Source organism: Nonomuraea sp. NPDC050540, assembly GCF_044457485.1.
Taxonomy (GTDB): Bacteria; Actinomycetota; Actinomycetes; order Streptosporangiales; family Streptosporangiaceae; genus Nonomuraea.
The window spans coordinates 168,233-222,758 of sequence record NZ_JBITHA010000012.1 but is presented as its reverse complement, the minus strand read 5'-3'; the positions used below and the strand labels follow the sequence as shown (position 1 = coordinate 222,758).

The following is a 54,526-nucleotide window of genomic DNA, read 5'->3' as shown; positions in this document are numbered from 1 at the left end:
ACCGGCCGGCCGCGCGCGTGATCGCCTGGCAGCTCGGGGCGGTGCACGCGCTGGTCTACACCGAGATCGGCGCCCGCGTGGCCGCCGGCCAGCCGCCCGGCCAGATCGCCGACGCCGTGCTCGGCCTCCTGGACGCGGCCGAGTCCGCGCTCGGGCGGCCGCTGCTCGGCTACGCCGTACGAAAGGACGAACCCCCATGTTCCGTGTGACCGTGCGAGGCAGCTTCGGCCCCCTCGACGAGCAGGCCCGAGCGGCGATCGAGGCCGCGGCAGGACCCGCCTACACCCCCGCGGGGACCTTCACCCACGACGCCACCATGGCCGCCTTCACCTTCCGCTGCCAGGTGGCCGCCGGACCCGCCGACGGCGAGGCCGAAGCCGGGCAGGCGGCCCTGGCGGCGCTGGCCGCGCACGGACTGCCGCACCGGGTGCTGAACCTCGCCGTGACCGACCTGCGCCAGGTCAAGATCCGCCGCCGGTGAGCGGGCGGGCCCGGCGCAGCCCCGCGTACTCCAGCACCGCGTAAACCGCCACCACGACCGCGCCCACCAGCACGAACGCCACCCCCAGCGCGGTCAGCTCCAGCAGCGGCGAGGAGCCCTCAGAGCGGCGGCTTGGGGGAGCGCAGCAGCGGATGGGCCCGCATGGCCACCTCCAGCTCACCCGGCAGCTCATCGCGGTAACGGCCCAGCGTCGACAGGTCACTGTGACCCAGCACCCGCCGCACCGCGTCCATGTCGACCGCGTCAGCCAGCAGATGCGTCGCCGTCGTATGCCGCAGCCCGTGCGGCGTCACCGACCGGCGCCGCTCCGGATCCACCCGGGCCTGCACCCGGTCGATCACCGCCTGCACGTCACCGCGCGCCAGCCGCCGCCCCCGCCACGACAACAGCAACGCCTTCTCCTGCGGCGGCCCCGCCCCCCGCTCACCCAGCAGGTACGCCTCCAGCGCCCCCGCCACGCCCTCCGGCAACGGCACATCCCGCGTACGCCCGCCCTTGCCGAAGATCCGCCAGTAGCGCACCCCGTCGTTGGTGTAGAAGTCCTCCACATTGGCCCGCACCAGCTCCGACACCCGCGGCCCCACCGCCGCCAGCAGCAACACGATCAGCCCGTCGCGCAGCGGCATCCGCTGATCGCGGCGCCCCTCACCCTCCTGCCCGCCCAGCTCCCGCGCCGCCCCGATCAGCCCCTGCGCCTGCTCACGCGTCAGCGCCCGCCGCTCGGCCCGCAGCCCGCCCCGCTCGCGCGCGCTGACCGTCACCGCCGCCATCGGATTGATCTGCACCCACCCGGCCAGCGTCGCGTGCTTGAACAACGCCGAGATCGACCGGCGAAAACGCGCCTGCGACGAGGCGCTCTGCAACGACGTGCCCGGCGCCGCCCGCACCGCCTGCCCGTCCTGCGGTGAGCGCCGCCCGTCCGGCTTGCGCGCGAACGCCAGCAGCACCGCGTCGACGTCCTCGCCGCTCAGGTCGTCGAGCACCGCACCGTCCCCCGCCAGCGCCACCAGCGTCGCCACGTCGCGCGCGTAGACCTCCGCCGTGGCCGGCGACAGCGCCCCCGTCACCGTCTTGGCCCGCACCAGCTCCACATAGCGCGCCACCGCCTCCGCCACCGTCAACCGGTTGAGCTCCGCCGGCCGCACCCGCCCACCTCCACCTCTGGACCACGCCACCATGGAAAGATCCACAGCCGACGGTAGCGACCGGCACCGACAAAATCGATCGGCTCTCACCCACGGGGGAACACCACCTTGCCGCACATCGCCATGGTCAGCATCCCGGCACCCGGCCACGTCAACCCGAGCCTGGAGGTCATCCGCGAACTCGCCGCCCGCGGCCACCACGTCACCTACGCCAACGCCCCCTCCTACCGCGACATCGTCCAGGCCGCCGGCGCCACCCACCTCCCCTACACCTCGCTGCTGCCCCAGGGCGCCGCCTGGCCCGAGGACACCATCGCCCAGCTCGACCTGTTCCTGCGCGACAACGTCTCCATGACCCCGCAACTGCGCGCCGCCTACACCGGCCGGCGCCCCGACCTGTTCCTCTACGACATCGGCGCCGCCCCCGCCCGTGTCCTGGCCGAACAGTGGAACATCCCCGCCATCCAGCTCTCACCCACCTACGTCGCCTGGGACGGCTACGAAACCGACATGGCCCCCGTGATCGAACAGCTGTACGCCACCCCCGAAGGCGCCGACTACCACCGCCGCGCCGGGCAATGGCTGCGCGAGGAGGGCATCGCCACCCCGCACGCCGACTTCGTCGGCCGCCCGCCCCGCTGCCTCGTCCTCATCCCGCGCGCCCTGCAACCCCACGCCGAACGCGTCGACCCCGCCGTCTACACCTTCATCGGCCCCTGCCTGGGCGAGCGCGGCACCTGGAGCCCGCCCGCCGGCGTCGGCAAGATCCTGCTCATCTCCCTCGGCTCCGCCTTCACCGACCAGCCCGCCTTCTACCGCACCTGCCTGCGCGCCTTCGGCGGCCTGCCCGGCTGGCACGTCATCATGCAGATCGGCCGCCGCCTGAGCGCCGCCGACCTCGGCCCCATCCCCGCCAACGTCGAGATCCACCCCTGGGTCGAACAGCTGGCCATCTTGCGCCGGGCCGACGCCTTCCTCACCCACGCCGGCATGGGCGGCGCCGGCGAGGGCCTGGCCTGCGGCGTCCCCATGATCGCCGTCCCGCAGGGCGTCGACCAGTTCGCCAACGCCGACCACCTCGTCGCGCTCGGCGTGGCCCGCCGCATCGACACCGGCGACGCCACCCCCGGACTCCTGCGCGGCGCGCTGCACGAGCTCACCACCGACCCGCAGGTCGCCGCCCGGCTGGCCGCCGTCCGCCACGAACTCACCGTCGAGGGCGGCGCCCGGCACGCCGCCGACCTCATCGAAGCCGCCCTCTGAGGCCGCGGGGCCGTACCCTCACCCCGGGGGTACGGCCCCGCCCAGGGCGAACACGCCCGGCCCGCGCACCGAGGCCAGGCCTACTCCAGGACCACCTTCTGGTAGACCTCCAGCTCCCGCACCTCCACCGTCAGCTGCACCCGCACCCCCGTCACCGGCCGCACCCACCGCGCCAGCAGCTCCACCGCCACCTGACCCAGCCGCCGCCGCACCTCCTCCGCGCGCCCCGGCAAGATCGCCACCTGCGCGTGCACGATCGCCTCCCGCGCGTCCCCATCGGCGATGACCGCGTCGTCGATCCGGTAGAAGCGCGACTTGAACGCCTCCACCCGCCCCCCGACGACCGCCGCGCCCTGCTCATGCAACGCCAGCGCGAAGGCCCGCCGATCGAACGCCTCCCGCAACACGGCCGAATACTCCACGGTGACCTGCGGCATCCCGCTCACTCCCTTTCGCCCGGATACGCCCGCACGACGCTCACCCCTGCCGGAGACGCACGCCAGGTCACCGGCGGGGGAGTGCGGCGGCGGCGCTCTCCAGGTCGTCGACGCCGCCGGACATGACCGTGCCCCCCGGCAAACGGACGACCACCCCAGCAGGAATGGTGACATGTAACAGAAACCCGTGCTAGCTTCCCCGTTACATGTAACGAAAGCTGTGAGGGAACCACCATGTTCGCCATCGTGCTCGCCCTGGGTGCCAGCCTCGGCTGGGGAGTCTCCGACTTCCTCGGCGGCCTCAAAAGCCGCACCCTGCCCGTCCTGACCGTGCTCCTGATCTCCCAGAGCACCGCACTCGTCCTGCTCACCCTCATCGCCGCCACCCGCGCGGCCGCCCCACCCGACGCCGCCACCCTCGGCCACGCCGCCATCGCCGGACTCGGCGAACTCGCCGGCATCGCCGCCCTCTACCGCGGACTGGCAGTCGGCACCATGTCCATCGTCGCCCCCGTCGCCGCCACCGCGCCCGCCGTCCCCCTGCTCATCGGACTGGCCACCGGCCAGATCCCCGGCCCCCTCCAGCTCACCGGCCTGGCCCTGGCCATGCTCGGACTGGCCGCCACCTCCTACCGGCCCGGCACGAGCACCGGCCCCACCGCCTCCACCCTGCCGAGCATCCTGTACGGCCTGCTCGCCGCCGCCGGCTTCGGAACCTTCTTCCACACCATGCACCACGCCGGCCAGGGCGACGTCGGCTGGGCCCTGCTGACCGCCCGCCTCACCTCGGTCCTCGCCCTGGCCGCCGTCATCATCGTCACCCGCCACCGCGTCCGCGTCCGCGCCACCGACCTGCCCCACCTGGCCGCGATCGGCGCCCTCGTCATCGTCGCCGACTTCCTCTACACCACCGCCTCAACCCTCGGCCCGGCCGGCGTCGCGGCCGTCCTGGCCTCCCTGCACACCATCGTCACCATCGCCCTGGCCCGCATCATGCTCAAAGAACGACTCCGGCGCGCCCAGCAGATCGGCATCGCCATCTCCCTCATCGGCGTCCTGGCCATCTCCGCCGGCTGACAGCACGCGCCGCCGTACCGCTCAGATGTCGCGGAACGTCTCGATCTGCGCGCCCACCGCGTTCAGCCGCTCCGCCAGCTCCTCATACCCCCGGTTGATCACATACACGTTCCGCAGCACCGACGTGCCCTCGGCCGCCAGCATCGCCAGCAGCACCACCACAGCCGGACGCAACGCCGGCGGGCACATCATCTCCGAACCCCGCCACCGCGTCGGCCCCTCCACCAGCACCCGATGCGGATCCAGCAGCTTCACCGACGCCCCCAGCCGCGTCAGCTCCGTCAGATAGATCGCCCGGTTGTCATACACCCAGTCATGAATGAGCGTCGACCCCTGCGCCACCGCCGCAATAGCCGCAAAAAACGGCACATTGTCGATGTTCAGCCCCGGAAACGGCATCGGATGAATCTTGTCGATGGGGGAGACCAGCTTCGACGGCCGCACCGTCAAATCCACCAGCCGCGTACGCCCGTTCGCCGCCGCATACTCCCCGCCCCGATCATGATCGAGGCCCATCTCCTCCAGCACCGCCAGCTCGATCTCCAAAAACTCCACCGGAACCCGCCGAATCGTCAGCTCCGACGACGTCACCACCGCCGCCGCCAGCAAACTCATCGCCTCCACCGGATCCTCACTGGGGGAGTAGTCCACATCCCGATCGATGACCGGCACCCCATGCACCGTCAACGTCGTCGTCCCCACACCCTCGACCTTCACCCCCAGCTCCTCCAAGAAGAAGCACAGGTCCTGCACCATGTAATTCGACGACGCATTACGGATCACCGTCACCCCGTCATGCCGCGCCGCCGCCATCAGCGCGTTCTCCGTCACCGTGTCCCCACGCTCGGTCAGCACGATCGCCCGCTTCGGCGACACCCCGCCATCCACCTGCGCGTGATAGAACCCGCCCGTCGCCGTGATATCCAACCCGAAATGCCGCAACGCCGACATGTGCGGCTGCACCGTCCGCGTCCCCAGATCACACCCACCCGCATACGGAATCCGGAACCGCCCCGTCCGATGCATCAACGGCCCCAAAAACATGATCACACTCCGGGTACGGCGCGCCGCCTCCGTATCCATCGCCTCCAGCTCCAACCGGCCAGGCGGCACGATCTCCAGATCACTACCCTCATTGATCCACCGCGCCCGCACCCCGATCGACGCCAGCACCTCCAAAATCCGGTAGACCTCCTCGATCCGCGCCACCTTCCGCAAAGTCGTCCGCCCCGCGTTCAGCAACGACGCGCACAACAACGCCACACACGCGTTCTTCGACGTCTTCACATCGATGCCGCCCGACAACCGCCGCCCACCGACCACCCGCAAATGCATCGGCCCCGCATACCCCAGCGACACGATCTCACTGTCCAGCGCCTCACCAATCCGAGCGATCATCTCAAGACTGATGTTCTGATTACCCCGCTCAATCCGGTTCACCGCACTCTGACTCGTCGCCAACGCCTCCGCCAACTGCAGCTGCGTCCAACCACGATGCTGACGCGCATCCCGAATCAGCCGCCCGATCCGCGCAAGATAGTCATCCGCCATAGCGCGACAACCTATCTCACATATGAGATGCCGCCGCCCCCCACCCCTCCCGATGCACCGCCAAATACCCCGGCGTCACCTCCGCCCGCACCTTCCGCACAAAAGCCGACCGCGCCGCCCGAAAACCCCGCCGGTCATCGAACATGTCCCGGCTCATCTCCGCCAGCTCCTCCACCCGATACGCATCCAACGGCTTACGCCGCTCATCATCGGCACGCGCCGCCCCCTTCGCCGCCACCAGCGCCTCCCACTCCGCCCCCGACGCCAGCCGCTCCGCGAACTCCAGCACCGACCGCTCGAACTCCAACCGGCCCCCACCCAGCACATGATCAGCCAGCCCCAGCTCCACCGCCTCAGCCGCCCCCACCGGCAACGCCCCCTCCGTCAACCGCTCCGCCGCGGCCACCCCCACCCGCCGCGCCAGCACATACGTCCAGAACTCACTCCCGTACAACCCCATCGTCCGATAATGCGGATTCAGCACCACCCCCTCCCGCACCAGCACCCGATCCGCACCCAGCGCCATCATCACCCCGCCCGCGCCCGCACTACCCCCCACCGACGCCACCACCACCTGCCCCGAACACTCGATGATCTCCCGGCACACCGCGTTGATCGCATTGATGTTCATCCACGCCTCCAGCTCCGGATGCGCCGCCGCCTCGATCACATTCAAATGAATGCCATTCGAAAACGTCTCCCCACCCCGCACCACCAGCACCCGCGTGTCCTGCTCACCCGCATACCGCAACGCCGCCGCCAACCTCCGGCACTGATCCGTCGACATCGCCCCGTTGTAGAAGTCGAAACTCACCACCCCCACACCCGCACTGCGCTCATACGTGATCTCCGTATAACCCGCACGCTCCTCCAGATGACCCACCCGATCACCCAGCACCATCACCGCCGGCAACTTCACCCCATCCGCACGATCCAGCCGCAGATGACCCACCCACACCGTCCCATCACCGGTATGCACCAGCACCGCCCCCTCACGCCGCGCCGCCACCGCACCCGGCCGCCCCACCAGCGCCGGACCCCGATACACGTCGAACACCCGCACCGCCAGCCCGCACAACTCCGCCCGGCCACCCGGCGCCCCATCGGCCGCCCGCACCCGCCGCACGATCACCTCCGTCGGCTCCGACCACGACACCACCCGATCCGCATGCCGCATCGCCGGACGCAACCGCCCCACCACCTCAGGCCGCCCATAATCCAGCGGCACCGGCACGAACCCCGCCTCACCCGCCTTCTGCGCCACCTCCAGCACCAGCTCCACCGCCGCGTCCGCCACCGGCCCGTTGTACAAAGCCGACTTACGCGGCGCCTCCACCGGCAGCGGGAACATCCGATACCCCCAGATCGGCCCCGCGTCCATCTCCGCCACCGCCTGCAACGCCGTCACCCCCCACTCCGGCTCCGCATCCGCGATCGCCCAGTCCAGCGACGACGGCCCCCGGTCCCCGGGCGGACCCGGATGAATGATCACCACCCGGTGCCGCTGCCACAACAACCCCGGCACCTTCTCCTTCAAAAACGGACAAATAACCAAATCCGGCTTCGCCAGCTCCGCCGCCTCGAGCATCACCCGCTCCGACAGCGCCAACTCCACGCTCACCTCATGACCGGCACGCCGCAACTCCAGCCACGCACGCTGGGTCAGGCCATTGAAAGACGAGCAAAGCAACAGGATGCGCAACGGAAACAGCCTCCGGACGATCGCGATGAAGGACGACACCCCGCCGACAACGGGGGAGAGGGCGGGCGGGGGACACCCCTCAGATGGCCGCACCCGGGCGGCGGACCTCAAGGGTTTCGGCAGCCCCAAATGACCCGTACATGCCACAAGATGTTGACACGAACCGGCACTCCCCGCTGACAATTCACGCAAAATCACCAACTATCTGGTACGGCGAAGCCAGGGGAGTGGCCCCACCCTGCGGAAAAGCCCATCAAAAGCCCCCTCCGACACGATGGACCCCTGATCTGACCCCCACACGGAAGGTCGATGTCATGCGTCTACGCGTCCCGCTCCTGCTCGCCGCCGTCGCCGCCACGGGCCTGCTCACCGCCACACCGGCCACCGCGGCACCGGCGGCGACGGTGCCCTACGCGGCCGACTCCGGCGACTCGTGCAAGCGCGGTTCCACCGAGGGGACCCTGGAATGGGTCACCGGGCCCGTCATCAGGCCCACGGTCAAGGTGGCGGGAACCCTGTCCGACGAGCGCGCGTTCTCCACCTGCGCGCCCGACGACATGTACAGCCGGGCCAGTTTCAGCGCCTACCACGGGGCGGACAAGGTGGCCGGCGGGCAGGTCAAGGCCGACGACGCCACCGTCCCGGTCGCGCTGACGCTGGCCGACGCCTCGGGCGTGCGGCCGATCGACCGGGTCGTGGTGCAGGTGTGCCGCTACAGCAACAGCCCCGTCGGCATCGGCTATTGCGGTCCCGCGCAGGAGTACAAGGCCCCGTGACGGCCCCTTTCCGCGCGCATTAGCTATACCGGACAGAATTCACCTTCTGTCCGGTATAGCCTATTTTGGGGTTATTTAGCGGCGGGTGGTTCAGAGGCGGCGGACGAAGCGTGCGGCGGCGCGATGACTCATGCCGGTCTCGCCGCGAACCAGGAAGACCGCCTCCTGCACCTGTCCGAGCGCCTTCATCTCCAGCGCCTGGCCGACCAGGTCGGCGCTGGGGGCGGGGCGGTTGCGGGGGCGGCGGGTGAGCCGGGCGGCCAGCACGATGAGCCAGATGGCACCGGCCGCCACGACGCCGGTGAGCGCGACGAGGGCCGTAGTCGACATGGCCTGCGTGCTGCCCGCGCCGGACGAGATCATGCACGCGCGCCCGCCGGACTTGCCAGGGACGCCTGCGGCGGGGCGTCGCCGTGCCCGCGTCCGTCGTGCCGTGCCCGCCGTGCTGTGCGACGGGGTTCTGCGGGCGGGCCCTGGACGCGGCGCGCGCTCGCGGCGTGGGTGAGGCGTTGCGGCAGGATGGCTTGTGTGGGGTTTTCCCGGGTCGGGCCGATCGTCCGCGTTTGCTCGATAATGTACATTATGTCAAGTTAACGTGATCTTGACCCTCGTCTCGGCGCGCCCCCTTGTCTGGGGCCACTTGTGCCGGTGCGTCCCGCCGCTCCCGTCGCCGAGCGCCTGTGACGGGGAAGAGTGCCCGCCCCGGGGACGGTTGATCCGGCTGACGGCCCCAGGCTCCCTCGGCTCGTTGACGCACTCGTCCGCCGCGACTGTGTGACCCCCGGACGGCCTGGGTCGTGTGGGCGGCGAAGGCGTGTGGGTGGTCGTGACTCATGGTGGCGGTCCCCCGGCGCGCGCCGGCGGCCGGGCGTGAACGCCGGGGTAATGCGGTGTGGCGGGAGAGTTGGGCTCCGCTCCCCCGCGGGTGGCCGGCAGCGGTCGGTTGTCATCTCATTTCTTTGCGTGCCTGCCATATTCCTGTGTGAATTTCCGGAAAGTGATTGCCCGTGAAGCGTTAAAGCGGTTGACCGCAATCCGGATAATCGCGCGATGGCCTGGGTGGCCTGGGGATTCATGCGTTCAACTGTCGAAATTTGCACCATCTCACGTGTTGGTCGGGAATTGACAGGTGCGGGCTTCTGGCGTGATGATCCATCGGTGGGCGAGGCCGTAAAAGATGGCCTTGTTCGGACATTCACTGAAATGTCCTTTGTGTGCTCCGGGCCCGGTGGGGGCGCTGGGGGGTGGTCCCCCGGACTCGGCTGCCGCATGCCCGCGCCGCTCCGGTGCGCGGGCATGCGGCCTTACTCCCTGTGCCCGGTGGGTGGCTTCTCCCCCACACCGGTGGGCATGGTGGACACGTCTGTGCGTTGGTGGCGGGCGCGCAGCCGCTGTGGTCGGGGGCGGAGCCGGCCGGGGACGCCATGGCGTGGAGCGGCTGCCGACCCTGGGGTATGAGGTGCGGGCGGCGGGTAGCGGTGGGGTGCGGGTGCGGCCGGCGGCGTTGCGGGGTCGGTGGTGGGGCGCGGGTCGCCGGCGGCGGGGGTTGACGAGGAATCTTGACGAGTCGTTGAAATGCCGCCTTGGATGGTTTTGGTGCGCTTACTCTGGATATCTGGTACGCGTCCGGAAGGGGACCCGCATGGGGAACGAAGTGTTGTGCCAGGTGTGTCAGGGGGTGCTGCCGGCGACGGGTCGTGAGTCGTATACGGCGGCGCGTGGGCGGTTGATCGTGTCGAACGGGTATTGCCAGGGTGGGTGCGCGGAGCGTGCCGAGCCGGCGGTGCGGGCGGTTCGGGTGGGTGCGGCGCCGGGTGCGCCGGCTCCTGCGGCTCCTGCTCCGGCTCCGGTGGGCGCTCCCCCGGTGGCGCGGGTGCGGGGTTAGCTCTCGTGCCAGTAGTCCCTGGTTTGTAGGGCGCGGCCGTCGCTGTCGAAGGTGATGAAGACGCAGCCGGCCAGGGTGTGGTCGCCGTCGGTGACGCGGTATTCGATGGCGGCGTGGTTGCCGTCCACCATGGGTGGGTCGAAGTGTGCGCGGGGTGCGTGTTCTTCGGCGAAGGATCGGTGGATGTAGGCGGCGATCTCTGCTTTTCCGCGGTGGGGTGGGCGGAAGGGCATGGAGGTGTGGACGGCGTCGTCGGCGTAGAGGGTGAGGATGGCGTCGGCGTCGTGGTGGGTCCAGCCGTGTTGCCAGGTGTCGGCGAAGTGCCGGGCGTGGGCGCGGGTGTCGGGCATGGGGTGATCGTAGGGGCGCCGTGGGGGTGCCAGGGGGCCGGGGCGCGTACGGCGGGCGGGGTGTGCCGTTGGAGCGGGCGCACGCGCACTGACGGGGGTCAGGGGCGGCGGGTGGCGATGGCGTCGAGTTCGAGGGTCACGTGGGGGCTGATCATGAGGGTGGTGGCGGCGTTCCAGTTGACGTGCCAGTCGTGGCGGTTGACGGTGAGGGCGGCTTTGAGGCGGGGGCCGTCGTCGGTGGCGCGGTAGTGCAGGTCCAGGGTGATGGGCCGGGTGGTGCCGCGGATGGTGAGGTCCGCGGTGAGGGCGAAGCTGGTGGGGGTGCGCCGGCGCACGTCGGTCGAGGTGAGGGTGATGGTGGGGTGGTCGGCCAGGCGCAGGAAGTGGGTGAGCAGGTGCTGGTCGCGCTGGGGGTTGCGGGTGTGGAGGCTGTGGGTGTGGATGGTGAGGTCGATGGTGGAGTTGGCGGGGGTTTCGGCGTCGAGGTAGGCGTGGGCGTCGTATGAGGTGAAGTGTCCGTGGACGCGGCTGGCCATGGCGTGGCGGGCGGTGAAGCCGATGCGGGTGCGGGCGGGGTCGAGGGTGTAGGCGCCGGTGAGCGCGCTGAGCTTGGTCATGGTCGTTCGACGAGGTGGGCGGGCGGAATGTGAGGTGCCGGTGTGACCTCACATTTGGTGGTGGTGTTTCGTCGTAGGGGTGACGGCACAGCCACCTGAGGAGGTCGGGGACCTGATGAGCAGCCCTGTGGATCCGAGCCTGAGCGCGGTCATGAGTGAGCGGCGGCAGTTGATCAGTCTGGCGTATCGGCTGCTGGGGTCGCTGGCTGATGCCGAGGATGTGGTGCAGGAGACGTATGTGCGCTGGTATGCGATGTCGCGGGAGCGGCAGGAGGCGATCGAGTCTCCGGGGGCGTGGCTGACGAAGGTGGCCAGCCGGATCTGCCTGGATGTGCTGGGTTCTGCGCGGGCGCGGCGGGAGTCGTATGTGGGTGAGTGGCTTCCGGAGCCGTTGCCGGATCGTACGGATTGGGCGGCGGGGCGGCTGGGTGGAGCGGTGGTCGATCCGGCGGATCGGGTGACGCTGGATGAGTCGTTGAACATGGCGTTTCTCGTGGTGCTGGAGTCGATGACGCCGGCGGAGCGGGTGGCGTTCATCTTGCATGATGTGTTCCGGTATTCCTTCGCCGAGGTGGGCGAGATCGTGGGGCGTAGTGCGGGGGCGTGCCGTCAGCTGGCTTCTTCGGCGCGGCGGCGGGTGCGGGAGGCGCAGGTGCCGCGTACCGCGGTGGCGCGGCAGGCGGGTGTGGTGCGGGAGTTCAAGCGGGCGTGGGAGTCCCAGGACATCGAGGCGCTTTTGGGGTTGCTGGCTCCGGATGCGACGGCGGTGGGTGACGGCGGCGGTGTGGTGAGTGCGGCGTTGCGTCCGGTGGAGGGTGCGCGGGCGATCGCGGGTTACATCGTGGAGATCGCACGGCTGGTTCCGGGGCTGTCGGTGGTGGAGCGCACGGTCAATGGCCGGCCTGGTCTGGTGGCCGTGCAGGAGGGGGTCACGGTGGTGGTGATGGCGTTCGAGGTCGCCGGTGATCGGATTCAGCGCATCTGGGGTGTGCGTAATCCGCACAAGCTGCGTTCGTGGAGCATGGACTGAGCTGTCGCCTCGGGGGTTCGGCGGGAAAGGGTTCTGATCGTGATTCTGGTGACGGGTGCCAGTGGCAATGTGGGCGCTTGTGTGGTGCGTGAGCTGCTGGAGGCGGGTGAGAAGGTACGGGTGCTGACGCGTGATCCGGCGGCGCACGTCTTCCCCGAGGGGGTCGAGGTCGTGGCGGGTGATCTGCGGCGGCCGGAGTCGTTGCCGGTGGCGCTTTCGGGGGTGGAGCGGGTGTTCCTGTTCCCGGTGTTCGATGCGGCCGGTGCTTTCTGCGTGGCGGCGCGGCAGGCGGGTGTGGGGCAGGTGGTGGTGCTGTCGTCGTCGGCGGTGACGTTCGCGCGTCCGGGGTGGGTGGGTGAGCAGCATCTGCGGGTGGAGGAGGCGGTGCGGGCGTCGGGGCTGGCGTGGACGTTCGTGCGGCCGGACGCGTTCATGACCAATGATCTGGCGTGGGCGCCGCAGATCGCCGCGGGCGGGGTGGTGCGGGGGGTGTACGGCGGGGCGGCGCTGGCGCCGGTGGATCCGCGTGACGTCGCGGCGGTGGCGGTGCGGGCGTTGGTGGATCGGCTGGTGGGTGAGGCGTTCGTGCTGACGGGGCCGCAGTCGCTGACGCAGGTGGAGCGGGTGCGGATCATCGGTGAGACGGTGGGGCGGCCGTTGCGGTTTGAGGAGGTGGCGCGGGAGGTGTTCGTGGAGCGGGCGGTGGGGCATGGGATGCCGGCGCCGGTGGCGGCCGAGCTGGTGGAGGGGCTGGCGGCGCGGGTGGGCGTGGTGGCGGAGGTGTCGCCGGTGGTGGAGCGGGTGACGGGGCGGGCGGCGTTGACGTATGCGCGGTGGGTGGCGTATCGGGCGGCGGCTTTCGGGGGCTGATCGGGAGGGTCGGGGAGCATCGAGGTCCTCCGAACGGCGGGGCGGGCCGGGGTCAGGTGGTCCCGGGCGCGAGCCGGGTCGGGCTGGGTGCCGGTGTGCCGTCGTGGGCGGGGGCGGGTGTGGGGAGTGTGCGGGCGAGTTCGGCGCCGGTGGTGGTGAGGCGGTACAGGTGGCGGGCGGGGCGTCCGCGGGGCGGGTCGCTTTCCCAGGAGGTTTCGACGAGGTCGCGTTCGGCGAGGCGGATGAGGATGGGGTAGACGGTGCCGGCTTTCAGGTCGAGGGTGCGGCACAGGTCGTAGCCGTGGCTCCGGTCCGTGCCTTTGCGGGCGAGGGCGGTGAGGATGGCCGCGGTCTGTCGTGAGGGGCGTCGTGCGGGAGGATGGTCGCATGGTGGTGAAGGACGGCGGGCGGTGGAATCACAACATCCATTTCCATCCCCGCATCCTGAGCGCACTCCCCCACGATGCCCGGCGCGCCCTCGACGTCGGCTGTGGTGAGGGCATGCTCGCCCGCGAGCTGCGGCGCCGCGTGCCGCGGGTGACCGGCATCGACCTCGACGCGCCCAGCGTCGAGCTGGCCCGTGAGCAGCCCGGCGAGATCGACTACATCGTCGGCGACTTTCTCACCCATCCGTTCGAGCCCGCTTCCTTCGACGTGATCGCCTCGGTCGCCACCCTGCACCACATGGACGCCGCGGCCGGGCTGGCGCGGATGCGGGAGCTGCTGCGACCCGGCGGCGTCGTGGCCGTCGTCGGCCTGGCCCGCAGCACGATGCCCGGGGACCTGCCGCGTGACCTCGCCGGTATGGCTGTGGGCATGGTGCACCGTGCGGTGAAGGGTCACTGGGTGCATCCCTCGCCCATGGTGTGGCCGCCGCCGGTGACCTACCCGCGGATGCGGGAGCTGGCTGCGGAGATTCTGCCGGGCTCGCGTTTTCGCCGTCATCTCCTGCTGCGCTACACCATCGTCTGGCGCAAGCCCTAGCTGCGGTTCGCCCCCGGGACGAAGGGGTGGGTGGCGGTGACGCTGGCGGCGGGCAGGGGGCCGTACAGGTGGGGGAAGCCGCCTTCTTCGCGGACGTCCAGGCCGGTGGGGTCGATGTGCAGGACGAGCAGGGGTTCGGTGACGCCGGTGTAGAAGGTGGCGGCGACCTGGTCGAGCTGGGTGTGGTTGTGGCTGCAGTGGATGAAGCCGACCTCTTGCAGGGTTTTGCCGAGGGTGGAGACCTGGTAGCCGGCGGGTCCGGTGGCGTGCCAGTCGGCGGCCAGGGCCAGGTGCAGGATCATGACAGGGCCTCCAGGGCGCGTTCGGCGTCGGCGAGGGTGTTGTAGGCGTGGAAGGACAGGCGGGCGCGGCCGGCGCGGGTGGCGGCGGTGATGCCGGCGGCGGCCAGGCGGGCGGGGTCGGCTTCCAGGGACAGGATGGGGCTGTCGCCCGGGGGCAGGCCGAGTCCGGCGCGGACGTGGTCGGCCAGGGCGAGGTTGTGCGCGCCGACGGCCCGCACGCCGAGGGTGGTGAGCAGTTCGAGGGCGGGGGCGGCGCCGACGTAGCAGAACCAGGCCGGTGACAGGTCGAAGGCGCGGGCGTCGTCGGCCACGCGCAGGGGCATGCCGTAGAAGGCGGTGTCGGGGTCGGGGGCGCTGTACCAGTTGGCGGCCAGGGGGCGCATGCGCTCGCGCAGGCGGGGCGAGAGGTAGCCGAAGGCGGCGCCGCGGGGGGCCATGAGCCATTTGTAGGCGGCGCAGACCAGGGCGTCGATGCCGTCGGGGGTGATGGGCAGCCATCCGCAGGCCTGGCTGGCGTCGGCGATGACGAGGGTGTCGTGCTGGCGGGCGGCGTCGATGATGTCGGCCAGGGGGGCGCGTTCGCCGGTGGCCGACTGGATGAGGCTGAAGGCGACGGCGGTGGTGGCGGGGGTGATGTGCTCGGCCAGGCGGGCCAGCGGGGCGGTTTCCACCTCGGCGGCGACCGCCCAGGGGAAGACGTTGCTGGTGAACTCGATGTCGGGGACCAGGACGCGGGCGCGTTCTGGCAGGGCGGTGGCGATGGTGGAGTTGATCTGGGAGGCGGTGGAGCTGATGGTGATGTCGGCGGGGGGCGCGCCGATGAGGTGGGCGAAGGCGGTGCGGGCGCGGCCGACGCTGTGGTCCCAGGGCTTCCAGTCGCTGCTGCCGTGGCGCCACTGGTCCAGGACGCTCTGCAGTTCGGTGTGGGCCTGGCGGGGCGGCAGGCCGTAGCTGGCGGTGTTGAGCCAGCCGGGGCGGGCGTCCCACAGGGTGTGCCAGGTGGTCATGGGTTCTGCCATTCGCGGGCGAGGATGGCGTAGACGGCTTCGGTGGCCCATTGTCCCTTGACGTACTCGTTGTCGATGAGGTGGGCCTCGTGGCGCATGCCGAGTTTTTCCAGGACGCGGGCGGAGGCGTGGTTGCGGGCGTCGAGGCGGCCGACGATGCGGTGCAGGCCGAGGTCGTCGAAGCCGAGGCCGAGCAGGGGGCGGGTGGCTTCGGCTGCGTAGCCGCGGCCGTGGAAGCGGGGGTGCAGCACGTAGCCGATCTCGCCCTGGCGGTGCTGTTTGCTGGTCCAGATCAGGACGCAGTTGCCGACGAGTTCGCCGGTTTCGGTGAGGGTGATGGCCACGTCGATCGCTTCGCCTTCGTCGAGCAGGGCGGTGCGGGCGATCTTTTTGTCCAGGAAGGCGCGGGTGGTGTCGAGGTCGCGTGGTTCCCAGTAGAGGTAGCGGGCGACTTCCGGCAGGGATTCGTAGGCGTGCAGGTCGTGGAGGTCTTCGGGGGTGAAGGGGCGCAGGGTGAGGCGTTCGGTGGTGATCGGGTAGGTGGGTTTGAGCACGGACGAAGTGTAGGCATCGGTCATTCGGGGCGCGAGGCGTTTTCCAGTGCGAGCGCCAGCAGGGTGCGCAGGTCGTCGAGGGGGCGTTGTTCGACGACGTGTTCCAGCCACAGCGCGCAGACAGTGGCGTACAGCAGGCGGGAGCGGGGGTGGGCGGGGGGCAGGCCGAGGTGGTCGGCGGTGACGGCGAGGCAGCCGTCGCTCCAGCGGCGGGCGATCGTTTGCAGGGCGGGGTCGCGGCCGGCGTGCACGTACAGCTCCCACAGGCCGAGCTGGTGCGGGCGGTCGGCGTCGGCCAGGTCGTCGGCCAGGCCGGTGAGGCCGTGTTCGCGCAGGTGGCCGAGTTCGCGTTCGACCAGGTGGGTGAAGGCTTCGGCGAGCAGGTCGTCGCGGGAGGCGAAGTAGTAGGTGGTGGCCGCCAGGGGCAGGGCGGCGCGCTGGGCGACGGCGCGGTGGGTCAGGGCGGCGAAGCCGTTCTCGGTGAGCAGGCCGACGGCGGCGTTGAGCAGGGCGGTGCGGCGCTGGGTGGCGCGGGCCTGGGGTTTTTTGGTCAATGCGTTCCCGCGAGGTTGAGGACGACGACGCCGGCGATGATGAGCACGATACCGCCGATCTTGAGCGGGGACAGGCTCTCGCCCATGAACGCGAAGCCGATGAGGGCGATGGCCGCGGTGCCGGCGCCGGACCAGATGGCGTAGGCGGTGCCCATCTCCAGCTGGAGTTGCAGGGCCTTGCCGAGCAGGGCGAAGGAGGTGGCGTATCCGGCGATGACGCCGATGCTCCAGCCGAGGTGGGTGAAGCCGTTGGCAAGTTTGAGCGCGGAGGTGGCGGCGATCTCGCTGGCGATGGCGAGGGCGAGCAGGATCCAGGCCATGGGGGTGGAGCCCTTCCCAGAAAGTGGTACGTTCGTGCCAGTTTAGATGCGGCGGATCCGCTTGCCAACACAGTCGAATACGTGTTCCACTTGGGCTCGTGGAGTGGGACGCGCTTTCGCTACTCGAGGCCGGCGAGCACAAGCCGCTGATCGAACGGCGTGCGGTGCTGCGCGGCGGCTTCTACGAGACCCAGGCCCGCACCATGATCGAGCGGGTGCCGCCGGCCGCGGGCATCGCCCAGCAGTGGGGCGTCTCCCCCTATCGCGGCTGCGCCCATGCCTGCCGCGGCTGCGGCGCCCGCGCCGGGCATCGCAAGCTCGGGCTGGACGCCGGGCGCGACTTCGACACCCGGATCGTGGTCAAGGCCAACGCCGTGGCGCGGTTGCGGGCGGAGCTGGAGCGTTTCGACGGCGCGCCGGTCGCGGTGGGGCTGAGCGGCGACTGCTACCAGGAGGCCGAGCGCACCTACCGGCTGATGCCGGGCGTGGTGGCGGCGCTGCGTGATGCGGGCGTGCCGTTCACCGTCTACACCAAGAGCTCGCTGGTGCTGCGTGACGCGGAGGTGCTGGCGGCGGCCGGCGCGCGGGTGGCGGTCTCGATCGCGTTCGTCGACGAGCGCATCCGGCGGGCCGTCGAGCCGGGCGCGCCCGGGGCGCAGGCCCGCCTGGAGCTGGTGGCGGCGCTGGTGGAGGCCGGGGTGGCGTGCCGGGTGCTGATGGCGCCGGTGCTGCCGCTGCTGAGCGATGCCGCCGACCAGCTGGGCGCGACCGTGCGGCGGATCGCGGCCAGCGGCGCGGGCGGGGTGGAGGCGATCGTGCTGCGCCTGCCGCCGGCCACCCGCGCCTGGTACATGACGTGGCTGGGGCGGGCCCATCCCGCCCTGGCCGAGCGCTACGAGGAGCTCTACGATCCGGCCGGGTTGCCGGCGCCGGGCTACGAGCAGCGCATCCTCGGCCAGATCGAGCAGCTGTGCCGCGGCTACCACCTCGACTTCGGCGCCCCCGCTCCCCCGCCCCCGCTCGTGCCGAAGGCGGCGCAGCTGGCCCTGGTGTAGCCGGGTCAGGGGCCGTGCAGGTGCATGCCGGGCCCGAACATCGGGGCCGGGGTGTCGAACAGGTCGGCCTCCTGGCCCTCGTGCACGCGTTCGCCGGAGCCGAGCAGCGCCCGGGTCAGCGTCTGGCGCTCATCCAGCATCTCCTCCAGCGCCCGGCCCAGGTGCTCGCCGGTGAGCGTGGTGAGGCTCTCGGCCCGCCGCAGCGCGATCAGGACCGCCCGGCGCAGCAGTTCCTTGAAGAACGAGGCGGTCGCGCCGTCGGTGCGCTCCACGATCGGCTCCAGGTCGGCCTCCAGCCGCATGTCGCGCGCGTACAGGCGCAGCAGTTCCCGGCGGCCGGCCGCGTCCGGCTTGGGGATGCGCACCGCCAGGTCCACGCGGCCGGGGCGGTCGGCCAGCGCGCGCTCCAGCACGTCGGCGCGGTTGGTGGTGAGCACGAAGGTGACGTCGGCGTCGGCGCCCACGCCGTCCATCGCATCCAGCAGCGCGAACAGCAGCGGGTTGCCGTCCTCGGTGTAGGAGCGGTCGCGGGCGACCAGGTCGACGTCCTCCAGGATGACGATCGCCGGCTGCAGGCGCCTGGCCAGGCCGGCCGCCTGGGTGACGAACCTGATCGCCGAGCCGGTCATCACGATGACGGTGCACTGGCGCATGCGGCCCATCAGGTAGCGGGCGGTGTGGGTCTTGCCGGTGCCGGGCGGGCCGTGCAGCAGCAGGCCGCGTTTGAGGTGCTGGCCGTGCTCGCGCAGCCGTACGGCGTGCTCGCCGATGCCGATGATGTGGCGCTCGATGCCGTCCAGCACGCCCTCGGGCAGGATGACCTGCTCGGCGCTCACCTGGGGGCGGGGCAGGAAGGTGACCAGGTCGTTGCCGCGGTGCTCGCTCCATTCGAACGACAGGATCTGGCCGCGGTAGATGTCGTGGGCGCGCATGTGCCCTTCGATCGCCTCCCGGGTCCGGGTGGCGATGGCGCGGTCGGTGGCCAGCACGACGACGTTGCTCTTGGGCGGGCCGTGCTGCTGCGGGCCGCGCAGCCCGATGACGACGGGCTCGCCGTCGGGTGAGCGGGCCAGGATCAGGCCGAGCGCGATGACTTCGGCGCTCTCGTCGGGGCCGATGGGCGCGGTGGTGTAGTCGACGGCGCCGGGCTCGAAGCGTTCGTAGCCGCGGGCGGCGCTGGCGAGCATGTTGACGAAGTCCTCGTGCTCGCGGCCCTGGCCGGCGACGCCGAACCACTGGGCGTGCGGGGCGTGTTCGGCCAGGTAGGCGTCGATGCCGCGCTGGAGGTTGACGTGCTCCCAGGCGGGGAAGGTGGCGATCACGTTGGCGATGTGCTGCAGCGGGCTGCCCAGGTGGCCGGTGACGCGGGCGACCAGCTCGGGGGTGGGCTTGGACTGGTTGATCTCGTGGTGGGCGTCCCGGAGAAGCTCTTCGAGGGCTCGGGCCAGCTTCGTGGCGTCGCTGAGATCCATGGGCTCAACAGTGGCAGGTCAGCTGGAGAGATTCAGCCGGATTTCGGTGACCTGGTAGCCGGCCCGCCGGAAGGCGGCGGCCATGGGGGCGTTGGCGAGGTCGGTGGTGGCGGTGATGCGCGCCGCGCCGTTGCCGGCGTGCAGCCGGGTGATCTCGCCGAGGATCTCATCGACGTAGCCGCGCCCGCGGTAGTGCGGCACCACGCCGAGATAGCCCACGTTGACGTGGTACGGCGTGGCCGACGGGATCGCCATGCCCGCCACCTGCCCGTCGGGGGTGTGGGCCAGACGCCACCAGTGCCGCTCCCCCGGCGCGTTGAGGTAGAAGTCCATCTCCTCGCGGGCGCTGGCGCGCGCGCCCTTGGCCGCGACGCTCGCGCGGGTCTGCGCGTCCAGGCTGCCTTCGGCGATGCGCTCGAACACGTCCAGGAACTCCTCGTCGCCGGCCTGGGCGAAGCGCAGCGCGCCGGTGGCGGCGGGCACGCCGGCCTCGGGGGTCCAGGCGAACTGCAGCCGTTCCACCTCGCGCGTGAGCCCGGCGGCGTGCGCGGCCGCGCGCCGCCAGCCCACGGCGGCCGCGGTGGCGGGCTGCTCGCGCCAGCCGCCGGCGGCCTTGACGGCGTATTTCACCGGGCCCGGGATGGACGCGAGCGCGGCGCCGATCAGCCGGGCGGCGATCGCCGTGCGCCCGGGTGCCGCCGGGTCGACGTCCAGGCAGTCCAGCGCGACCGGGTGCGGGGCGGTGGCCGGTCCCCACCACAGCGCCCGGCCCACCATGCGGCCTTCGGCGTCCTCGGCGATCCAGGTCCATTCCGGGCGGTACATGCCCGCGGCCAGGTCGTGGAGGTAGCGCTCGGCGTCGATCCAGCCGACGGGCTCGCGCACGGTCCAGGCGGTGACGCGCTCGAGGTCAGCCGGGCTTGTGGAGCTTGTGGAGCTTATGGGGCGGAAAGCAATCACGTGGGCAGGTTAGCCCCTTCTGTCCTGATGCCATTCTGGCTTGCGCTGGCGCCGAATTGGCGCCATAGTGGCGTCATGGATCTCACGTCGTACGCCGAGCGGCTCCGCCGGGAGCTGGCCGTCGCCGCGCAGGGCGGCGGCGAGGAGGCGGTCGCGCTGGCCGGGCGGCTCGCCGCGCCCCTGGAGTCCTCCGTGCGGCTCATCTTGCTGGAGGCGCTGTCGGAGGCCGCCGACGAGATCACCCGCGATCTGGCGCCCGGCTCGGTGGAGGTGCGCCTGCGCCGAGGCGAGCCGGCCTTCGTCCTGACGCGCTCGCCCGCCGAGCACGCCTTCGACCGTCCCCCCGAGCAGGACGCGGAACCGCCCGCCGCCGCGGGCAAGGACGCCAGGGACGGCGGTACCGCGCGGATCAACTTCCGGCTGCCCGAGCAGCTCAAAGGCCAGATCGAGGAGGCCGCGCGGCAGGAGGGCCTGTCGGTCAACACCTGGCTTGTGCGCGCCGTCGCCGCCACGTTCGAGTCGTCCGCCCGCCGCGGCCCGCGCAGCCCCGCCGGCGGGCGCCGCCACAGCGGCTGGGTCGGCTGAGCGGTCCACACCAGCATCTTCAGGAGGTTTCCCATGCCGACGTTCGACACGCCCGAGCCGATCACGGTCAGGATCGACCTGCCCGGCGGCGACGTCACCATCATCGCCGGCGACCGCGCCGACACCGTGATCGAGGTGCGGCCGGGCGACGGCGAGCAGGAGGAGGAGGTCCGGGCCGTCTACGACGGCGCCACCCTGGTGGTCTCCGCCGGGCCGCGCGACCCGGGCCTGTCCGGGGTGGTACGGCAGGCGGCCGCCACCGCCGGCGGCAAGCCCGGCTGGAGCCTGTCCGGGCTGATGCGCATGCTGGGCGAATGGGGTCGGTCCTCCCCCAGCGTGACGATCGAGGTGCCGGCCGGCTCGCACGTGCAGGGCGAGGCGATGGCCGGGGAGTTCCGCTGCATCGGCCGGCTGGGCGAGGTCCGGCTGCGTACCGACTACGGCGACATCCGCCTCGACCAGGCCGGCCCGGTCCGCCTGAGCACCGACAGTGGCGAGATCACCGTCGAGCGCGCCCACGGCCGCGCCGAGATCACCACCGGATCCGGCGAGGTCAGGATCCACGAGATCGACGGCAGCGCCGTCATCAGGAACGACGACGGCGAGTGCGCCGTCGGCGAGGTCACCGGCGACCTGCGGCTGAGCGGCGTGCACGGCGACATGCGCATCGAGCGCGCCCACGCCGGCGTCGAGGCCAAGACGGTGTACGGCAGCGTGCGGATCGGGCAGGTGAGCCGCGGCACCGTGGTCCTGACGAGCACCGGCGGCGACCTGGAGGTCGGCATCCGGCAGGGCACGGCGGCGCTGCTGGATGTGAGCACGGCCGAGGGGCGGCTGGTCAACACCCTGCAGGCCCGTGAGGGGCCGGAGGGGTTCGAGGAGACGGTCGAGATCCGCGCCCGCAGCCATGAGGGCGACATCACGATCCGCCGCGCCTGACCACCCCCGCTCGCCGCCGACCCCGCCGGCTTTCGCGGCGAACCGCGCCGGGAAAGACCGCGTGGGGGCGCGCGGTGAGGGAGGTGCACCGCGCGGGGAGGCCGTGCTCCGCCCCCGGCGCGACCGGGGCGGTGCCCGCCGCCTCGGCGGCCCTGTGCCCGTCACCGTGGAGCAGCCGCTTGCTCTTCACCGCGACAGCGGTTTCTTGCTTGCCGGTATCGCGCGTCTTTCACGGAAGCGGCGCCTGTCCCCCGGGCACGGGGAACAGGCGCCGGTAGTGGCCGGCCCTGGGGGTGGGGCCCGCCACCGGTCTTCCACCCCCGCCCCCGGCGGTGTGGCCGCCAAGGGCGGCGGAGGCTAGAAGAGCAGGCCGGGCAGGTGCAGCAGGGAGTGCAGCGCCACGCGCCGGCCCAGTTGCGCGCCGGCGTCGTCGGCGTCGCGGGTGTGGATGCCCGACCAGACGCGGGCGTCCAGGTTCTCCTGGGTGAACTGCCGCCAGGAGGTGTAGGTGCGGTCGGCCCCGGGCGCCACCACGCTGGAGGCGGTGATGGGCCGGGCCGGGCGTGGGCCGGTCAGCGCGGTGAGGACCTGCTCGGCGGCGCCGGCGTAGGCGGCGTGGCCGCTGACGTAGTCGGGGTGGGGCGGGGTCTCGTGCAGCGGCGTCCAGCCGGTGTGGCCGGCGGCGCGCAGCGCGGTCACCGGCCGCCAGCGCACGTGCGCGTACTTGGCGTCGGACACGGCGATCTGCGTGTCGACGGAGGCCACGTGGAAGGCGGCCACCAGCCCGGCGCGGGCGGCCAGCGGCCACGACGCCTTCTGCTCCAGCGTCCCCCGCAGCACCTGGGTGAAGATCGGCAGCGGGGTGGTGGCCCAGAACTGCGCCACCGCGGTCTGCTCGGGCGTGCGGGCGGTGGAGTCGGCGGCGCCGTAGAGGCGGACCTCCTCCATGTCGCGGCGGTAGCGCTCGGAGTCGAGGGGGTCGGGCGTGGGCCGGAACTGGCCGGCGCCGTCCAGCAGGAACGGCTTGGCCTGGCGCAGGCCGTACTGGATGGCGGGGGTGTTGGCCGGCGGGGTGGGCTGCCAGACGCCCGGCGCGCCCGGCTGCGGGTGGTAGGCGGCGTCGACCGAAGCCGGGTCCAGGCCGTCGCCGGCGCGCTCGGCCAGCAGGGCGGCGGTGGCGGCCTTGCCGGCGGCGATCCCGCGTTCCTTGGCCTGCCCGTCGGGGATGCGCGCCAGCGTGCCGGCCAGGACCGCGTCCAGCTGCGGCTTTCCGGGCGGCGCGAAGTCGAGCAGGGCCGCGTGCACGGCCGAGGCCAGCGCGGCCTGCTGGTAGGCGGCCGGGGCCAGCGGCTGGCGCACCAGCGCGCGGGTGGCCGCGGTCCATCCGATCGCCCACACGCGCGAGTTGGTCGCCGCGGCGGAGGCGCCGCCGAGCTTGACGGTCAGGGCGGAGGCGTCGTACCACTCCAGGGCGACGTCGACCGCGCTGCCGGTGCGCGCGGCCGCGGAGGTCGAGGTGAGGGTGGTCGGAAGTACGGCCAGCACGAGCACGGCCGCTATGCGGGATAAGCGCGACATCGAGCCGGTGGTCCTTTCTGTGGGAGTGCCTGGGCGTAACGCTCGTGCCGGCGCCGATCGGCGGCAACCCCTACCCGGGCCTTGGCCTGCGGCTCTGGGGTGACGCAGGGGGTAAATCGGTGGACATGGTCGTTAGCGTGGCGGGCATGGATGTCATCGACGTGGAGCGTTTCGCCGCAGACGGTTTCGCCAAGGTGGAGGCGGTCGTCGAGCCGGAGGTGGCCGATGCGGCCCGCATGCTGCTGTGGCGCCAGATCGGCCTGTCGCCCGACGATCCGGCTTCCTGGCGCGAGCCGGTCGTGTGGGCGATGGACAACACCGGAGAGGGCCCCTACGGGCAGATCATGAGGAGCCCGCGGCTGCACGCGGCCTACGACGCCGTGGCCGGGCCGGGCGGCTGGCAGCCGCGCGGGGCGCTGGGCATGGTGCCCGTGCGCTTCCCGCATCTGCCGCCGGTCGAGGACCGCGGCTGGCACATCGACGCCAACACCCAGCGCGGCGACGGCAGCTGGGGCGTCAGCGGCCGTTCGCGGACGATGCTGCTGCTGGTGCTGCTGTCGCACGTGGGGCCGCACGACGCGCCGACGCGGGTGCGGGCGGGCTCGCACCGCGACGCCTTCGCCGTGCTGGGCGAGGACGCGCTGGACGCGATGGTGGCCGGGCCGCTGGTGGATCGGGCCAGCGCGCACCGGCCGCCGGCGTATGCGACGGGGGCGCCGGGTGATGTGTACCTGCTGCACCCGTACACGGTGCACGCCGCCGACGAGCACCGCGGCCACGAGCCCCGTTTCATGTCGCAGGGGCCCATCATGCTGACCGAAGCGGTCGACGGGCAGGGGGCGAACGTGCTGGCGCGGGCGCTGTCGGCGTCCTGATCGCCGGAGGTCTTTTGTGGGGTCTCCACAACATGGGGGCCCCACCATGCGCGATGCGGACATTGGTATACCCGGCGGTGATCGAGCAGGGTATGGGGACAGGGTGCAGGCGACGCTCCGGGTTTCGGACGTCGCCTTCTGTGCGTTACGTCTTGGGGAGGCTCAGCCGGTGTTCAGTCGTGTGGCCATCGTCAACCGGGGAGAGGCCGCGATGCGCCTCATTCACGCGGTGCGGGATCTTTCAGCGGAGACCGGGCAGCGGATCGAGACGGTCGCCCTCTACACCGACGCCGACCGCGGCGCGACCTTCGTGCGGGAGGCCGATCTGGCCGTGCCGCTGGGGCCCGCCTCGGCGCGGCCCTACCTCGACCATGCCGTGCTGGAGCGGGCGCTGGCCGAGTGCGGCGCCGACGCCGCGTGGGTGGGGTGGGGGTTCGTCGCCGAGGACCCGGCCTTCGCCGAGCTGTGCGAGAAGCTCGGCGTCACCTTCATCGGGCCCAGCGCCGAGGCGATGCGCAGGCTCGGCGACAAGATCGGCGCCAAGCTCCTGGCCGAGCAGGTGGGCGTGCCGGTGGCGCCGTGGAGCCGGGGCGAGGTCGCCACGCTGGCCGAGGCGCTGGCAGCCGGGCAGGAGATCGGCTATCCGCTGATGCTCAAGGCGAGCGCGGGCGGCGGCGGGCGCGGCATCCGCATGGTCGCCTCCAGCGAGGAGCTGACCAACGCCTACGAGCGCACCAGCCAGGAGGCGCTGCGCGCGTTCGGCTCCGGCGTCGTGTTCCTGGAGCGCCTGGTGACCGGCGCCCGGCACGTCGAGGTCCAGGTGATCGCCGACGGTCAGGGTACGGCCTGGGCGTTGGGCGTGCGCGACTGCTCGGTGCAGCGCCGCAACCAGAAGATCATCGAGGAGTCGGCCTCGCCGGTGCTGTCGGCCGCTCAGAGCGCCGAGCTGAAGGCCTCGGCCGAACGGCTGGCCGTGGCGGTCGGCTACCGGGGCGCCTGCACGGTGGAGTTCCTCTACCACCCGGGCGAGCAGCTGTTCGCCTTCCTGGAGGTCAACACCCGGCTGCAGGTGGAGCACCCGATCACCGAGGTCACCACCGGTACCGACCTGGTCCGCCTGCAGCTGCACGTGGCGGCGGGCGGGCGGCTGGAAGGCGGGCAGCCGGCCGAGATCGGGCACGCCGTCGAGGCCCGGCTCAACGCCGAAGACCCCGACCGCGACTTCGCGCCCGCGCCCGGCCGCATCGCCCGCCTGGTGCTGCCGTCGGGGCCGGGCATCCGTGTCGACACCGGCGTCAGCGAGGGCGACACCATCCCCGCCGACTTCGACTCCATGATCGCGAAGATCATCGCCTACGGCAGCGACCGCGAGCAGGCGCTGGGCCGGCTGCGCCGCGCGCTGGCCGACACCACGGTGATCATCGAGGGTGGCGCCACCAACAAGAGCTTCGTCCTGGACCTGCTGGAGCAGCCCGAGGTCATCCAGGCGCGCGCCGACACCGGCTGGATCGACCGCGTGCGCGCCGAAGGCGGCCTGGTCAGCCACCGCCACTCCGCCATCGCGCTGGCCGCCGCCGCCATCGAGGCCTACCAGGATGAGGAGGAGGTCAGCCGGCAGCGGCTGCTGTCGACCGCCCACGGCGGCCGGCCCCAGGTCCAGCACGACCCCGGCCGCCCGCTGGACCTCAAACTGCGCGGCGTCGGCTACCGGGTCAGCGTCGCCCGCGTCGGGCACAACCGCTTCCGCGTCGCCGTCTCCGGCGGCGGCCGGCCTTACCCGGCCGACGTCGAGGTCGAGCGCTTCGACGAGCACTGCGGCCAGATCGTCGTCAACGGCCGCCGCTTCCGCCTGGTCTCGGCCACCCACGGCCCCATCCACCTGGTCGAGGTCGACGGCGTCACCCACCGCGTCAGCCGCGACGAGGGCGGCGTCGTGCGCTCGCCGGCGCCCGCGCTGGTGGTGGCCACGCCGCTGGCCGTCGGCGACGAGGTCGAGGCCGGCGCGCCGCTGCTGGTGCTGGAGAGCATGAAGATGGAGACCGTGCTGCGCGCGCCCTTCCGCGCCCGCGTGCGCGAATGCCCGGTCTCGGTCGGCAGCCAGGTCGAGACCGCCGCGCCGCTCATGCGGCTCGAACCGCTGTCGGACGACGGCCCCGGCCAGGAGCAGGCCGCCGTCGCCGCCGTCGAGATCGAACTGCCCGCCGAACCCGCCCCCGCCTCCCCCGCCGAACGCGTCGAGCGCGGCCTGCAGGACCTGCGCAGCCTCCTGCTCGGCTTCGACGTCGACCCGCACGACGGCCAGCGGGTCCTGTCGGCCTACCTGTCGGCGCGCGCCGAGCTCGGCGGCCGGCTGCTGGAGGGCGAGCTGAACCTGCTCACCCTGTTCGCCGACCTGTGCGAACTCAGCCGTAACAAGCCGGGTGTCGAACTCGACGCCGAACCCGACAGCGCCGTGCACAGCCCGCGCGAGTTCTTCCACAGCTACCTGCAGAGCCTCGACGCCGAACGCGCCGGCCTCACCGAGAGCTTCCAGGCCAAGCTCGCCACCGTCCTGGCCCACTACGGCATCACCGGCCTGGACCGCACCCCGGAGCTGGAGGCCGCGGTCTTCCGGATCTTCCTGGCCCAGCAGCGCATCAGCACCGACGTCGCCATCGTCTCGGAACTGCTGCGCCAGTGGCTGGGCGGCACACCCCCGCTGGAGTCGCTGTACGAGCGCGCCGGGCTCGGCCTGGAGCACCTGGTCGAAGCCACCCAGGTGCGCTTTCCCACCGTCTCCGACCTGGCCCGCGGCGTGGTCTTCCGCTGGTTCGCCCAGCCGTTGCTGCGCCGCAACCGCGCCAAGGTGTACGCCGCCGTCCGCGACGAGCTGCGCTACCTCGACCACAACCCCGAGGCGCCCGACCGCGCCGAGCGCATCCAGGTCATGGTCGCCAGCGCCGAGCCGCTGGTGCGCCTGATTGGCCAGCGCATGCGCCGCCCGGGACGCGAGCACGCCCCCCTGCTGGAGGTCTTGACCCGCCGCTACTACGGCAACCGCGCCCTGTCGCAGGTGGCCGTCAGCCAGGCGGGCGGCAGCCGGTTCGTCACCGCCGAGCACAGCGGCCCCAACGGGCTGGCCCGCGTGGTCACCACCGCCGTCGACATCGCCGCCCTGCCCGCCGCCGTCACCGCGCTGGCCGCCTTCACCGAACCGGGCACCGAAGCGGACAGCGGCCAAGACAGCGGCCGGGAGCAGGGCGTGCGGCGCGAGCTGGTCGCCGACCTCTACCTCACCTGGGAGGACCAGCCCGACGCCGAGGCCATGGCGCAGCGGCTCGGCCGCATCCTGGCCGAGCACGCCCGCCCCCACGGCGTACGCCGCATCACCACCACCGTCGCCGGCACCGGCGGCGCCGTGATGCACCACCACTTCACCTTCCGGCCCGACGGCGCCGGCGGCTTCACCGAGGACCGGCTGATCCGCGGCCTGCACCCGCAGATCGCCCAGCGCCTGCAACTGCAGCGCCTGCGCGCCTTCGACCTGACCCGGCTGCCGTCGGCCGACGAGGAGGTCTACCTGTTCAAGGCCGTGGCCAAGAGCAACCCGGCCGACGAACGGCTCATCGCGATGGGCCAGGTCCGCGACCTGACCCCGCTGCGCGAGGCCGACGGCCGCCTGGTGGCGCTGCCCGCGGTCGAGGACGCCATCACCGCCGGCCTGGACGCCATCCGCAACATCCAGGCCCAGCGCCCCCAGAACAAGCGCTTCGACACCAACCGCATCATGATGTACGTCTGGCCCTCGACGGAGATCTCCACCGACGAGCTCAACATGCTGGTCCAGCGCATTCTGCCCACGACCGCCGGCGCGGGGCTGGAGGAGGTCCAGTTCGTGGCCCGCCAGCGCACCACATCCGGCGAGCTGGCCGAGGTGTCGGTGCGCATCACGCTCGACGCGGGCCGCGGCGCGCACGTGCACGTCGGCAAGCCCTCCACCGAGCCGCTGCAGCCGCTGGACGACTACCGCCAGAAGGTGCTGCGCGCCGCCCGCCGCGGCACCGTCTACCCCTACGAGCTGACCGGCCTGCTGGCCGGGCCGCGCGGCGCCTTCGCCGAGCACGACCTCGACGAGCACGGCGCGCTCGTGCCCGTGCGGCGCCCCCCGGGCAAGAACTCCGCCGCGCTCGTGGCCGGCGTGGTCACCACGATCACCGAGCGTCACCCCGAAGGCGTCACCCGCGTCGTCCTGCTCGGCGACCCGACCAAGGCGCTGGGCGCGCTGTCGGAGCCGGAGTGCGCGCGCGTCATCGCCGCCCTCGACCTGGCCGAGCGCATGCGGGTGCCGCTGGAGTGGTTCGCGCTGTCGGCCGGGGCGCGGATCTCGATGACCTCCGGCACCGAGAACATGGACTGGGTCGCGGCCGCGCTCAAACGCATCGTCACCTTCACCCAGGCCGGCGGCGAGATCAACATCGTGGTCGCCGGGATCACCGTCGGGGCGCAGCCGTACTGGAACGCCGAGGCGACGATGCTCATGCACACCAAGGGCATCCTGGTGATGACACCGGACTCGGCGATGGTGCTCACCGGCAAGCAGTCGCTCGACTTCTCCGGCGGGGTCTCGGCCGAGGACAACTTCGGCATCGGCGGCTACGACCGGGTGATGGGGCCCAACGGGCAGGCGCAGTACTGGGCGCCGAACCTGGCCGCCGCCCGCGAGGTGCTCATGGCGCACTACGACCACACCTACGTCGTGCCCGGGGAGAGCGGGCCGCGGCGGGCGTCCACGATCGACCCGGCCGGGCGGGACGTGCGCGCCTACCCGCACCAGATCGCCGGCAGCGACTTCACCACCGTCGGCGAGATCTTCTCCGCCGAGCACAACCCCGACCGCAAGAAGCCGTTCGACATCCGCACCGTGATGCGCGCGGTCTCCGACCAGGACCACCCGGTGCTGGAGCGGTGGGCGGGCATGGCCGACGCCGAGACCTCCGCCGTGCAGGACGCCCACATCGGCGGGTTCCCCGTCTGCCTGATCGGCATCGAGTCGCGTTCGGTGCCGCGGCGCGGCTTCCCGCCCACCGACGGCCCCGACACCTACACCGCCGGCACGCTGTTCCCGCGCTCGTCGAAGAAGACCGCGCGTGCGATCAACGCCGCCTCCGGCAACCGGCCGCTGGTGGTGCTGGCCAACCTGTCCGGCTTCGACGGCTCGCCCGAATCGATGCGCAAGCTGCAGCTGGAGTACGGCGCGGAGATCGGCCGGGCGATCGTCAACTTCGACGGCCCGATCGTGTTCTGCGTCATCTCCCGCTACCACGGCGGCGCGTTCGTGGTCTTCTCCAAGGCGCTCAACCCGAACATGACGGTGCTGGCGCTGGAGGGCTCGTTCGCCTCGGTGCTCGGTGGCGCCCCGGCGGCGGCCGTGGTCTTCTCCGGCGAGGTGAACAACCGCACCGCCACCGACCCCCGGGTCACCGAGCTGCAGGCGCGGGTCTCCGCGGCCAGCGGGGCCGAGCGGGCGGCGCTGAACGCCCAGCTGGCCGAGGTGCAGTCCGCGGTGCGGGCGGAGAAGCTCGGCGAGGTCGCCGCGGAGTTCGACCGGGTGCACAGCATTCAGCGGGCCGTCGAGGTGGGGTCGGTGGATGCCATCATCGGCGCCGCCGAGCTGCGCCCGCGCATCATCGCCGCCCTTGAGCAGGCCGCGGGACGCTGAGGGGGTTCAGCTGAGGGGGGTTCACGCGTCGCCGCGGCCGAGGCGGCGCAGGCCCAGGCCGAGCGCGAGCGCGGCGTAGGCGGCCAGCACCGCCAGCCCCGCCCAGCCCGGCAGCGGGAAGGAGCCCTCCTGCGCCAGCCCGCTGCCCGGCACGTGCGGATAGGCGGGAACGCTCTGCTGGACGGCGAAGCCGGCCGCCGGGCTCACCCGCAGCAGCCACTGCCCCACCGTCGGCGGCAGCAGCGAGGTGGTGGCCAGCACGTACGGCAGGACGACGGCGGCGACGGCGGCGATGACGGCCGGGGTGGCCCGGCGCAGCCACGCGCCGAGCCCCACCGCCAGCACCGCCGTCAGCGCCACCAGCGCCGCCGTGCCGGCCAGCACCCCGGCCTCGGCGACGGGCGTGACCGGCAGGACGAGGTTGCCGTTGGCGCGCAGCAGCGGCAGGGCGACCAGCGCGCTCGCGACCAGCGCGGCCAGCGCGCCGGCGAAGCTCACCGTGCCGGCGACCACGGCCTTGGCCGCCAGCACCCGGCCGCGGCGCGGGCCGGCCAGCAGGCTGGCGGCGATCAGGCCGCGCCGGTACTCGGCGGTGACGAACACGGTGGCCACCACGATGACGGCGATGAGCGCCAGCACGACCCCGCTCAGCAGCTGCTGGAGCGTCGCGCCGCCGTGGGGGCCCACGGGGGCGATGTCGCCGCCACCGGTCACCGTGTACACGCCCGCGGCCTCGGTCATGGCGCCCTCGCCCGACCGCGTCCACGCCCGCCCGGGAGTCTCCCCCCGAAGGGTGAGGTGGTCGAAGACGCCGGTCGCCGCCACCGGGCGGCCCCGGGCGATGACCCCGCCCAGATGGCCCCCTTCGACCGACAGTTCCTCCGGTGAGGCGACGAACATCCCCACCCGTACCCGCGGGCCGAGCCCCGCCGGCCGGACGGTGCCGAGCGTGCGCCACCGTTGGCCGTCGGCGGACTCGGCGCCGGTCACGTCCTGGCCGGTGCGGGTCAGGCGCAGCCAGCGGGGCGCCGCGCCGGGGCTGCCGGCGAGGTCCTCGGTGAAGTCGTGCTGCAGGCGCGCGCCGTGCCCGGCCGTCACCATCACCGCCGCGTACGACGCCCCCGGCCGCGTGCCGTCCTTGACCAGCAGGCCCGCCTTGGCCCACGGCGCCGCCGCGCGCAGTGAGGCCACCCGCACGGTGACGCTGCCGTCGCCGCTCAGCTCCCGGTGGACGAAGGAGGCCGTGTCCTGCACCGCCTGCCCGCCCGGCCCGATCGGCGGCGCCGGGCAGGCCACCGCGGTGTCGTTCACCCCGCAGCCGGTCGTGCTGCCCGCCGCTGTGGCCACCGCCAGGGCGAAGACGGCCAGCGGCCCGGCGGCCAGCCCCGCCGTCCAGGCGCGCACGGTGCGCAGCTTCGTCCACTCCGCCCGCACCATCCGGCCAAACGCCACGCTCACCGGGTCAGCTCCATGTAGGCCTCCTCCAGCGTGGCCCGATAGGCGACGATCTCGGTGTACGGCACGGCGGCGCCGTCCAGCACCCGCGCCACCCGCTCACGCCCGTCGAGCCCCGAGACGGTGAGCACCTCCTGCCCGCTGACCGCCACCGTCGCGCCCGCGCCCGCCAGCGCCGCCATGGCCGCCTCCCGCGCGCCCGTGCGCACGGTGAAGCGCCCGCGCGAGGCGTCGGCGACGAGCTCGTCCACGCCCAGGTCGGCCACCACCCGCCCCCGCCCCGCCACGACCAGATGCCCGGCCGTGTCCTGCAGCCGGCTCATCAGCCGGCTCGCCACCAGCACCGCGCGCCCCTCGCCCGCCAGCTCCCGCAGCAGCCCGCCCATCCATGCGCTCTCCTGCGGGTCCAGGCCGGCGAACGGCTCGTCCAGCACCAGGATCGGCGGATCGCCCAGCAGCGCCGCCGCCAGCCCCAGCCGCTGACGCGCCCCCTGCGACAGGGCGCCCGCCCGCCGCCGGATCGCCGCCCCCAGCCCCACCAGCTCGGCCACCTCATCCACCCGGCGCGCCCCCGCGCCCTGCGCATGAGCCAGCCACAGCAGGTGGTCGCGGGCCTTGCGGCCCGGATGGAGCGCGTCCGCGTCCAGCAGCGCGCCGACGTGCCGCAACGGCTCACCCAGGCTCCGGTACGGCCGGCCGCCCACCAGCGCCCTGCCCTCCTGCGCCACGTCCAGCCCGAGCACGACCCGCAACGTCGTGGACTTGCCCGCGCCGCCGGGGCCGACGAAACCCGTGACCCGCCCCGGCCGGGCGGTGAACGACATGCCGTCCAGCGCCGCCACCGCGCCGAAACGCTTGCGCAGCCCGTCGACCTCGATACTCGCCTCCATGTCCGGCAGCGTAGGCGGCCCTGCCCGGTGGGTCGTCCCGCACACGAGCGATCTTCCCGGCCGGGGCGCCTCCCTCCCAGGAGGGATGCCGGGCACGCGGCGGGCAGGCCACAATGGCTAGCGTGAAACAGGGCGATGACCAGCGCCGACAGGGCGGCGCTGGGTGGTGGACGCGGGAACGGGCGCAGCTGGTGGCGGGCGTGGCGCTGGCGGCGCTGGCCGTGGGCGAGGCGCTGCTGCGGGTGCGTGGCCTGTCGATGGAGGGGTGGGGGTCGGTGAGCGACATCACCCCGGCCGCCACCCGCCCGCCCTCCGGCATGGTCCCGTCCGCGGAGGGCGTGGGTTCGGAGAGCGCGGGGCCCGGGAGCCCGGGGCCGCGGGGTGTGGGGCCGGGAGGCGCGGGGCCGTGGTTGTCCGGGCTGGTGCTGCCGTTGCTGGCGCTGGCCACCACCGCGCCGCTCGTGCTGCTGCGCGGGCAGCGGGTGGCGTGCGCGGCGCTGGTGAGCGCCTCGGTGGTGCTGTCGCTGCTGGCCTTCCAGACGCTGACCGCCGCCGGGGCGGGGGCGCTGCTGCTGGCCTGCTACCTGGCCGGACGGACCGGGCCCGCGGTGGCGGCCGTGGCGGTGGCGGCGCCGTACCCGGTGATGGAGCTCATCGGCACGACCGGCGCGGCCACCGCCACGCACACGCTCGTGCTGGCCTGCCTGGCGCCCGCGACGGCACTGGCCGCCATCGCCCGCCGCGCCCGCGCCGAGGCGCGCGAGCACACCGAGGCCCGGCAGGTCATCGCCGACTCGCTGCTGGAGCACACCGCGCGCGGCGAACGCGCCCGCATCGCCCGCGAACTGCACGACGTGGTCGCCCACCACATCTCCATGGTCGCCGTGCAGGCCGAGACCGCCCGCGTCAGCGTCGCCGGAATGTCGCCCGCCGGGGCGCAGCGGCTGTCGGCCATCGGTGACACCGCGCGCGCGGCGCTCACCGAGATGCGGCGGCTGCTCGGGGTGCTGCGCGAGGACGCCGGAGCGAGCACCGCGGCCCGCCGGCCACAGCCGGGGCTCGGGCTGGGCGAACTCAACGAGCTGCTGGACGAGGCCCGCCAGGCCTCCGGCACCGGCATGCGGCTCATCCTGCGGGGCACACCGGCCGCGCTGGATCCGGGGGTGGAGCTGGCGGCGTACCGGATCATCCAGGAGGCCCTCACCAACGCCCGCCGCCACGCGCCCGGCGCCGCCGTCGACGTGCGCCTGGACTACCACGGCCAGGGCCTGCACCTGAGCGTGCGCGACAACGGCCCCGGCCCCTCCGGCGACAACACCCAGGGACGCCACGGGCTGGCCGGCATGCGCGAGCGTGCCCTCGCCGTCGGCGGACGCCTCAGCACCGGAGCCGCCCACGGCGGCGGCTTCCTCATCGAAGCCCACCTCCCGGGAAAGCAGACGCCATGAGCCAGGTCCGCATCGTGGTCGCCGACGACCATCCGGTCGTGCGCACCGGCTACGCGGAGATGCTGGGCACCCAGCCCGGCTTCACCGTGGTCGCCACCGCCGCCGACGGCGCCGAGGCGGTGCGGCTCTGCCGCGAGCACGCGCCGGACGTGGTCCTCATGGACGTGCGCATGCCCGGCATGGACGGCATCGAGGCCACCCGCCGCCTGGTCGCGGCCGGTGCGGGCCCGCGCGTGCTGATCCTGACGACGTTCGATCTCGACGAGTACGTCTACGACGCGCTGCGGGCCGGAGCCAGCGGCTTCCTGCTGAAGGACGTCACCGCCGAGCGGCTGTTCGAGGCGGTAGGCGTCATCGCGGCCGGTGACGCCCTGCTGGCCCCGGCGGTCACCCGGCGCCTGATCAGCGAGTTCGCCCAGCTACGCCCCAAGCAGGACCCGTCGGCGGCGGCGTCGCTGCGCGCGCTGACGCCGCGCGAGACCGAGGTGCTGCGCCTGCTGGCCGAGGGCCTGTCCAACCCGGAGATCGCGCTGCGCCTGACGGTCACCGAGGAAACGGTCAAAACCCACGTCAGTCGCATCCTGGCCAAACTCGGCCTGCGCGACCGCACCCAGGCCGTGGTCACCGCCTACGAAAGCGGCCTGGTCATCCCCGGCACCCGCCCCATCTAGCAGAGGCGACCGGCTCTAGAAGGCGAACCCACCCGGCCGGTCGTTGCGGTCGGCGATCAGCCCGGCCAGGGTGGCCACGGCGATCTCCGGCGGCGTCTGGGAGCCGATGTTCAGGCCGATCGGCCGGTGCACGCGGGCGATCTGCGCGTCCTGCACGCCGAGCTCACGCAGCGCTCGCACGTGCGGGCCGGTGTGGCGGGGGCTGCCCATGATGCCGATCCAGCGGGCCGGCGTCGCCAGCAGGTCGCGCAGGAGCGGGCCGATCTCCTGGCGGTGGTGGTCGGTGAGCACCACGTCGGCGGCGGCGTCGAGGTAGGGGCCGGGTTCGCGCTCGGCCGGGTGGCCGGGCAGGACGCGGGCGGGGTCGGGCTCCAGCAGGACCGTGCGGAAGCCGAGCTCGGCGCCGTAGCGCAGCAGGCATTCGGCCACCGGCGAGGCGAAGACCGCCACCAGGGTGCGCGCCTGCCGATCGGCGGGGGCCTGGCCGTGGGCGGCCTCGCACGCCGGGTCGTGGTCGTGACGGTGCGTCATGACGGCAGTCTGCGTGGTGCGGGCGCGTCATGACAAGCGGCAGGTCACCTCCTGGGCCATCCCGTTCTGCGGCTGCTCGGCGACGGCGTTGCGGCCCGGGTACTTCCATTGGCAGACCGTCGAGGCGGAGATCTTGGCGTTGGAACCGCCCATGCACCACAGGTTGGCCCAGCCGCCGGCCGCCATGCTCGCGCCCTGCGTCTTGCAGTAGGCGTGGGCGTCGTCGAGGGTGATCGGCGCCTGGGAGGGCGCGGCCGGCTCGCTGGGCGGCGCGCTGGTCGGTTTGGCCGTGGGCTTGTGCGTGGGTTTGCGGGTGGGCGCGGCGTCGGTGGGCTCGACGGGCGCCTGGGTGCGGGGCGCCTTGCGGGTGGCGCTCGGGGTGGCCCGGTGCGGGGTGCCGCTGGGTGAGGGTACGGCCTTGGCCGACTGCGAGCGTTTCGTGGCCCCGGGCGCCGGGGTGCCGTGGACGGCCGGGGTGGCGCCCACGTGGGTGGACGGCGCGGGCGTGGAAGGTGCGGGAGCGGAGGTAGGAGAGCCGGGGACGGAGGCCTTCGCGGCGGCCGGGGTGGTCAGGGCGGCGTGGTTGCCGGAGGCGCCGGGCGCCAGCGCGAAGTAGCCGGTGACCGCGGCGGCCAGCAGGACGGCGCCCGCCGTACCGAGGAGCAGGCCGCGTCGCGCCCGCGCCCGCGCGGGCGCGACGGCCACCGGCGTCGTGGGAGGGCCCGCGGCGGCGGGAAGGCCGGGAACGTCCGGGGCGGCGAAGCCGGTGGCGGCGGTGCGGCGGACCGGGACGGTGTCCCACGCGGGCGGCGGCAGCGCCCGCAGGCGCTCGATCACCTGGGCCGCGGTGGGCCGCTGCGCGGGGTCCTTGGCCAGGCACTCCCCCAGCAGCAGGCGCAGGGGGCCGTCCAGCTCGCCGAGGTCGGGGTCGCCCTGCAGGATGAGGTGCAGGATGCCCGGGATGGAGTCGCCGACGAAGGCCCGCTGGCCGGTGGCGGCGTAGACCATGGTCGCGCCCCAGGCGAAGATGTCGGCGGCCGCGCCGATGTCGCCGCCGGCGATCTGCTCGGGCGCCATGTAGGCGGGGCTGCCGATGGGCTGGCTGCTGACGACCGACTGGCTGAGGTCCAGGGCGCGGGCGATGCCGAAGTCGATGACGACGGGCCCGTCGGGTCCCAGCAGCACGTTGCCGGGCTTGAAGTCGCGGTGCACGACCCCGGCCTCGTGGATGGCGGCCAGCGCGGTCGCGGTGTTGACGGCCAGGCGTTGCAGCGCGGCGGCGCCGCGGGCGCCGTTGTCGCGCACGGAGGCCTGCAGGGACGGCCCCTGGACGTACTCGCTGACGATGTACGGCCGCGCCCCCACGAACCCGGAGTCCAGCACGTGCGCGGTGCAGAAGGGCGCCACCCGCTTGGCGGTCTCCACCTCGCGCAGGAAGCGCTGCTGTTCGCGCAGGTCGGCGATCAGATGCGGGTGCAGCAGCTTGATCGCGACCGGTGCGCCTTCGCCGGTGCGCCCGATGTAGACGGTGCCCTGGCCGCCCGCCCCCAGCCGCCCTTGCAGGCGGTAGGGCCCCACCGCCCGGGGGTCCTCGTCCAACAGGGCCAACACCTCGGGCACCAAGCCTCCAGCCAGTAACGTGGGCCAAGATCGTACCAAAGCAGGAGCGATGCCAGTTAAGGGACGAGTCAGAGCTTTAAGCAACCCAAGTTGCTCAATAGGGCTTAGTCAACTACAGTTGCTCACATGTCCGCTGAAGAGATCCCTGCTCCCTCCGACCCCGCCGACGGCCTGGCCGCGGTGGCGGCCCTGCGGCGGCTGGCCGACCAGCTGGAGGACTCCGCCGTCGAGCAGGCGATGCGGGCGGGCTGGAGCTGGCCGCAGGTCGCCGAGGCACTCGGAGTGACGCGCCAGGCGGTTCACAAGAAGCACGCCAAGCGGCTCATCGCCGCGGGCGTCCAGCTGAGGAGGCGCTGAGCCGTGACCCCCTTCGATCACTACTTCCACACGATCATGACCCAAGGAGAACACGAAGCCCACCAGGACCACTCGGCCACCGTCGAGGCCCACCACCTGCTGCTGGCCATCGCCGGCCACGAGGGCACCAACGCCCACCGGCTCCTGGCCGAGGTGGGCCTGGACCGCGGCGGGGTGCGCGCGGCGCTGGATCGCGAGTTCGAGCACAGTCTCAACGCCGTCGGCATCTCCGCCGCCGCCTACCGCCTGCCCCCGGCCGCCGGCGCGCCCAAGTCGCCCGGCATGGGCGCCTCGGCCAAGCTCGCGCTCGAGCGCGCCTTCACCACCGTCCGCAAGAAGGACATCGACTCCGCCCACCTGCTCGCGGGCATCCTGCGGGCGCAGGTCGGCACCGTGCCGCGCGCCCTGGCCCTGGCCGGCGTCGACCGCGAGGCCCTGCTGAGCCGCGCCCAGGACATCTGACCCAGGCCGCCCGTCCACCGTTTCGCCGCATCGCGCGGAACGGCCCTGCCGCCATGGGTTAGTAAGCACTCACTCACTCACTACAGGGAGAATCCCGCCATGCCCTCCGGCACACCCGTGCTGGACGTCGACGGCCTGCGCATGCGCTACGGCAGCACCGACGTCCTGCACGATGTCACCTTCCAGGCCCGCCACGGCGAGGTCCTGGCCCTGCTCGGCCCCAACGGCGCCGGCAAGACCACCACCATCGAAATCCTCGAAGGCTTCCGCAGCCGCTCGGCCGGCCGCGTCCAGGTCCTCGGCGCCGACCCCGCCGACGGCGGCGAACGCTGGCGCGCCCGCGTCGGCGTGGTCCTGCAGTCCTGGCGCGACCACGGCAAATGGCGCGTACGCGAACTGCTGGCCCACCTCGCCGCCCACTACACCGCCTACACCCGCCCCTGGGACCCCGATGAGCTCATCGCGGCGGTCGGCCTCACCCCGCACGCCGGCAAGAAGATCAAAACGCTCTCCGGCGGCCAGCGCCGCAGGCTCGACGTGGCCATCGGCATCGTCGGCCGGCCCGAGCTGCTGTTCCTGGACGAGCCCACCGCCGCCTTCGACCCCGCCGCCCGCCACGACTTCCACGAACTCGTGCGCGGCCTGGCCGTCGACCAGCACACCACGATCCTGCTCACCACCCACGACCTGGCCGAGGCCGAGAAACTCGCCGACCGCATCGTCATCCTGGACGGCGGCCGCGTGATCGCCGACGGCAGCGCCGCCGAACTGGCCCGCGGCATCGCCGGCCAGGACGAGGTCCGCTGGGTGCACGAAGGCCGCCGCCACACGCACAGGGCCGCCGACTCCACCGGCTTCGCGCGCGAGCTGTTCGCCCGCCACGGCGCCGCCGTACAGGAACTGGAGGTGCACCGCGCCTCCCTGGAGCAGACCTACCTCGCGCTGGTACGCCACGCGGAACAGGAGAGCCGATGAACGCCGTGGTCCTGCGCGCCGGGTGGCGGCGCGGCGTGATCGAGCTGCGTCAGTCCTTCACCAACGGGTCCGACCTGTTCAGCCACCTGCTGTGGCCGGTGCTGATGCTCGTGGTCATGTACTTCCTGCGCGAGAGCTCCTTCGGCGCCTCCGGTCTGCTGCTGGGCACCCTCGCCCTGCCGAGCGTCCTGGGCATGAACGCCGCGCTCGGCCTGGTCAGCCTCAGCCAGCAGCTCACCTACGAACGCGAGGACGGCACGCTGCTGCGCGCCAAGGCCACCCCGCACGGCATCCAGAGCTACCTGGTGGGCAAGGTCGTCTCGGTCTCCGGCGGCCTGCTGGCCGACCTGGCGATCTTCCTCGTGCCCGGCCTGCTGATCGTCAAGGGGCTGGACCCCGGCGCGGCGTCCTGGCCGGCGCTGCTGGGGGTGCTGGCGCTGGGCATGGTGGCCACGCTGCCGATCGGCGCGGTGCTCGGCTCGGTGTTCCCCAGCGCCCGCGGCCAGGGCCTGCTGCAGCTGCCGATCCTCGGCATGATCGCGATCTCCGGCATCTTCTACCCGATCACCACGCTGCCGGAGTGGGTGCAGTGGATCGCCCAGGCCTTCCCCTTCTACTGGCTGGGCCTGGGGATGCGGGCGGCGCTGCTGCCGGACGCGGCGGTCATGGTCGAGATCGGCCAGTCCTGGCGGCATCTGGAGACGGCCGGCGTCCTGGCCGCCTGGGCGGTGCTCGGCCTGCTGCTGGCTCCGGTGGTGCTGCGCAGGATGGCGCGCAAGGAGTCCGGTTCGAGCGTGGCGCAGCGCCGCGACAAGGCCCTGCGGCGCGCGATGTGATCGGCAGCGAGCGAGGTGACCTACAGCGAGCGCAGGCCGCGCATCGCCAGCTCGGCCGCCCGCTCGCTCGCCTTGCGCCGTTGCGGTTCGGAGTGGCCGAGCTCGTGGCTGACCAGCGAGGCGGCCTGCAGCGCGCCCATGAGGGCGCCTATCGCGGCCGCCGCGGTGACCTGGTCGATCTCCTCGGGGAAGGTCTCGGCGAACGCGGCCGCGATCTTCCGCTGCAGGTCGAGCAGCACCATCAGCGCCCTGGCCTGCACCGAGGGCACGGTCATGACCAGCGTGCGGTACTGCGCGGCCCACTCCGGCTCGTCACTGAGCGGGCCGTGGTCGAGGAATCGGGCCACGACCTCCTCGTAGGTGCGCAGCAGCAGGTCGGAGACGGACTCGTCGGGGCGGCGCCCGGCCAGCACCTCCAGCGTCACCTCGTAGTAGTCGCCCGCGGCGAAGAAGACCACGTCCTCCTTGCTCGGGAAGTGGTTGAAGAACGTCTTGGTGGCCACGTCGGCCGCGGCGGCGATCTGGGCGACCGTGGTCTGCTCGAAGCCCCGCTCGGCGAACAGCCGGAAGGCCGCCTCGGCGATGAGCTCTCTGGTCTGCCGCTTCTTGCGCGCGCGGCGCGTCTCCTCCATACGCGAACCTTACACCACCGGTATATTTACATCGGTTGTAACTTTACTTCGAGTGGTGTTATCTGAAGGCATGATGCCTCTGCAACCCCCGGCGGGCCGCCCCTTCGACCCGCCCGACGAACTGGCCCGGCTGCGCGGCGAGTGCCCCGTCAGCCCGATGACCTACCCCGACGGGCACGAGGGCTGGCTGGTCACCAGCCACGAGCTGGTCCGCGCGGTCCTGGCCGACCGGCGCTTCAGCCACCGCGCCGACCTCGTGCACACCCCCATGCCCGGCGCCGGCGCCCGCGCGCCCCTGCGGCCGGCGCCGCCCGGCGCGTTCCTGGCCATGGACCCGCCCGAGCACACCCGCTACCGTCACCTGCTCACCGGCGAGTTCACGGTACGGCGCATGCGCCGGCTGAGCGGCAGCATCGAAGCCGTGGTGGCCGACCACCTGGACGCCATGCAGGCCAAGGGCCCGCCCGCCGACCTCGTCGCCGACTTCGCCCAGCCGATCCCCGGCGTGGTGATCTGCGAACTGCTCGGCGTGCCCGACGACGAACGCGAGCGCTTTCGCCACCACATGCCCATCTTCGCCAGCACCCGCGCCGGCGCCGAGGACAAGGCCGCCGCCTACGCCGCCGCCACCGCCTCCATCGCCGACCTGATCGCCGCCAAACGCGCCCACCCCACCGACGACCTGCTCAGCGGCCTGGTCACCGGCGGCGAACTCAACGACGAAGAGCTCGTCACCATCGCCTTCCTGCTCATGGGCGGCGGCTTCGACACCACCGCCAACATGCTCGCCCTGGGCGCCTGGACGCTGATGCGCAACCCCGGCAGCGTCGAGAAGCTGCGGCGCGAGCCCGGCCCGGCGGTGGAGGAACTGCTGCGCTACCTCAGCATCGTCCCCGCCACCGCGCGGGCCGCGCTGCAGGACGTCGAGCTCGGCGGCGAGCTCATCCGCGAGGGGCAGACGGTCACCGTCTCCATCCCGGCCGCCAACCGCGACCCCGCGCACTTCCCCGACCCCGACCGCCTCGACCTCGGCCGCTCGACCGCCGGGCACGTCGCCTTCGGGCACGGCATCCACCAGTGCCTCGGCCAGCAGCTGGCCCGGGTGGAGATGACGGCCGGGCTGCCGGCGCTGTTCGCCCGCCTGCCCGGGTTGCGGCCGGCCGTACCGGATGAGCAGGTGCCGCTGCGCACGGACATGATGATCTACGGCCTGCACGCGCTGCCGGTCACCTGGGAGGCGAACACGCTCACGCCGTGAACGGCCGGGGCTAGGATGCACCCCCGTGATCGAAGCCGACTTCCTGACCCGTACCCGCACCTCCTACGACGCCATCGCCGTCGAGTACGACGAGCTGGCCCGTGACGAGATGGACCGCAAGCCCCTCGACCGCGCCATGGCCGGCGCCTTCGCCGATCTCGTGCGCGGCCGGGGACCGGTGGCCGACGTGGGATGCGGCACCGGGAACCTCACCCGGTTCCTGCACGAGCGGGGCGTCGAGGTCTTCGGCGTGGACCTGTCGCCCGGCATGCTCGCCCTGGCCGGAAAGACGCTGCCCGGCGTGCGCTTCGTCGAGGGCTCCATGCTGGAGCTGCCCGTGCCCGACGAGTCCGTCGCGGGGCTGGCGGCCTGGTACTCCACCATCCACATCCCCGACGAGCTGCTGCCCCAGGCGCTGGCGGAGTTCCACCGGGTGCTGGCGCCCGGCGGGTACGCGCTGCTGGCCTTCCAGGTCGGCGACGAGCCGCTGCACCTGACCGACGCGCTCGGCCACCCGATCGACCTGCTCTTCCACCGCCGCCGCGCCGAGCAGATGGCGCGGCTGCTGCGCGCGGCCGGGCTGCCCACCCACGCCCGGCTGGAACGCGAGCCGGAGGACGAGCGGGCGCCTCAGGCCTTCCTGCTGGCCAGAAAAGAGTTCACGGACTGAGGTACGGCGTGGTCGTCGCCAGCGCCGCGAACCCCAGCCTGGCCAGGATGGGCCGGCTGGTCGGCGCCGCGTCGACCTGCAGGAAGTGGTAGCCGCGCGCGGCCGCCAGCCGGGCGCGGTAGGCCACCAGCGCCCGGTACAGGCCCCGCCCGCGCCAGCTCGCGACGGTGCCGCCGCTCCACAGGCTGGCGAAGTCGGTGCCCGGATGCAGCTGCATGCGCGCCGCGCTGACCGGCCGCCCGTCCGCCATCGCCACCACCGCCTCGACCTCCAGCGGCCGCTCGGCCAGCTGGGTCAGCAACTGGTGGCGCACCCGCGAGGAATCCCCGCCGAAAGCCTGCTCGTGCACGGCGGCCATCAGCTCCACCCCGGCCGCGTCACGCACCGGCCGCAGCTCCACCCCGCCCGGCACCTCCTCGCTCAGGCTCAGCTCGCCGATGCGCCCCACCATGAGCGTCTCGGCCTCGTCGGCGACGAACCCCGCCGCGGCCAGCCGCCGCGCGAGGTCGGCGGGGCGGTCATGGCTGTAGAGCTTCCATTCGAAGGTACGGCCCAGCCCGCCGTAGAAGGCGACCTGCTCGGCGATGACGGCATCGGCCCCGGCATCGTCCAGGTCCGACCACAGGATGCCGTTCCAGTCCTCGGGCCCGCCCACCTGGCGTACCACCGAGCCGGTCCACTCCACCCGGACGCCCGCGGCGTCGGGCCGCGCCTGCCGGCGCATCTGCAGATCGAAAAGCGGCAACATCACGCGCCCCACCCTAATGCCCCATTCCTGCGAGATCACGACGGCCGTCTGCCCCGCCGGTTGAAGGTTGGCGGCCTGCCGGCCCTGCTGGAGACGGGCCAGGGTTCCGGGAGGCGTTCAACGAAACGCTGGAAGACATGGATCTCGCACATCGGCGGACACTGGCGGCCGTCAGCGCCGCCCAACTCCTCGTCGTCCTGGACGGCACCATCGTCAACATCGCCCTGCCCACCGCCCAGCAGGCGCTCGGCCTGACCGACGCCAACCGGCAATGGGCGATCACCGCCTACGCGCTGGCCTTCGGCGGGCTGCTGCTCATCGGCGGCCGGATCAGCGGCGCGCTCGGGCACCGGCGCGCCTTCGTCATCGGCCTGGCCGGGTTCGCCGCCGCCTCGGCGCTGGGCGGGGCGGCCACCGGCCCCGTCATGCTGTTCGCGGCGCGGGCGCTGCAAGGGGTCTTCGCCGCCCTGCTCGCGCCCGCCGGGCTGTCCCTGCTGACGACCACGTTCACCGAGCCGCGCGAGCGGGGGCGGGCCTTCGGGGCTTTCGCCGCGGTCGGCGCCGCCGGGTCGGCGATCGGCCTGGTGGCCGGCGGGCTGCTGACGGAGTACACGAGCTGGCGCTGGTGCCTGTACATCAACGTGCCGATCGCGCTGCTGGCCGCGGCGGCCATGGCCAGGACCGGCCGCGAGACGCCCACCGCGGCGCGGGGGCGGATGGACGTGCCGGGCGGGCTGCTGAGCGTGGCGGGGTTCGCCGCCCTGGTCTACGCCTTCAACGAGGCCGAACCGCTCGGCTGGGGCGCGCCCAAGGTGCTCGGGCTGCTGGCGGGCGGGGTCGTGCTGCTGGCGGCGTTCGCCGTGGTGGAGACGCGGGCGCCCGAGCCGCTGCTGCCGATGCGGGTGCTGCTGGACCGCGCGCGGGCCGGGGCGTTCGTGGCGATCACCCTGATGTTCGTGGCCATGTTCGGCTTCTACCTGTTCATGAGCTACTACACCCAGGCCACGCTCGGCTACACACCCGTCCAGGCCGGGCTGGCGCTGATCGTCAACGCGGTCGCGGCCCTGGCCGGAGCCTCCCTCATCGCCGGGCGGCTGCACGGGCGGGTGCCGCCCGGGGTGCTGATCGTGGCGGGCCTGCTGGCGGCCGCCGCCGGCATGTTCGTGCTGACCCGGCTGGAGGAGGGCGGCACGGGCGTGCTCGGCGGGTACCTGCTGCCGGCGCTCGTGCTCACCGGGCTCGGGCTCGGCTGCGTGCTGCCCCCGACCGCGGCGCTGGCCACGGCGGGGCTGCGCGGGCACGACGTCGGCGCCGCCTCGGCCGCCTACAACGCCGCCCAGCAGGTGGGCGCGGCGCTCGGGGTGGCGCTGCTCAACACCGTGGCCGCCGCGCACACCGCGCCGGTGCCCGGTTACGTCGCCGCGCTGGGGCTGGCGCTGGCGATCTTGCTGGCCGCCGCCCTGCTCACGGCGCTGCTGCTGCGCCCGCGCCGGGCGCCGAGCCGTCCGGCCCCTGACCCGGACGGCTCGGCTGTGCGGCGCTAGAGCGCGGGCGCGTACCGGCTGGCCGGGCGGGGCAGGCCGTAGTGCTCGCGCAGCGTGGCGCCGCCGTACTCGCGCCTGAACAGCCCGCGCGAGCGCAGCAGGGGCAGGACGTGGTCGGCGAAGACCTCGAAACCGCCGTTGAGGTAGGGCGGCATGACGTTGAAGCCGTCGGCCGCCCCGCCGGTGAACCACTGCTCGATGCGGTCGGCGATCTGCTCCGGCGTGCCCGCGGTCACCCAGTGGCCGCGGGCGCCTGCCAGGCGGTGCAGGAGCCGGCGGATGGTGGGGTTCTCGCGATCGATGATGTCGAGCACGACGCCGAAGCGGCTGCCGTAGCCGCGCTGCTCGTGGGTGGGCAGCTTCTCGCGCGGCACCGGCCCGTCCAGGTCATGGCCGACGAGGTCGATGCCGAGGAACTGGCGCAACTGCCGCAGGGAGTACTCGGGCTGGGTGAGCTCGTCGAACTCCCGCTGCAGCGCCTTGGCCTCGGCCTCGGTGGAGCCGATGAACGGGCTGATGCCGGGCAGCACCTTGACCAGGTCGGGGTCGCGGCCGGCGGCCTTCACCCGGGACTTGACGTCGGCGTAGAAGTCGCGGGCGTTGTCCAGCGTCTGGTGGGCGGTGAAGATCGCCTCGGCGTGGTGGGCGGCGAAGGCCTTGCCGTCCTCGCTGGAGCCGGCCTGGACGTAGACGGGGCGGCCCTGCGGGGTGCGCGGGGTGTTCAGCGGGCCGCGTACGCGCAGCCGTTCCCCCGCGTGCTCGATGGCGTGGATCTTGGCGGAGTCGGCGAAGACGCCGGAGGCCGGGTCGATGACCAGCGCGTCGTCCTCCCAGCTGTCCCACAGCGCGCTGACCACCTCCAGGAACTCGTGCGCCCGCGCGTAGCGCTCGGCGTGCACCGGATGCTCGTCCAGGCCGAAGTTCTGGGCGGCCTGCGGGGCGCCGGTGGTGACGATGTTCCAGCCGGCCCGCCCGCCGGACAGGTGGTCCAGCGAGGCGAACAACCGGGCCAGGTTGTAGGGCTCCAGGTAGGTCGTGGAGGCGGTGGCGATGAGGCCGATGCGCTCGGTCACCGCCGCGATCGCCGACAGCCACGTGAACGGCTCCAGCCGGAAGCGGCTGGCATAGCGCACGTTGTCGGGCAGCGAGGGCCCGTCGGCGAAGAAGACGGCGTCCATCGTGGCCTGTTCGGCGCGCTGGGCCAGCTCCTGGTAGTAGGTGATGTCCAGGACCCGCTCCGGCCGGGCCTCGCGGTGGCGCCAGGCGGCCTCGTGGTGGCCGCCCGGGTAGACGAACAGGTTCAGGTTGAGCTGTCTCATCGGGCCTCTCCCCTCACGCCGAGCGCGCGCAGCAGCTCGGACCTGATCTCGCTGTGGCTCCTGGCGCCGTCCAGGCGCTGCTCGGCGGCGATCCGGCCGTGCGTGAGTACCAGGATCCGGTCGGCCAGGGCGATGGCCTCGTCCACGTCGTGGGTGACCAGCAGGACGGCCGGGCGGTGCTGCTCGTACAGGCGGCGCAGCAGCGCGTGCATCTTCAGCCGGGTCAGCGCGTCCAGCGCGCCGAACGGCTCGTCGGCCAGCAGCAGGCGCGGCTCGCGCACCAGCGAGCGGGCCAGCGCGACCCGCTGCTGCTCGCCGCCGGACAGCTCGCTGGGCCAGGCGCGCTCGCGCCCGCCGAGCCCGACCTCCTCCAGGCCGGCGCGGCCCTTGGCCTCGGCCCCGTCCAGGCCCAGGATCACGTTGTCCAGCACCCGCTGCCAGGGCAGCAGGCGGGCGTCCTGGAAGACGACCGAGACCTGCTCGGGCACCTCGACGCGGCCGGTGCCGGCCACGTCGTAGTCGAGCCCGGCCAGGGCGCGCAGCAGCGTGCTCTTGCCCGAGCCGCTCTGGCCGAGCAGCGCCACGAACTCCCCGGCGGGGATCTCCAGGTCCAGGGCGTCCAGGATGACGCGCTCGCCGTAGGAGCGGGTCAGCCCTTCGATGCGTACGGCTGCCGCCGTCAGCCGGCCAGGGTGCGTCGCCATGACAGCGCCCTCCTTTCCACCAGGCGCACGGCGGCGTCGGAGAACAGGCCGAGCAGCCCGTACAGGACGATGCCGACGAGGATCACGTCGGTCTGGCCGTAGGTGCGGGCCAGGTCCATCATGTAGCCGATGCCGCTGGTGGAGTTGATCAGCTCGGCGACCACGAGGAACAGCCAGGCGGTGGTGACGGCGAAGCGCATGCCGAGCAGGAAGCCGGGCAGCGCGCCGGGCAGCACGACCTTGCGGATGAACGCCGCCCGGCCGAGTTCCACGCTCTCGGCCAGCTCGACGTAGCGGGCGTCGATGCCGCGCAGCCCGTTGTGGGTGTGGATGTAGATGGGCACGACGACGCCGAGCGCGATGACGGTGATCTTCATGCCTTCGCCGATGCCGAGCCACAGGATGAGCAGCGGCATCAGGGCCAGCGCGGGCACGGCGCGTTTGATCTGGACGGGCCCGTCGATGAGGGCCTCGCCCCAGCGGCTCAGGCCGGAGGCGAGGGCGAGCAGGGTGCCGGCGGGGATGCCGAAGGCCAGGCCGAGCCCGACCCGCTGGACGGAGGACAGGAGGTGCTCCTGCAGCCGGCCGCCGGCGATGAGCTCGCCGGTGGTGGTCACGACGGTCCAGGGGGCCGACAGGAAGCGGGGGTCGAGCAGGCCGGTGGCCGAGCCCGCCGCCCAGGCGGCCACCAGCAGGAGCGGGCCGTACAGGAAGCCGAGGCGCAGGGGGCGGCCGGGGCGCAGGCCGCGGCGGGCGCGGGCCTGGACGAGGGTGTCGGGCGGGGTGGCGAGGAGCATCAGGCACCGTCCCTGACGGTCTGGAAGCGCAGGTCGTAGAGGTCGGCGGCCTTCAGCGGCCGGTTGCCGGTCTCGGCGGCGAGGATGTCGATGGTCTCCTGGTGGCGGGCGACGGCCTGGCTCCAGTCGGTGGGCAGGTCGGGTTCGCCGGCCAGGTCGACCAGGTACTGGCCGTCTTCCGGGGTGAGTCCCTGGTCCTTGACGTAGTAGCCGGCGATCCATTCCTTGGGGTGCTCATACACCCAGCGGGAGGCGCGGACCCAGGCCGCGACGTACTCGCGCAGGGCCGCCGCCTTGGCCGGGTCCTTCAGGGTTTCCGCGCGCACGTACAGGTGGCTGGGGTCGTCGCGCAGGTCGTGGCGGATGGTGGTGGCGCCGTCCTTGCCGAACTTGGCCGTGTAGCGCTTGATGTTGACGCCGCCGATGGGCGCGACGTCGACCTGCTTGCCGGCCAGGGCGTTGGGGTAGACGTCGCCGGTGCTGGGCAGCTCGACGAGGGTGACGTCCTGCTTGGTGAGTCCGGCCTTCTTCAGCACCTTGAGCACCAGCGCGCCCTGGGCCTGGCCGGGACTGTAGGCGATCTTCTTGCCGCGCAGGTCCGCCAGGGTCTTGACGAGCACGCCGGGGGCGATGCCGAGCTCGTAGGTGGGATGGGTGAGCGGGTCCTTCCTGAACCGCGAGGCGATGATCTTCACGGGCAGCCCGGTCCAGGTGGCGTGGATGGCCGGGATCTCGGCGACCGCCCCCACGTCGAGGGCGTCGGCGCGGAAGGCCTCGGAGGTCTGCGGGCCGCCGCTGAGGTTGGCCCACTCGATCGGGAAGGAGAACGTGCCGATCTCGCCGGACAGCTCCAGCGCGATCTTGGTCGACGGATCGCCGATGATCAGCTTGGTTCCCCGGGGCACGGTGGTGGGCAGCGGCGCGTCGGGGGCGAGGGCCTGCTGGGTGCTGGAGTCCGCCTGGCCGCAGGCGGCCAGAAGCACGGAGGTCAGGAGTACGGCCAGCAGGGGGCGGGGATGTGCGGGCATGCGGAATCGTCCTTCGACGGAAGAGCAGACAGACGGGTTACGGCATGCGGCGGATCGGGTCCGGCGCTAGGACCGGCAACACTGTGCGCTGGCGACGCGGCAGTAGTCGATGTGCGCGCGACGGGTCAGGCCTGGACTCACGATCTTCACGATAGGCGGACCCGACCTTATTGGCAATATTTCCTACCTGATTTCTAGGAAATATACCCTGACGTCCATGAAGATCAGGACAGGCGGGCCACAGGACGTGGCGGCGGTACTCGGGATGTTCGACAGCGCGGTGGCCTGGCTGGTGGCCCAGGGGCGGGCCGGCCAGTGGGGCAGCGAGCCGTTCAGCGTCAACCCCCAGCGCCACGCGCAGGCGCGCGGGTGGGCCGAGGGCGACGGCATGCGGATCGCGGAGGTGGAGGGCGACCCGGCCGGGTGCCTGGTGGTGGGCGCGGCCAACCCGTATGTGGACGCGGCTCCCGAACCGGAGCTGTACGTGCAGGCCTTGGTGATCGACCGGCGCTTCTCCGGCCACGGAGTGGGCCGGGCGCTGCTGGACCGGTCGCTGCGCGAGGCCCGCGAGCGGCAGGTGAAGCTGCTGCGCGTGGACTGCTACGCCGGTGACGACGGCCGGTTGATCGCCTACTACGAGCGCTGGGGCTTCACCCGGGAGAAGCCGTTCAGCGTCGGCGCGTGGCCGGGCATGATCCTGCGCCGCGAGGTCGCCTGAGACTCACTCACACCCCTCGAACTGCGGCACCGAGGTGGTCAGCCGCAGACCCGTCGAACCGAAGCGCGCCCGCAGGAGCTTGGCCGCCGTGCCGCTCTGGTACAGGGCGGTCAGGGCCCGGTTGACCTCCTCGCACCCGGCCACGTCGCCGCGCGGCAGGGCGATGCCGTAACGCTCCTCGGTGAAGGGCGCGTTCACGATGGCGAACGCGCCCTTGTCGGCGGCGGCGAAGCCGGCGAGGATCAGGTCCCCGGTCGAGACGGCGTCCACCCGGCCCGCGCGCAGCAGGTCCACGCACGCGCTGTAGGTGGCGGCGGGGACGAGGTCGGCCATCACCCGGCGCCCCTCGACGATGCGCGAGGCCGAGATCGACCCCTTGGCCTGGCACAGCCTGCGTCCGCGCAGGTCACGCACCCCGCGGATGTCCGTGGTCCGCGCGCGCACGAGGATGTCCTGGTGGGAGACGTAGTACGGCCCGGCGAAGGTGACCTCGGCCTTGCGCTGCGGGCTGATGGAGAAGGTGGCGATCACCATGTCCACCTCGCCGGAGTTCAGCTTGTCCTCGCGCCCCTCGGAGGTGGTCGGGACGAAGGTGACCTTCTTCCCCAGACGGGCCGCCACATAGGAGGCGACATCCACGTCGAACCCCTCGAACCTCCCGCCCGCGGTCTTGAACCCGAGGCCGGGCTGGTCCGGTTTCACCGCGACGACCAGCTCGTCCTTGTCCAAAATCGACGCCGGGCCGCCGGTCTGCGTGCCGCATCCGGCCGCCGCCAGCGCCGCGGCGAGCAGGACGATCTTGCCTCTCATCCCACCGGAGCGTAGGCACCGGCCGTGAACGGCGCGTGAACGCCCGGTGGCGCCTACGGCACCGCTGCGGGTATGGCGGCGATCACGCCTTGCCGTGCAGGGCGCTGCCCTTCTTCCACTGCTTGAACGACATCTGCCAGTAGCCCCAGCCGTTGTTCCACTCCAGCTCGCGGTTGGTGCCGACGATGTCGACGACGTCACCGCGCTGCATGGTGTCGTGGAACCACCTGGCCTGGTCGGGCCGGGAGTTGATGCAGCCGTGGCTGACGTTGCGCACGCCCTGTGCCCAGACGTTGTTCTTGGCGTGGACGTACTCGCCGGAGTTGGAGATGCGCACCGCGTGGTTGATCATCACGTCGTAGTAGCCCGGGTCGCCCTTCTTGCGGCCGGGGGAGATCATGCGCACCGGATTGCCACGCTCCATCGTCAGATGGATGCCCGAGGTGGTCGTGTACTCGCGGGTGGTGGCCATGCCGGCGCTGATGCGCATGGTCTGCTTGCGCTTGCCGTCGACGTAGACGTACATCATCTTCTTGCGGGTGTCGATCTTGCTGATCTGCTTGGCGCCGATCCGCAGCGTGGTCTCGTGGTCCTTGCCGCCGTACAGGCCCTTGCCGCCCTTGATGCCCTCGATGTCGGCGTGGAACTTGATCTTCTGGTGCGCCGGCCAGTACTTGGCGGTGCGGTAGATCACGTAGGTGTCGTCGATCCAGCGCCAGGCGCCCTCGACGGGCTTTTCCGCCTCGACCTTCAGCGCGGCCTCGACGCTCGCCTTGTCCTTGATCGGCTGGTCGAAGCGGACCATGATCGGCGCCCCCACGCCGATCTTCTCGCCCTTGGCGTTGGGCGTGACGTCCACGACCTTGAACACCCGCTCCGGCTTCAGCGTCTTGAACGCGCTGGCGGCCTGGGTGACCCCCGACTTGGCGGTGACGTTGTAGTCGGTGGACGGCTTGAGCGGGCTCTTGGAGACCCAGCGCGTCTTGTCGGCGCTGAACTTGCCCTCGAGCTGCTCGGCCCCGGCCTGCACCACGACCTCGTCCAGCACGCCCCCGGCCGCCTCGACCACGACCTTCTTGTCCGGGCTCACCTTGGCGCTGCCCTGCTCGGGCGTGATCGTGATGACCGGCGCCTGCGGCGTCGTCGCCGCCTGGCCGGGCTTGCCCTGCTGCCCCGGGCCGGCCGGAGCGCCGCCCGAACACGACGCCGTCAACGCGGCGGCCGCCAGCAGCGCCACGCCCGCCGCGGGTCTCCTCCAACCGGGCACAGTACTCACAACGGACCTCTCCCCCATTTACCTAAAACAACTCTCAAAACCTTAATGCTCCTGCATGTATGACGCAGATTCATTCGGGAGAGTTCGGTCACATTTCGATCACTCAGTGACGTCAAGCGCAGGTCAAGAACAGGTCAACCCCGCTGGTACGGCGTACCCTGACCGGATGCTCTCCCCCGGACCGCAAAGGATTGGCAAACGACTCGCGTGGCTCGACGCGCTGCGCGGGCTGGCGGCCGTCCTGGTGGTCTACGAGCACGCCGTCGCCGGCCTCTCACCCTCCGTGCACGCCGCCGGCGGCGCCTGGTTCGCCGCCGGCTGGTGCGGCGTCATGGTGTTCTTCCTGGCCAGCGGCTACATTGTGCCCGCCTCGCTGGAACGCCGCGGCGAGGTGCGCGCGTTCTGGATCGGCCGCGTCTTCCGCCTCTACCCGCTGTGGGCGCTGTGCATGGCCGGCGCGCTGGTGCTGCTGCCCGTCACCGGCTCCCCGCTGGCCCACCTCAGCATGCTGCAGGACCTGCTCGGCACCCCGAGCGCGGTCAGCGTGCTCTGGACCCTGTCCTACGAGATGGCCTTCTACCTGCTGGTCACCGCCCTGTTCACGCTCGGCGCGCACCGGCGCAGCGCCGAGATCGCGCTGGGGCTGGCCGCCGTCGCGCTGGCCGGCGCGGCGCTGCTGCCCACCGGCGCCCTCACGGGCGCCTCCCTGCTCGCGCTGGCCGTCATCGCCGCCGGCCTGGCCGCCGTCCTGGGCGGCGACGGTCCGGTACGGCAGGCCGGCGCGGCCGTCCTCCTCGTGGCGGTCACCGCCCTGCTGGCCTTCAACGGCCGGTTGCCCGCCTGGCAGAGCCTCATCGTCGTGGCCACGATGTTCTCCGGAACCGCCCTGTACCGGGCCGAGCAGGGGCAGATCACCTGGGCCAGGGCGTGGATCGTGCTGGCCGTACCGGTGGCCGGGGTGCTGCTGTCACCGGGCACCAACCTCAAGACCGCCTTCGTGGCCGCCTGGGCGATCTTCCTGGCCGGGATGGCGCTGCGCGGGCGGGGCGTGCCGTACGTGCTGAGCTGGCTTGGACTGGTCAGCTACTCGGTCTACCTGCTGCACCCGCTGCTGCTGCGGGTGATGCCGGCGCTGTGGGCGGTGCCGGCCACGTTCGCGCTCAGCGCGCTCACCTGGCGCTGGGTGGAAGCGCCCGCCCAGCGTCTGGGCCGGCGGCTGGTGTCAGCCGGTGGGTGAGCCCGGTGTGGCGCCGGCCCGCGCCGCGGGTACGCACCGCCTGGGCCAGCGCCCGGCGTGAGCCCACGATGACCACGAGCTTCTTGGCCCGGGTGATGGCGGTGTAGAGCAGGTTGCGCTGCAGCATCATCCATGCGCTGGTCGCCAGCGGCACCACCACGCACGGGTACTCGCTGCCCTGCGAGCGGTGGATGGAGACCGCGTAGGCGTGGGCCAGCTCGTCCAGCTCGTCGAAGGAGTAGTCGACGCTCTCGTCCTCGTCGGTGAGCACCGTCAGCTGGTGCTCATCCGGCGAGATCGCCTCCACGACGCCGACCGTGCCGTTGAACACCCCCGCGGCGCCCTTGTCGTAGTTGTTGCGCAGCTGGGTGACCTTGTCGCCGACGCGGAAGACCCGGCCGCCGTAGCGGCGTTCGGGCAGGTCCTCGCGCGAGGGGGTCAGCGCCTCCTGCAGGGCGATGTTGAGCGCGCCCGCGCCGGCGGCGCCGCGGTGCATGGGCGCCAGGACCTGCACGTCGCGGCGCGGGTTGAGGCCGAACTTGCGGGGGATGCGGCGGGCCACCACGTCCACGGTGAGCTGGGCGATCTCCTCGGGCTCCTCGCAGGGGAACAGGAAGAAGTCCTTCATGCCCTCCAGGACCGGGTGCTTGCCGGAGTTGACCCGGTGGGCGTTGACGACCACGCCGGACTCGGCGGCCTGGCGGAAGATCTGCGTCAGCCGTACGCGCGGGATCTCCTCGGCGGCGAGCAGGTCCTTGAGCACCTCGCCCGCGCCGACCGAGGGCAGCTGGTCGACGTCGCCGACGAACAGCAGGTGCGCGCCCGGCGCGATCGCCTTGACGAGCTTGTTGGCCAGCAGCAGGTCCAGCATCGAGGCCTCGTCGACCACCACCAGGTCGGCGTCGAGAGGGTTGTCGCGGTCATAGGTGGCCTCGCCGCCCGGACGCAGCTGCAGCAGCCGGTGGACGGTGGTGGCCTCGTGGCCGGTCAGCTCGGCCAGGCGCTTGGCGGCGCGGCCGGTAGGGGCGGCCAGGATGACGCGGGCGCGCTTGGCCCGCGCCAGCAGCACGATGGAGCGCACGGTGAAGCTCTTGCCGCAGCCGGGCCCGCCGGTCAGCACCGCGACCTTCTCCGTCAGCGCCAGCCGTACCGCCTGACGCTGCTCGGCGGCCAGTTCCGCGCCGGTCTGGCCGTGCAGCCACTGTTCGGCGCGTTCCCAGTCGACGTCGGCGAAGGCCTTGAGCCGGTCGTGGCCGCCTCGCAGCAGCGAGGTCAGGCCGCCGGCCAGGGACAGTTCGGCGCGGTGGAAGGGCACCAGGTAGATCGCCGGGACGGTGTTGTCCCCGGCCGGGATCTCCTCGCGCACCACCTCCTCGGCGGCCACCGACTCCTCCAGGCAGGCGGCGACCAGTTCGGCGGGCACGTCGAGGATCTTGACGGCGTCGCCGACGAGGTTGGGGGCGGGCAGGTAGCAGTGCCCGTCGTCGGCGGCCTGGGACAGGGTGTAGCGCAGGCCCGCCTTGACGCGTTCCGGGCTGTCGTGGGGGATGCCGACCGCCTGGGCGATGGTGTCGGCCGTCTTGAACCCGATGCCCCAGACATCATCCGCCAACCGATACGGCTGGCTCTTCACCACTTCCACCGATTTATCGCCATATTGCTTGAAGATGCGGACGGCGATCGAGGTGGAGACCCCGACTCCCTGAAGGAAGATCATCACTTCCTTGATGACCTTCTGCTCCTCCCACGCGGCGCCGATCATCTTGGTCCGCTTGGGCCCGAGCCCCGGCACCTCGACCAGCCGCTCGGGCTCGTTCTCGATCACATCCAGCGTGTCGGTGCCGAAGTGCCCGACGATCCGCTCGGCCATCTTGGGCCCGATCCCCTTGATCAGCCCGGACCCCAGATACCGCTGGATCCCCTGGATGGTCGCCGGCAGGACCGTACTGTAGGACCAGACCTCGAACTGCTTGCCGTAGCGCGGATGCGACGTCCACCGCCCGGTCAGCCGCAGCGACTCCCCGACCTGCGCCCCCAGCAGCGGCCCCACCACGGTGAGCAACTCACTGCCCGACCGCTCGGTCGCGACCCGCGCGATGGTGTAGCCCGTCTCCTCATTGGCATAGGTCACCCGTTCCAGCACGGCTTCAAGGACGCTGCCGGGCGGACGATCAGGTGCCATGCGGGTATTCTGCCGCAGCCCCGGCCCTCCCCGGCGCACAGTCGCACCCCGCCCTCACCACCGGACCCTCCCAGGACGTCGGGCCCGCCGCCCGCGCCCCGGCTCCAGCCGGTTCAGGCACCGGCCTCGAGCACGGCGAGGTCGCGCACCGCGTAACGGTGATGCTCGGCCTCCTCCTTCAGCACCACCTTGAGGCAGCGGCGCACGACGTACTCCTGGTCGGGATACGGGTCCGCCGGCCTGCGGCCGCACACCCGGTCGAGCTCGGCC

54 protein-coding genes (2 of these 54 cut by a window edge) are annotated in these 54,526 nt (G+C 72.5%); 24 read left to right on the top strand and 30 right to left on the bottom strand.

From position 1 onward, the window contains the following. Both ACIBI5_RS35210 and ACIBI5_RS35205 read left to right on the top strand, forming a co-directional pair. Window positions 1–209, top strand: partial view of a TetR family transcriptional regulator gene (locus tag ACIBI5_RS35210; RefSeq protein ID WP_397253086.1) — the end only. The gene continues 442 nt to the left of window position 1, outside the view; only the last 209 of its 651 coding nucleotides appear in the window; its start codon lies off the left edge, out of view; its stop codon occupies window positions 207–209. Beyond that, window positions 197–481: a DUF6204 family protein gene (locus ACIBI5_RS35205; RefSeq protein ID WP_397253084.1), complete on the top strand. Its 285-nt coding sequence runs from the start codon at window positions 197–199 to the stop codon at window positions 479–481. The genes ACIBI5_RS35210 and ACIBI5_RS35205 overlap by 13 nt, the downstream gene beginning before the upstream one ends. 119 nt (window positions 482–600) lie before the next feature. Here ACIBI5_RS35205 and ACIBI5_RS35200 read toward each other — a convergent pair whose 3' ends face one another. After that, a complete protein-coding gene (locus ACIBI5_RS35200) occupies window positions 601–1,647 on the bottom strand; it encodes a tyrosine-type recombinase/integrase (protein WP_397253082.1) in 1,047 nt (348 codons plus the stop codon). Window positions 1,648–1,770: 123 nt separating this feature from the next. Here ACIBI5_RS35200 and ACIBI5_RS35195 point away from each other — a divergent pair, with 123 nt between their 5' ends. Continuing rightward, a complete protein-coding gene (locus tag ACIBI5_RS35195) occupies window positions 1,771–2,910 on the top strand; it encodes a macrolide family glycosyltransferase (protein WP_397253267.1) in 1,140 nt (379 codons plus the stop codon). Window positions 2,911–2,990: 80 nt separating this feature from the next. On the opposite strand, the gene ACIBI5_RS35190 is transcribed toward ACIBI5_RS35195, so the two are convergent. Next, window positions 2,991–3,347: a 5-carboxymethyl-2-hydroxymuconate Delta-isomerase gene (locus ACIBI5_RS35190; protein ID WP_397253080.1), complete on the bottom strand. Its 357-nt coding sequence runs from the start codon at window positions 3,345–3,347 to the stop codon at window positions 2,991–2,993. 234 nt (window positions 3,348–3,581) lie between these two features. On the opposite strand from ACIBI5_RS35190, the gene ACIBI5_RS35185 reads away from it, so the two are divergent. Further along, window positions 3,582–4,424 carry an EamA family transporter gene (locus ACIBI5_RS35185; RefSeq protein ID WP_397253078.1) on the top strand — a complete coding sequence of 281 codons (843 nt, stop codon included), beginning with the start codon at window positions 3,582–3,584 and terminating at the stop codon, window positions 4,422–4,424. A gap of 21 nt (window positions 4,425–4,445) precedes the next feature. Here ACIBI5_RS35185 and ACIBI5_RS35180 read toward each other — a convergent pair whose 3' ends face one another. Continuing rightward, window positions 4,446–5,975, bottom strand: coding sequence for a UDP-N-acetylglucosamine 1-carboxyvinyltransferase (locus ACIBI5_RS35180; RefSeq protein ID WP_397253076.1), 1,530 nt, complete (start codon window positions 5,973–5,975; stop codon window positions 4,446–4,448). Window positions 5,976–5,991: 16 nt separating this feature from the next. Next, window positions 5,992–7,716, bottom strand: a complete 1,725-nt coding sequence (locus ACIBI5_RS35175) for an enoyl-CoA hydratase-related protein (RefSeq protein ID WP_397253074.1) — start codon at window positions 7,714–7,716, stop codon at window positions 5,992–5,994. 275 nt (window positions 7,717–7,991) lie between these two features. Between ACIBI5_RS35175 and ACIBI5_RS35170 the strand changes: the two genes are divergently transcribed. Beyond that, window positions 7,992–8,453, top strand: a complete 462-nt coding sequence (locus ACIBI5_RS35170; RefSeq protein WP_397253072.1) for a hypothetical protein — start codon at window positions 7,992–7,994, stop codon at window positions 8,451–8,453. A 90-nt stretch (window positions 8,454–8,543) separates the two neighbouring features. Here the strand turns inward: ACIBI5_RS35170 and ACIBI5_RS35165 are convergent, their stop codons facing one another. The 3 genes from ACIBI5_RS35165 to ACIBI5_RS35155 all read right to left on the bottom strand — a co-directional run bounded on the left by ACIBI5_RS35165 (window position 8,544) and on the right by ACIBI5_RS35155 (window position 11,305). After that, on the bottom strand, window positions 8,544–8,783 hold the full coding sequence (locus tag ACIBI5_RS35165; RefSeq protein WP_397253070.1) for a hypothetical protein: 240 nt from the start codon (window positions 8,781–8,783) through the stop codon (window positions 8,544–8,546). Between the two features lie 1,551 nt (window positions 8,784–10,334). Beyond that, window positions 10,335–10,688 carry a nuclear transport factor 2 family protein gene (locus ACIBI5_RS35160; RefSeq protein WP_397253068.1) on the bottom strand — a complete coding sequence of 118 codons (354 nt, stop codon included), beginning with the start codon at window positions 10,686–10,688 and terminating at the stop codon, window positions 10,335–10,337. A gap of 98 nt (window positions 10,689–10,786) precedes the next feature. Further along, window positions 10,787–11,305 carry a YceI family protein gene (locus ACIBI5_RS35155; protein ID WP_397253066.1) on the bottom strand — a complete coding sequence of 173 codons (519 nt, stop codon included), beginning with the start codon at window positions 11,303–11,305 and terminating at the stop codon, window positions 10,787–10,789. Window positions 11,306–11,420: 115 nt separating this feature from the next. On the opposite strand from ACIBI5_RS35155, the gene sigJ reads away from it, so the two are divergent. Then, window positions 11,421–12,335: an RNA polymerase sigma factor SigJ gene (gene sigJ, locus ACIBI5_RS35150; protein WP_397253064.1), complete on the top strand. Its 915-nt coding sequence runs from the start codon at window positions 11,421–11,423 to the stop codon at window positions 12,333–12,335. 39 nt (window positions 12,336–12,374) lie between these two features. Beyond that, on the top strand, window positions 12,375–13,205 hold the full coding sequence (locus ACIBI5_RS35145) for an NAD(P)H-binding protein (RefSeq protein WP_397253062.1): 831 nt from the start codon (window positions 12,375–12,377) through the stop codon (window positions 13,203–13,205). Between the two features lie 52 nt (window positions 13,206–13,257). Here the strand turns inward: ACIBI5_RS35145 and ACIBI5_RS35140 are convergent, their stop codons facing one another. Further along, window positions 13,258–13,659: a PadR family transcriptional regulator gene (locus ACIBI5_RS35140; RefSeq protein ID WP_397253060.1), complete on the bottom strand. Its 402-nt coding sequence runs from the start codon at window positions 13,657–13,659 to the stop codon at window positions 13,258–13,260. On the opposite strand from ACIBI5_RS35140, the gene ACIBI5_RS35135 reads away from it, so the two are divergent. Continuing rightward, a complete protein-coding gene (locus tag ACIBI5_RS35135; protein WP_397253058.1) occupies window positions 13,593–14,189 on the top strand; it encodes a class I SAM-dependent methyltransferase in 597 nt (198 codons plus the stop codon). The two genes, ACIBI5_RS35140 and ACIBI5_RS35135, sit on opposite strands and share 67 nt — an antisense overlap. Here ACIBI5_RS35135 and ACIBI5_RS35130 read toward each other — a convergent pair. The 5 genes from ACIBI5_RS35130 to ACIBI5_RS35110 are packed head-to-tail and all read right to left on the bottom strand — an operon-like array spanning window position 14,186 to window position 16,926. After that, window positions 14,186–14,491 (bottom strand): DUF952 domain-containing protein, encoded by a 306-nt coding sequence (locus ACIBI5_RS35130; protein WP_397253056.1) that lies wholly within the window; start codon window positions 14,489–14,491, stop codon window positions 14,186–14,188. The two genes, ACIBI5_RS35135 and ACIBI5_RS35130, sit on opposite strands and share 4 nt — an antisense overlap. Beyond that, a complete protein-coding gene (locus tag ACIBI5_RS35125) occupies window positions 14,488–15,498 on the bottom strand; it encodes an aminotransferase class V-fold PLP-dependent enzyme (RefSeq protein ID WP_397253054.1) in 1,011 nt (336 codons plus the stop codon). The genes ACIBI5_RS35130 and ACIBI5_RS35125 overlap by 4 nt, the downstream gene beginning before the upstream one ends. After that, window positions 15,495–16,052 (bottom strand): GNAT family N-acetyltransferase, encoded by a 558-nt coding sequence (locus ACIBI5_RS35120; RefSeq protein ID WP_397253052.1) that lies wholly within the window; start codon window positions 16,050–16,052, stop codon window positions 15,495–15,497. Before ACIBI5_RS35120 ends, ACIBI5_RS35125 begins: the two co-directional genes overlap by 4 nt. 20 nt (window positions 16,053–16,072) lie before the next feature. After that, on the bottom strand, window positions 16,073–16,606 hold the full coding sequence (locus ACIBI5_RS35115) for a TetR/AcrR family transcriptional regulator (protein ID WP_397253050.1): 534 nt from the start codon (window positions 16,604–16,606) through the stop codon (window positions 16,073–16,075). Further along, window positions 16,603–16,926, bottom strand: a complete 324-nt coding sequence (locus ACIBI5_RS35110) for a DMT family transporter (protein ID WP_397253048.1) — start codon at window positions 16,924–16,926, stop codon at window positions 16,603–16,605. Before ACIBI5_RS35110 ends, ACIBI5_RS35115 begins: the two co-directional genes overlap by 4 nt. Before the next feature lie 98 nt (window positions 16,927–17,024). On the opposite strand from ACIBI5_RS35110, the gene ACIBI5_RS35105 reads away from it, so the two are divergent. After that, on the top strand, window positions 17,025–17,981 hold the full coding sequence (locus ACIBI5_RS35105; RefSeq protein WP_397253046.1) for a radical SAM protein: 957 nt from the start codon (window positions 17,025–17,027) through the stop codon (window positions 17,979–17,981). A 5-nt stretch (window positions 17,982–17,986) separates the two neighbouring features. Here the strand turns inward: ACIBI5_RS35105 and ACIBI5_RS35100 are convergent, their stop codons facing one another. After that, window positions 17,987–19,453, bottom strand: coding sequence for an AAA family ATPase (locus ACIBI5_RS35100; protein ID WP_397253044.1), 1,467 nt, complete (start codon window positions 19,451–19,453; stop codon window positions 17,987–17,989). 18 nt (window positions 19,454–19,471) lie between these two features. Further along, entirely contained in the window at window positions 19,472–20,338 is an 867-nt protein-coding gene (locus ACIBI5_RS35095; protein WP_397253042.1) for a GNAT family N-acetyltransferase, read from the bottom strand. Window positions 20,339–20,488: 150 nt separating this feature from the next. Here ACIBI5_RS35095 and ACIBI5_RS35090 point away from each other — a divergent pair, with 150 nt between their 5' ends. Both ACIBI5_RS35090 and ACIBI5_RS35085 read left to right on the top strand, forming a co-directional pair. Continuing rightward, window positions 20,489–20,998 (top strand): hypothetical protein, encoded by a 510-nt coding sequence (locus tag ACIBI5_RS35090; RefSeq protein WP_397253040.1) that lies wholly within the window; start codon window positions 20,489–20,491, stop codon window positions 20,996–20,998. Between the two features lie 33 nt (window positions 20,999–21,031). Then, window positions 21,032–21,937, top strand: a complete 906-nt coding sequence (locus ACIBI5_RS35085; protein WP_397253038.1) for a DUF4097 family beta strand repeat-containing protein — start codon at window positions 21,032–21,034, stop codon at window positions 21,935–21,937. Between the two features lie 357 nt (window positions 21,938–22,294). Here ACIBI5_RS35085 and ACIBI5_RS35080 read toward each other — a convergent pair whose 3' ends face one another. After that, window positions 22,295–23,515 carry a vanadium-dependent haloperoxidase gene (locus tag ACIBI5_RS35080; RefSeq protein ID WP_397253036.1) on the bottom strand — a complete coding sequence of 407 codons (1,221 nt, stop codon included), beginning with the start codon at window positions 23,513–23,515 and terminating at the stop codon, window positions 22,295–22,297. Between the two features lie 146 nt (window positions 23,516–23,661). Between ACIBI5_RS35080 and ACIBI5_RS35075 the strand changes: the two genes are divergently transcribed. Then, window positions 23,662–24,390 (top strand): phytanoyl-CoA dioxygenase family protein, encoded by a 729-nt coding sequence (locus ACIBI5_RS35075; RefSeq protein ID WP_397253034.1) that lies wholly within the window; start codon window positions 23,662–23,664, stop codon window positions 24,388–24,390. A 169-nt stretch (window positions 24,391–24,559) separates the two neighbouring features. Next, window positions 24,560–30,088, top strand: coding sequence for a carboxyl transferase domain-containing protein (locus ACIBI5_RS35070; protein WP_397253032.1), 5,529 nt, complete (start codon window positions 24,560–24,562; stop codon window positions 30,086–30,088). Between the two features lie 21 nt (window positions 30,089–30,109). Here the strand turns inward: ACIBI5_RS35070 and ACIBI5_RS35065 are convergent, their stop codons facing one another. Both ACIBI5_RS35065 and ACIBI5_RS35060 read right to left on the bottom strand, forming a co-directional pair. Beyond that, window positions 30,110–31,546, bottom strand: coding sequence for a hypothetical protein (locus ACIBI5_RS35065; protein ID WP_397253030.1), 1,437 nt, complete (start codon window positions 31,544–31,546; stop codon window positions 30,110–30,112). Then, a complete protein-coding gene (locus ACIBI5_RS35060) occupies window positions 31,543–32,433 on the bottom strand; it encodes an ABC transporter ATP-binding protein (RefSeq protein ID WP_397253028.1) in 891 nt (296 codons plus the stop codon). The genes ACIBI5_RS35065 and ACIBI5_RS35060 overlap by 4 nt, the downstream gene beginning before the upstream one ends. Window positions 32,434–32,555: 122 nt before the next feature. Here ACIBI5_RS35060 and ACIBI5_RS35055 point away from each other — a divergent pair, with 122 nt between their 5' ends. Then, window positions 32,556–33,881 (top strand): sensor histidine kinase, encoded by a 1,326-nt coding sequence (locus tag ACIBI5_RS35055; RefSeq protein ID WP_397253026.1) that lies wholly within the window; start codon window positions 32,556–32,558, stop codon window positions 33,879–33,881. Further along, window positions 33,878–34,552: a response regulator gene (locus tag ACIBI5_RS35050; RefSeq protein WP_397253024.1), complete on the top strand. Its 675-nt coding sequence runs from the start codon at window positions 33,878–33,880 to the stop codon at window positions 34,550–34,552. The genes ACIBI5_RS35055 and ACIBI5_RS35050 overlap by 4 nt, the downstream gene beginning before the upstream one ends. Window positions 34,553–34,567: 15 nt before the next feature. On the opposite strand, the gene ACIBI5_RS35045 is transcribed toward ACIBI5_RS35050, so the two are convergent. After that, window positions 34,568–35,083: an XdhC family protein gene (locus tag ACIBI5_RS35045; protein WP_397253022.1), complete on the bottom strand. Its 516-nt coding sequence runs from the start codon at window positions 35,081–35,083 to the stop codon at window positions 34,568–34,570. Window positions 35,084–35,110: 27 nt separating this feature from the next. Beyond that, window positions 35,111–36,694, bottom strand: a complete 1,584-nt coding sequence (locus ACIBI5_RS35040; protein WP_397253020.1) for a serine/threonine protein kinase — start codon at window positions 36,692–36,694, stop codon at window positions 35,111–35,113. Between the two features lie 135 nt (window positions 36,695–36,829). Here ACIBI5_RS35040 and ACIBI5_RS35035 point away from each other — a divergent pair, with 135 nt between their 5' ends. The 4 genes from ACIBI5_RS35035 (at window position 36,830) to ACIBI5_RS35020 (ending at window position 39,333) form a co-directional block, all read left to right on the top strand. Further along, the gene (locus tag ACIBI5_RS35035; protein WP_379622907.1) at window positions 36,830–37,060 is read left to right on the top strand and encodes a hypothetical protein; all 231 of its coding nucleotides are present in this window, start codon (window positions 36,830–36,832) and stop codon (window positions 37,058–37,060) included. A gap of 3 nt (window positions 37,061–37,063) precedes the next feature. Beyond that, window positions 37,064–37,522 (top strand): Clp protease N-terminal domain-containing protein, encoded by a 459-nt coding sequence (locus ACIBI5_RS35030; RefSeq protein WP_397253018.1) that lies wholly within the window; start codon window positions 37,064–37,066, stop codon window positions 37,520–37,522. A 99-nt stretch (window positions 37,523–37,621) separates the two neighbouring features. Beyond that, window positions 37,622–38,497, top strand: a complete 876-nt coding sequence (locus ACIBI5_RS35025; protein WP_397253016.1) for an ABC transporter ATP-binding protein — start codon at window positions 37,622–37,624, stop codon at window positions 38,495–38,497. Further along, the gene (locus tag ACIBI5_RS35020) at window positions 38,494–39,333 is read left to right on the top strand and encodes an ABC transporter permease (protein ID WP_397253014.1); all 840 of its coding nucleotides are present in this window, start codon (window positions 38,494–38,496) and stop codon (window positions 39,331–39,333) included. The genes ACIBI5_RS35025 and ACIBI5_RS35020 overlap by 4 nt, the downstream gene beginning before the upstream one ends. A gap of 20 nt (window positions 39,334–39,353) precedes the next feature. On the opposite strand, the gene ACIBI5_RS35015 is transcribed toward ACIBI5_RS35020, so the two are convergent. Then, the gene (locus ACIBI5_RS35015) at window positions 39,354–39,965 is read right to left on the bottom strand and encodes a TetR family transcriptional regulator (protein WP_397253012.1); all 612 of its coding nucleotides are present in this window, start codon (window positions 39,963–39,965) and stop codon (window positions 39,354–39,356) included. Between the two features lie 70 nt (window positions 39,966–40,035). On the opposite strand from ACIBI5_RS35015, the gene ACIBI5_RS35010 reads away from it, so the two are divergent. Continuing rightward, window positions 40,036–41,223: a cytochrome P450 gene (locus ACIBI5_RS35010; RefSeq protein ID WP_397253010.1), complete on the top strand. Its 1,188-nt coding sequence runs from the start codon at window positions 40,036–40,038 to the stop codon at window positions 41,221–41,223. 25 nt (window positions 41,224–41,248) lie between these two features. Then, window positions 41,249–41,893, top strand: coding sequence for a class I SAM-dependent DNA methyltransferase (locus tag ACIBI5_RS35005; protein WP_397253008.1), 645 nt, complete (start codon window positions 41,249–41,251; stop codon window positions 41,891–41,893). On the opposite strand, the gene ACIBI5_RS35000 is transcribed toward ACIBI5_RS35005, so the two are convergent. Further along, complete coding sequence (locus ACIBI5_RS35000) at window positions 41,883–42,641, bottom strand: GNAT family N-acetyltransferase (protein WP_397253265.1); 759 nt, start codon at window positions 42,639–42,641, stop codon at window positions 41,883–41,885. The genes ACIBI5_RS35005 and ACIBI5_RS35000 overlap by 11 nt on opposite strands. Before the next feature lie 137 nt (window positions 42,642–42,778). Here ACIBI5_RS35000 and ACIBI5_RS34995 point away from each other — a divergent pair, with 137 nt between their 5' ends. After that, complete coding sequence (locus tag ACIBI5_RS34995; RefSeq protein ID WP_397253006.1) at window positions 42,779–44,185, top strand: MFS transporter; 1,407 nt, start codon at window positions 42,779–42,781, stop codon at window positions 44,183–44,185. Here the strand turns inward: ACIBI5_RS34995 and ACIBI5_RS34990 are convergent. The 4 genes from ACIBI5_RS34990 to ACIBI5_RS34975 are packed head-to-tail and all read right to left on the bottom strand — an operon-like array spanning window position 44,182 to window position 48,033. Beyond that, window positions 44,182–45,504, bottom strand: a complete 1,323-nt coding sequence (locus tag ACIBI5_RS34990) for an LLM class flavin-dependent oxidoreductase (protein ID WP_397253004.1) — start codon at window positions 45,502–45,504, stop codon at window positions 44,182–44,184. The two genes, ACIBI5_RS34995 and ACIBI5_RS34990, sit on opposite strands and share 4 nt — an antisense overlap. Then, window positions 45,501–46,208 (bottom strand): ABC transporter ATP-binding protein, encoded by a 708-nt coding sequence (locus ACIBI5_RS34985; RefSeq protein ID WP_397253002.1) that lies wholly within the window; start codon window positions 46,206–46,208, stop codon window positions 45,501–45,503. The genes ACIBI5_RS34990 and ACIBI5_RS34985 overlap by 4 nt, the downstream gene beginning before the upstream one ends. After that, window positions 46,184–47,005 (bottom strand): ABC transporter permease, encoded by an 822-nt coding sequence (locus ACIBI5_RS34980; RefSeq protein WP_397253000.1) that lies wholly within the window; start codon window positions 47,003–47,005, stop codon window positions 46,184–46,186. Before ACIBI5_RS34980 ends, ACIBI5_RS34985 begins: the two co-directional genes overlap by 25 nt. Then, window positions 47,005–48,033 (bottom strand): ABC transporter substrate-binding protein, encoded by a 1,029-nt coding sequence (locus tag ACIBI5_RS34975; protein ID WP_397252998.1) that lies wholly within the window; start codon window positions 48,031–48,033, stop codon window positions 47,005–47,007. The genes ACIBI5_RS34980 and ACIBI5_RS34975 overlap by 1 nt, the downstream gene beginning before the upstream one ends. 217 nt (window positions 48,034–48,250) lie before the next feature. Between ACIBI5_RS34975 and ACIBI5_RS34970 the strand changes: the two genes are divergently transcribed. Then, the gene (locus ACIBI5_RS34970; RefSeq protein WP_397252996.1) at window positions 48,251–48,751 is read left to right on the top strand and encodes a GNAT family N-acetyltransferase; all 501 of its coding nucleotides are present in this window, start codon (window positions 48,251–48,253) and stop codon (window positions 48,749–48,751) included. Window positions 48,752–48,754: 3 nt separating this feature from the next. Here ACIBI5_RS34970 and ACIBI5_RS34965 read toward each other — a convergent pair whose 3' ends face one another. Beyond that, the gene (locus ACIBI5_RS34965) at window positions 48,755–49,561 is read right to left on the bottom strand and encodes a glutamate ABC transporter substrate-binding protein (RefSeq protein ID WP_397252994.1); all 807 of its coding nucleotides are present in this window, start codon (window positions 49,559–49,561) and stop codon (window positions 48,755–48,757) included. Window positions 49,562–49,643: 82 nt separating this feature from the next. Next, a complete protein-coding gene (locus ACIBI5_RS34960; RefSeq protein WP_397252992.1) occupies window positions 49,644–50,798 on the bottom strand; it encodes an Ig-like domain-containing protein in 1,155 nt (384 codons plus the stop codon). Window positions 50,799–51,003: 205 nt separating this feature from the next. On the opposite strand from ACIBI5_RS34960, the gene ACIBI5_RS34955 reads away from it, so the two are divergent. Next, window positions 51,004–52,074, top strand: a complete 1,071-nt coding sequence (locus ACIBI5_RS34955; protein WP_397252990.1) for an acyltransferase family protein — start codon at window positions 51,004–51,006, stop codon at window positions 52,072–52,074. Here the strand turns inward: ACIBI5_RS34955 and ACIBI5_RS34950 are convergent. Both ACIBI5_RS34950 and ACIBI5_RS34945 read right to left on the bottom strand, forming a co-directional pair. Further along, window positions 52,007–54,256 (bottom strand): ATP-dependent RecD-like DNA helicase, encoded by a 2,250-nt coding sequence (locus ACIBI5_RS34950; protein WP_397252989.1) that lies wholly within the window; start codon window positions 54,254–54,256, stop codon window positions 52,007–52,009. The genes ACIBI5_RS34955 and ACIBI5_RS34950 overlap by 68 nt on opposite strands. A gap of 113 nt (window positions 54,257–54,369) precedes the next feature. Beyond that, a protein-coding gene (locus ACIBI5_RS34945) for a DinB family protein (RefSeq protein ID WP_397252988.1) crosses the window boundary here: on the bottom strand, window positions 54,370–54,526 show its 3' end. The gene runs 599 nt beyond the window's last position; 157 of the gene's 756 nt are visible here — the last part of the coding sequence; the start codon falls outside the window, past its right edge; its stop codon occupies window positions 54,370–54,372.

What these genes read in the sequence shown, in the direction of transcription:
- ACIBI5_RS35205 (WP_397253084.1), top strand. Translation starts at nt 197, where the DNA reads ATGTTCCGTGTGACCGTGCGAGGCAGCTTCGGCCCCCTCGACGAGCAG.
- ACIBI5_RS35195 (WP_397253267.1), top strand. Translation starts at nt 1,771, where the DNA reads ATGGTCAGCATCCCGGCACCCGGCCACGTCAACCCGAGCCTGGAGGTC.
- ACIBI5_RS35190 (WP_397253080.1), bottom strand. Translation starts at nt 3,347, where the DNA reads ATGCCGCAGGTCACCGTGGAGTATTCGGCCGTGTTGCGGGAGGCGTTC.
- ACIBI5_RS35185 (WP_397253078.1), top strand. Translation starts at nt 3,582, where the DNA reads ATGTTCGCCATCGTGCTCGCCCTGGGTGCCAGCCTCGGCTGGGGAGTC.
- ACIBI5_RS35180 (WP_397253076.1), bottom strand. Translation starts at nt 5,975, where the DNA reads ATGGCGGATGACTATCTTGCGCGGATCGGGCGGCTGATTCGGGATGCG.
- ACIBI5_RS35170 (WP_397253072.1), top strand. Translation starts at nt 7,992, where the DNA reads ATGCGTCTACGCGTCCCGCTCCTGCTCGCCGCCGTCGCCGCCACGGGC.
- ACIBI5_RS35165 (WP_397253070.1), bottom strand. Translation starts at nt 8,783, where the DNA reads ATGTCGACTACGGCCCTCGTCGCGCTCACCGGCGTCGTGGCGGCCGGT.
- ACIBI5_RS35160 (WP_397253068.1), bottom strand. Translation starts at nt 10,688, where the DNA reads ATGCCCGACACCCGCGCCCACGCCCGGCACTTCGCCGACACCTGGCAA.
- ACIBI5_RS35155 (WP_397253066.1), bottom strand. Translation starts at nt 11,305, where the DNA reads ATGACCAAGCTCAGCGCGCTCACCGGCGCCTACACCCTCGACCCCGCC.
- sigJ (WP_397253064.1), top strand. Translation starts at nt 11,421, where the DNA reads ATGAGCAGCCCTGTGGATCCGAGCCTGAGCGCGGTCATGAGTGAGCGG.
- ACIBI5_RS35135 (WP_397253058.1), top strand. Translation starts at nt 13,593, where the DNA reads ATGGTGGTGAAGGACGGCGGGCGGTGGAATCACAACATCCATTTCCAT.
- ACIBI5_RS35130 (WP_397253056.1), bottom strand. Translation starts at nt 14,491, where the DNA reads ATGATCCTGCACCTGGCCCTGGCCGCCGACTGGCACGCCACCGGACCC.
- ACIBI5_RS35125 (WP_397253054.1), bottom strand. Translation starts at nt 15,498, where the DNA reads ATGACCACCTGGCACACCCTGTGGGACGCCCGCCCCGGCTGGCTCAAC.
- ACIBI5_RS35110 (WP_397253048.1), bottom strand. Translation starts at nt 16,926, where the DNA reads ATGGCCTGGATCCTGCTCGCCCTCGCCATCGCCAGCGAGATCGCCGCC.
- ACIBI5_RS35100 (WP_397253044.1), bottom strand. Translation starts at nt 19,453, where the DNA reads ATGGATCTCAGCGACGCCACGAAGCTGGCCCGAGCCCTCGAAGAGCTT.
- ACIBI5_RS35090 (WP_397253040.1), top strand. Translation starts at nt 20,489, where the DNA reads ATGGATCTCACGTCGTACGCCGAGCGGCTCCGCCGGGAGCTGGCCGTC.
- ACIBI5_RS35085 (WP_397253038.1), top strand. Translation starts at nt 21,032, where the DNA reads ATGCCGACGTTCGACACGCCCGAGCCGATCACGGTCAGGATCGACCTG.
- ACIBI5_RS35080 (WP_397253036.1), bottom strand. Translation starts at nt 23,515, where the DNA reads ATGTCGCGCTTATCCCGCATAGCGGCCGTGCTCGTGCTGGCCGTACTT.
- ACIBI5_RS35075 (WP_397253034.1), top strand. Translation starts at nt 23,662, where the DNA reads ATGGATGTCATCGACGTGGAGCGTTTCGCCGCAGACGGTTTCGCCAAG.
- ACIBI5_RS35060 (WP_397253028.1), bottom strand. Translation starts at nt 32,433, where the DNA reads ATGGAGGCGAGTATCGAGGTCGACGGGCTGCGCAAGCGTTTCGGCGCG.
- ACIBI5_RS35050 (WP_397253024.1), top strand. Translation starts at nt 33,878, where the DNA reads ATGAGCCAGGTCCGCATCGTGGTCGCCGACGACCATCCGGTCGTGCGC.
- ACIBI5_RS35045 (WP_397253022.1), bottom strand. Translation starts at nt 35,083, where the DNA reads ATGACGCACCGTCACGACCACGACCCGGCGTGCGAGGCCGCCCACGGC.
- ACIBI5_RS35035 (WP_379622907.1), top strand. Translation starts at nt 36,830, where the DNA reads ATGTCCGCTGAAGAGATCCCTGCTCCCTCCGACCCCGCCGACGGCCTG.
- ACIBI5_RS35025 (WP_397253016.1), top strand. Translation starts at nt 37,622, where the DNA reads ATGCCCTCCGGCACACCCGTGCTGGACGTCGACGGCCTGCGCATGCGC.
- ACIBI5_RS35020 (WP_397253014.1), top strand. Translation starts at nt 38,494, where the DNA reads ATGAACGCCGTGGTCCTGCGCGCCGGGTGGCGGCGCGGCGTGATCGAG.
- ACIBI5_RS35015 (WP_397253012.1), bottom strand. Translation starts at nt 39,965, where the DNA reads ATGGAGGAGACGCGCCGCGCGCGCAAGAAGCGGCAGACCAGAGAGCTC.
- ACIBI5_RS35010 (WP_397253010.1), top strand. Translation starts at nt 40,036, where the DNA reads ATGATGCCTCTGCAACCCCCGGCGGGCCGCCCCTTCGACCCGCCCGAC.
- ACIBI5_RS35000 (WP_397253265.1), bottom strand. Translation starts at nt 42,641, where the DNA reads ATGTTGCCGCTTTTCGATCTGCAGATGCGCCGGCAGGCGCGGCCCGAC.
- ACIBI5_RS34995 (WP_397253006.1), top strand. Translation starts at nt 42,779, where the DNA reads ATGGATCTCGCACATCGGCGGACACTGGCGGCCGTCAGCGCCGCCCAA.
- ACIBI5_RS34990 (WP_397253004.1), bottom strand. Translation starts at nt 45,504, where the DNA reads ATGAGACAGCTCAACCTGAACCTGTTCGTCTACCCGGGCGGCCACCAC.
- ACIBI5_RS34985 (WP_397253002.1), bottom strand. Translation starts at nt 46,208, where the DNA reads ATGGCGACGCACCCTGGCCGGCTGACGGCGGCAGCCGTACGCATCGAA.
- ACIBI5_RS34980 (WP_397253000.1), bottom strand. Translation starts at nt 47,005, where the DNA reads ATGCTCCTCGCCACCCCGCCCGACACCCTCGTCCAGGCCCGCGCCCGC.
- ACIBI5_RS34975 (WP_397252998.1), bottom strand. Translation starts at nt 48,033, where the DNA reads ATGCCCGCACATCCCCGCCCCCTGCTGGCCGTACTCCTGACCTCCGTG.
- ACIBI5_RS34970 (WP_397252996.1), top strand. Translation starts at nt 48,251, where the DNA reads ATGAAGATCAGGACAGGCGGGCCACAGGACGTGGCGGCGGTACTCGGG.
- ACIBI5_RS34965 (WP_397252994.1), bottom strand. Translation starts at nt 49,561, where the DNA reads ATGAGAGGCAAGATCGTCCTGCTCGCCGCGGCGCTGGCGGCGGCCGGA.
- ACIBI5_RS34955 (WP_397252990.1), top strand. Translation starts at nt 51,004, where the DNA reads ATGCTCTCCCCCGGACCGCAAAGGATTGGCAAACGACTCGCGTGGCTC.
- ACIBI5_RS34950 (WP_397252989.1), bottom strand. Translation starts at nt 54,256, where the DNA reads ATGGCACCTGATCGTCCGCCCGGCAGCGTCCTTGAAGCCGTGCTGGAA.